This is a genomic window from Salinadaptatus halalkaliphilus, from assembly GCF_006543045.1.
Classification (GTDB): domain Archaea; phylum Halobacteriota; class Halobacteria; order Halobacteriales; family Natrialbaceae; genus Salinadaptatus; species Salinadaptatus halalkaliphilus.
Genome location: NZ_RBZW01000070.1, coordinates 2415 through 60085, shown reverse-complemented (window position 1 = coordinate 60085; position 57671 = coordinate 2415). Strand labels below are relative to the sequence as shown.

The window sequence follows — 57671 nt, the reverse complement described above, 5'->3', positions numbered from 1 at the left end:
CTGTCTGGCCAACGACGTCATCCTGGTCGAAGAGAGTGTCTACGACGAGTTTAGCGACCTCGTCGTCGCGGAAGCCGAGACCCAGACCATCGGTTACGGACTCGAGGATGGCACCGATATCGGGGCGCTCATCAGCGAGGAGCACGAATCGACGGTTCGCAACTACGTCCAAAGGGCGATCGAAGCGGGTGCGACGCTCCTGCGAGACGGCCGGGACGTGACCGTCGAGGGATACGAGGACGGGAACTTCCTCGGCCCGACGGTCTTCGGCGATGTCACTGGAGACATGGTGATTTCCCAGGAAGAGATCTTCGGACCGGTGCTCGCGCTGGATTCGGTCGCCTCGGTCGACGATGCTATCGAACGACTGAACGAAAGCCAGTTCGGGAACGCAGCCAGCCTGTTCACCGGACGCGGTGCCGACGCCCGGAAATTCCGTCACGAGGCCGACATCGGCAATATCGGCGTCAACGTCGGCACCGCCGCACCGATGGCCTTCTTCCACTTCGGCGGCTGGAAAGACTCGTTCTTCGGTGACCTCCACGCGCAGGGCGAGGACATGATCCACTTCTATACGGACAAAGCGGTCTACATCGAACGCTGGCCCGACGCCTGATCGTCCGATCCGTCGTGCCGAGCTATCGGTCGACGTTGGCCTCGAAAACTCGTTTCGAGTAGCCGTCTGTCCGAGCCGTGGTCGTTCCGTAGACACGGCAGTCGTTGCGGTTGATAACATATATTTGATTGTAATTTTCCCATATAGTATTCCACTATTATAGCAATACTACTTGGTTCGAGTCGATCTCACTCGAGGCCGTGAATCGAAGGCGATCGATACGCGGAACGGACGACAGGGCCCTCATTTACGGAAGATAGAACGGTATACGGTCGATTCGAGAGAGGGTCCACTCCGACGTGGTAGTCGTTCGATTCTTCGTGGCAACGGACATCGGATGAGCTACTCAACAGAAGGTTCTATCCCCCGTTTGACAATCAACGTAATAGGAGACAACGGGAGAAAACTGAGACGGTGCCGGGTCAAGTTATATTGCTCTTTATATCCATATCTATAATAGACCGGATTAATAGTATAATATAGAATGTGTGGATTGGCATAAGCCAGAGACTGTGGCGGCGCCATCGGTTCCAGGCGGCGGAACCCATCGGTCTCGAGGCCCGGATCGGAGCCTAGCGATACGCCTCGAACGCCTCGCACAACACCAGAAAGTAGCCAGTGCCGACCGTACCGATGACGGCGGTGATAGGAAGGGAAATTCGGGTCAGACCTACACCCAGAGAACGTCCTCGATGGCTGCAATCGGGATGACGACGGCGGTCCGAACGATCTCGCACAGATCCGTCTGATCTGTGCGACGCCATCGAACGAATCCCCGATAGGATCCTGACCGGCGTCGTAGCGGGACTGCTGGACGATCGTGCCCCCGCACCGAAAGCGACCGCGACCGCGAGGGCGTGCGAAGACCGATCGAAAAGCCGGAATGACCCGCGATGAGAACCGCTGTGAAGACGGGCCCGACGAGAGAGACCGTGCGTCGAAACGTCTCCGTACTCGCGAACCCGGCCGCCAGTTCGGACGACACCGTCGCCTGCTCGACGACCGGGTGCGCCGACGCCGAAGGACTTCCAGCCCCGACCCAGCCGACCGCCGTCCGAGGGGATCCCACCCGACGGATCTCGACGCTCGTTGTGCTCGTATTGAGATATGTCCAAGAGCGTTCGCGGCGATGCGCCGAACAGATCGTAGCCGAACACGATGCGATGGGCGAGTGCCGAGAGGACGACACCCTTTTCGCGTCGTGGTACTCGAAACCGGTCTCGAGATAGCCCCGTTGGGCCGCGAACGCTGCGGCCACGGCGCCGCAACCGAATGCGACGTGTGGACCGAGCACTGCGCCGAACGCGATCGTATCCGTGAGATCGACCGGCGGCGCCGTTCCTCCGGTCGTCCGGAAAACCAGCGCGTACAGTTCACCGACGGTCACGACGAGTCCGGCCAGCGAGAACGACTGTAACGCGCCACCCGAGAACGCGACTAACAGCAGTTCCCACGAGGTGAACGCAGCGACCATGGTCTCCCGGATCGTTCAGCGGTTCGTATCCGGCGCGATCTCGTCGAACAGGTCAGCAACGTTACCTTCAATTTCGGCGCGAATCTCACGAACGGTCTCGAGGTCCTCGCCGTGGGGGTCCTCGAGCGCCCAGTCGCGGACGTCGACATCGTCGTCGAGTTCGAGGGTCGAACAGCCCATCGTCGCGACGTACTCGCAGTCGGCGAGCGTGTCGGTCGAGATCGCCTGCGGGACGCGGTCGCCGATATCGACGTCGCGTTCGGCCATCGCCTCGACGACGACATCGTGGACCTCGTCGGCCGGATCGGTGCCGCCGGTGTGTACGACGACCTCGTCCTCGAGGTCGCGATCACGGCGCTCGCGCTCTGCGAACGCCGTCGCCATCTGGCTTCGTCCGGCGTTCTGGACGCAGACGAACGCGACTTGGATCGGCCGGTCAGCCACGCTGTCTCACCTCGCGTGGCCTCGAGTGTCTCGAGACGGGTCTGGACGGTCGCGTCACGACACTCCCGAGTTGCGCCTCGAGGAGTCGTCGGCGTCGGTGGTCGGAGCGACTCATAGATGAACAGCTGTTCAGATAAGCAATAAGCCTTCCGGAGTTGGTGAGGTGGGCTCGAGTTCGTGGGTTGGGACCAGCGAAACCGACACCAGATTCCGTCGCAGTCGGAGGCCACCGTCACTCGAAGGTGCAGTGGCAGCTTTTTCGGATGCCACGCCTGGGAGATGAACTATCGACACTCCTGGAGGTCGACGAACGCGTCGATATCCGCCGACAACCACGCCGTCAGCTGCAGTCGCTCGGGGCACTCGCGAGGCGTGATCGTACACCGATCCGGACCGTCGTCGTACCGAACGACGATCGAATCGAGATCGGCCGTTCGGGGCGTCTCTGGATTCGCATCGGCCAATCGCTGCGTGTGATCTGTCGCGTCGTATCTGCTCGAGGAGTCTGTCATGGGAATCGGTGGGCCTCGTATCAGACTCATCGGGGGTGCCGTACAAAGCTACTGCTAGTTGTCCTATTGAGACGTATGGACGAATCGCAAGCGCTTCGTACTCACGTCGGTGTCGGGAGCCGCGTCGCACGCGAAGAACCGACTCATACGGATTGCTGTAACGATGTACCGGCGCAACCGCCGCCCGGGTCGCAGTTGCGCCGGCAATGACTTACAGTAAACCGTATCAGTCGATCGAAAACGTAGACCGAGCCGGCAGTACCTCTGGCGGAATAGTCTATCCGTGACTATGGTGCCCACGCTAGCTGTCGTAACGACTACTAGTGACGTTTACGGTCGTCGGCTTCGGTGCGATACTATCATGCAGGGTGATATTCCGACGATCGATTTCGACCACCTCGATCGGCTGCTCGAGCGAGAGCGAGGGCAGTTACGCGAGGAGCGGCGTGCGTTCGAGCGGTTCGGCACGCGTATCCGGGAACTCGAGCCGACATCGACACGGTCGCCGAAAGCGAGTCCATCGACGACGACTACCCAGCTGGGTGGGACCACGTCGGTGGTATCCAGAACACGCCCGCAACCGAGTGGTCTCTCAGCCGTCACAGCGACGTACAAAAAGACGGTGCTCGATGTCTCACACTACGAGTCGGTCTACGGCGAACCGTGGGACGAGCATATGGCTGCAGAGTTCGGCCCCGAAATCGCGGCTGCGGTTGCCCAGGCGACGCAACTCCACCCGCAGCTACAGCAGTCGCTACGAACGGCGACCACGCAAGCAATCGAGAATCGGACCCAACTCCTCGAGCAACTCGAGAGCGAAGCCGACGCTATTACCGACGCTGAACGGATGCTTACGTCGATCTGTGCGGATCTTCGATCGATTCTCGAGCAGCCGATCGAGTCGGTAGAGTACAACGCGTTGCGACTCACGCGGCGACGATTGGTCGGGCTGCGACAGCACTGTGACGAGCTTGCGGCTCGCCGACAACGACAGGTGCGACAGAACAGACAGTGCTCTTTGGCCCGCGTTGGAACCTTCGAGCGCTATCTCTACGAGGATGCCGAGTGTACGTATCCGGTGCTTGCGTCGATCGCGGAGGTCGGTGATAGCATCGAGCGGGCGAGGACGACCGTCGAGACGGGGCTTTTCGGACGACGATCGTAGCAGGGAGTATTGATCAATCACACGGACTGCTGTCGGTGTACCGGTGCGGCTACAGGAAAGCGCCTGCCGGGATAACTGACAGCAGTCCATAACAGACAGCGGTGCAGTGTGGCCACCGTATCGATGTGATGGTGGTCAATTCACCACCCACAGTAGGGAACGGTCGACCGGTATAAGATAGTTGCTAACAGCAGTACGGAGTCGGGTGTTCGGGTATCGATCCCACGAGACGCCCCAACAGGAACACCGACGCTCGATAGACGCACGTTCTCCACAGATCCACACCGGAGAACACGGCGTACGACGTGTCGGCTATGAACACAACATATAAACTCCTTTTCGGGCTCGGGGCAAAACTCTCACAAATGGGTCGGCAATCCACCGCCACGACAGCTATCGTTCGACTGCCGAGCAACCATAACTCGAGGGGACATCCAAGCGGGGGAAAACCATGAGCGAAGCACCGATGCAGGGATTACACGCTGTCGACGACCGAGTGCTTCTGGGTCGCCTCGAGCAACCGACTACCGAGGCGGCGACGCGACTCGCCGTCGTCGGTGATCCACACGTGGCGACGCGCGCGACAAGAACGCCTCGCGTGTTTCACCGAACCGAACAGCGCCTTCGGACAGTGATCGAGGAACTCAATCAGCAGGCGATCGATCTCGTCGTCTGTCCCGGCGACCTGACGAAAGACGGCGAACCGTGGAACGTCGAACGTGTCGACGTGCTTTTCGAAGAACTCGAGGCGCCGCTGCTCGCGACGCCGGGAAACCACGATCTGCAGAAATGCCAGCACGATCACAGCTGCATCTCGACGGCAACGTTCGCGGACCGCTACGCTACCGGGTCGTATCCGCTGCGATACGAGATCGGGGATCTCGAGCTCTTCGTCGTCAACACCGCAGGCGGACCGAATGGACCGTACACCGACACCCACCGCGGGACGATCTCGGAACGTCAACTGGCGTGGCTCGAGGAGCAGCTTCCGACGGCGACGACGCCGATCGTCGTCGGCCATCACAACCCGTTTCCGATAGCGGGTCCGCCCCTTCGCGCCGTCGAGCCCTGGCAGACCTTCACGATGCAGAATCAGGATCGGGTTCGAGCCGTCCTCGAGGCGAACGACGTGTCGCTCGTTCTCAGTGGCCATCACCACCTGCCGTCGCTGGCGAGTCACGGTGGCGTCCGCCAGCTGATCGCGCCGGCGATCGCATCCTATCCGCAGGCCTACTGCCTGCTCGAGATCGATCCGACCGGAACGAACGTCTGGCTGGTGTCGAACGCGACCGAGAACGCTCGGCAAGAAGCCTACGAACTCGCAGCAACGGGTCCCCCATTCGTCCGAACGCTACTCGGGCTCACCGAGACCACGCTCGAAGCGTGTCCGGTGCGCTACGAACCGCCTCGAGTCGCCGGTGAACCGCTTGTCGACGGTCCGTAGGCGTTCCGAGACGACGGCCGACAAGTCCGCTTTTCAGTGGGAATACACGGCACCAACTGCGTCTGGTCTCGTATCACAGACTGAAAACGCAGCGTCGAATTACATCCGTATTTCCGTAAAATACTGTTTGTCAATGTATGCCAAATTACCGATACGGCACATCGGTTCGCCCGAGAATACAGCGAAGTTCGTTCCCCGACCACACTGCACAGACCCAGAGCCGAACAACCGGTCGTCGCTCCGTACTCCGGCAGAGCTCTACGGAGATCACAGAGCAGCGCGAGTCCGGATCGGTCGTCGAGGAGATCCAAACCGTTCGCGATGCCGAACGCCGCTGTGATGATCGCCGAAACGAGCTGATCGCAACGGCTTTTGCGGACGATTCGGTGACCGAACCGCAACCGCCGGCCAGTCACATAATCGGCAACTGCCGTCGCTGGGTGAGTCGACGAGAGCACCTCGTTACGAGTCGTCGGTCCGTGCGGCCCGCATGAACGTTTCGTGGACGTCACAGCCGTCCTCACCAGCGGCTTTCGTCGCCGGTTCGTAGTTCCCATCGGCGTCCATGATCCAGCGGTTGTCGGTATCTCGAAGCAGCGTGTGGAGAATCGTCTCGAGCGTCTCCTGAAGTCCCGGATCGTCGATAGGTGCCACCGCTTCGACGCGGTTGTCGAGGTTTCGGGACATCCAATCGGCCGACCCGATGTAGTATCGCTCGTCGTCCCCGGCGTAGAAATACCAGATTCGAGAGTGCTCGAGAAAGCGGCCGACGATACTGTGGACGCCGATCGTCTCGCTGACGCCCTCGAGACCCGGGCGGAGCCGACAGATATCGCGGACGATCAGGTCGATGTCGACGCCGGCAATCGAGGCCCGATAGAGTTCGCGAACCATCTCGGGATCCTCGAGGCGGTTCATCTTCGCGACGATGCGGGCCGGCTCGCCGTCTCGAGCGCGCTGGGCTTCGGCGCGAATCAACTCGACGAACCGATCGCGCATGTTTCCCGGTGCGATCAGGAGTTCGCGGTACTCCCGAGGCATCGAGTGGCCCGTGAAGTAGTTAAACAGTTTCACGAGGTCCTGTCCGATGTCCCGGTCGGCGGTAAACAGGCCAAGGTCCTCGTACCGTTTTGCCGTCTCGGAGTGGTAGTTTCCGGTGCCGACGTGGGAGTATAGCTTGACGCCGTCTGCTTCCCGACGCACGACGAGCGACGTCTTCGTGTGCGTTTTGTAGCCGATCGTCCCGTAGGCGACGTGGATGCCTTCTTCCTCGAGTTTCTTCGCCCACTCGAGGTTGTTCTTCTCGTCGAAGCGCGCTTTGAGTTCGACCATGACGGCGACTTGCTTGCCGTTGCGAGCCGCCTCGAGGAGGCTCTCGATGACCTGGGAGTCACTCGCCGTCCGGTAGATCGCGGCCTTGATCGCCAGGACATCCGGATCGTTCGCCGCCGTCTCGAGAAATCGCTGGACGGTCCCCTCGAAGGAGTGGTAAGGGTGATGGACGAGTACGTCGCGATCACGAATCACGTCGAAGACGTTTCGGTCGGTCTCCGGTGAAGCCAGTCGCGGATGTGGGTGGGGCGTCCACTCCGAGAGCGTGAGGTCGTCGCGGTCGAGATCCGTCAGGGTCGCGAAGTCGCGGTAATCGAGCGGTCCCTGTCGTTCGAAGACTTCGTCGTCCTCGAGATCGAGTTCACGGGTGAGGATCTCGCGGACCAGTTCCGGCGCGTCGGGCTCGATCTCGAGACGAACCGCAGTCGCGAACCGTCGTTCTTCGATCACTTCCTCGATCATCTCGATTAGGTCCTCGGCGACGGCCTCGTTGCGCCGAACTTCGGCGTTACGGGTGACGCGAAAGAGCGCCGTATCGACGATCTCGACGTCCGGAAAGAGCGCGTCGAGATTGGCTCGGACGATATCCTCGAGAAGGACGTACCGCGTCTCGGTACCGACCTGGACGAGCCGAACCTGATTACGCGGGATTTTCACCCGAGAAAACGTCAGTTCGGCGTTCGGACGCTCTCGAGTGAGAACGGCCAGCGAGAGGCTCTGATTCGAAATAAACGGGAAGGGGTGTGCGGGATCGAACGTCAGCGGGGTCAGCGTCGGGAGGACCGAACTCTCGAAGGACGATCGTATCTCGTCTCGTTCGTTAGACGATAGGTCGTCGTAGTCGACGATCGAAATGCCGGCCTCGGCCAGCGCCGGGCGGACGGCCTCGCGATAACACCGACTCTGTCGCTCGAAGAGCGCTCGAGCGTCCTCGAGGACGGCACTCCACTGCTCTCGAGGTGTGCGACCGTCGGGCGTTTCGTCGGTCACCCCCGCGGCGATCTGTTGTTTGAGACCGCCGACCCGTTTCCGGAAGAAGTCGTCGAGATTCGTCGTGAAGATAGCCAGAAACTTCACGCGCTCGAGCAGTGGGTTGTCCTCGTCGATCGCCTCCGCCAGAACCCGACGTTGGAACGCGAGTTCGCTCCGCTCGCGGTTGAGATAGTACTTCGGATCGGACAGATCGACGTCCACAGCGTGATCGGATGGGCGAGAGTCAGTCGATGCGTCGACTCCGTCGCTGGTGTTCACCGCGTCGCTCCGTCGGTCCGTCTCTCGCTCGGGGTCACACGGAGAGAATTCGCGCTGCTGGACGAACTCGAGCGTCGTGTCGGCCTCGTCGTCGGGCGTCGTGTCGGCCTCGTCGGACGGGTTCTCGTCCGAATCGGTCGTCGACGTCGACACCGACCTGCCGTCGTCGGACTCGGATGGGCGTTCCTCGCTCATTTCCGATCGGTAATGGTAACGATCTTGTCGTCCGACCTGGACACGTGACCGCTCGCGGAAACGCTGATGACCGTCTCGCGTCGAACGTCGTAGGCGCTGAGACTGCCGCCGTACACGCAGCCGGTATCCAGCCCGACGGCCCACTCGCGCTCGAGCGGTTCGTCGAGGACCGTATGGCCGAAAAAGACCCGTCGCGGTCCGTCGTAGTCGTCGAACCAGAACGGACCGTCGTACCCGTCTCCGTTCGGTGCGCGCATCGTCAGTAGATCCGCTCCCGTTTGCTCGGATAGTGCCCGCTCCGGATCGACGCCCCCGTGGACGACGAGTCCACCGTCCCACGAAATTGCGACGGGGAGCGACGCCATGTACTCGTAGTCCGCCTCGTCGAGGGCCGGAAGCGTCGCGTCCCCGTCGAGGAGCTTTTGCTCGTTGTTCCCGCGAACGCTCAGCAACTGCGGGGACGACCGAACGCGCTCGAGAACGGCTTTGCTCGCCGGCCCTTTTCGTACCAGATCTCCGACGAAAATGACGAGATCGTCGGCGCCGAGATCGAGCGTCTCGAGGAGCCGCTCCAGAGCCGCGAGACAGCCGTGGACGTCACCGGCGACGTAGATGTCGGCGTACTGGTCGAGCTCGAGGCGGTGCTGGTCGAACGGCAGCCGGTCGGTAGCTGTCGGATGCACAGATGTCACAGCTGAGTTACTGGAACCGTCGGCTAGAGATGGATAAGTCGTTTATATGTTCGATGTAGAGGACTATATACGGATACAGAGAATCACGTGATCGAGACTCCCGCGAGAGATGTAGCCGTCTGAGCATCGAATCCGCCCACGAGGAGACTCGAAGCACCTGATTTCAAAACCCACACGATACATAGTCGACCGTACAAGTACCTGTGGGTACGCGTCCCTAAATATAAAAAATTCGATGTATTAAAGACGCGATTGTGAAAACACCCACTTAGGGCCGGATCGGCGCCGGTCACCTACCGCTATGAACCGCCGTGACTTACTGACGGCTGTCGCACGTATCGGATCGATCGGCAGCGGGCTCGCATACGGCCCATCAACCGCCACACGGTCGGTCGTGTCCAAACTAGCCGATCAGGGGTTTGCCGACCCGGTCGCGATCAATCGAACGTCGATCGAGGCGACGATCGTCGCGCAGTCGTCGAAGTCGATCACGGTTCAGTTCGATTCGTCGGGTCGAATGCCCGCGTTCGAGCCGATCGCGTACAAACGCCGCTTTCCGGACGGGAAAATACTTCGCGCTCGAGACGGGCCGTTGGTCTGTGAGTCGACGAAGCCACCAACGGTGACGTTCGAGTTCGACGACGCGGTGCTCGAGTCCCTCGTCGAACGCTGGCAATACGAGATTCGATGCCGGTTCCCGGAGACGGAAACCACGGCGGGGCAGTACCTCTGTGAATCGAATCCCCGCGGGCGATCAGCGGACGACATCGACGAGGTGGACGACCCACCGACCGACGGTTCGGGCGCGTGGTTCGACCTCACCCGAGCCGATCTCGAGGGTCGGTTCGAGACGCAGTATCGCTGGATCGGAGCCGGGGCTCGAGCGACCGAACTGACGTATCCGGTAAGCAAAGCCGCGTACTATCGATCCCGGAATCGTCCCCGCGGATATTTCCGGACGTTTCTCGAGTCGACGCGAAATCCGTACGCCCGCCACCTCGTCGATCAGTTGTTGCCGGCGAATTCGGATCGAGAGCTGACCGAAACGAACGGTCTCGGAAGAGCAGAGCTCGTGACCGTCGTGCGATTCGTCCAGTCGTTCGAGTACGCCGCCGACATCGACTCGAAGGGTGTCCACGACTATCATCGGACCGTCGAGGAAACGCTCGTCGACGGCGTGAGTGACTGTAAAGACGGAACCTACCTGCTGGCCGGCGTGCTTTCCCAGCCACCGTTCGACTACGAGACCGCGCTCGTATTCATGCCGAACCATCTCCTCCTCGGCGTTCGGCGATCGGACCTGCCCCAGCCGTATCGCGACGCGGAGACGATTCGGGACGGTCCCTACGTCGCGATCGAAACCACGGCCAAGCGATCGATCGGCGTCTATCGAGACGAGCCGATCGTCGCCGTTATCGGACCCACGCATCGCTTCGTCGACTGGGAGTCGGTCAGCGACAGCCTCGAGACACAGTGTCGGCTGTTCGTCGACTACTACTCGTAACCCGCTGGGAGTCACGTCGGCGGCGATTGCGTGTGTTTAGGCACCCAATCGAATCGAGTCGACGAACGAGCCGACACGGTCGGCAAGCGACCGCGTCGCCCAGTGTCGGTCGCTCTCCCAGGCGACCTCGCCCTCTTCGTCCAGTGCCAGATACGGATCCCCAGCCGAACGAACGCCGACGTAACAATACGACTCGTCGCCGTCGGCGTGAAAGCCAAGCAGCCGAATCGTCCGTTCCCGAAACGTTCGCTCGAGGATCCACGTTTCCGTCCGCAGACAGCATCCGTACACCGTCGGCTCCGGCGGCCGAGTGGAGATGGCACAGACGTCGCCGTCCGGCCGAACGACGGGACGGCCGAGGCTCCGGTCGAACTGCCGAGAGAGGACGATCCCGTCGTCGCCGAGAACGGTCAGTTCGCCACCGAGCGTCGCAGGGTCGCCGGCCGAGACCACGATTGCAGTCCCGTCGTCGGCGATCGCACCGTCGACCGGCCGTGAGACGTGTCGCGTATCGACGAGTTCGTCCTGCCGAAAGCGAAACCAGCGTGAACGATCGCCGTCCGCTCGCCGGCCGAACAACAGCTCCCACGACCCATTGGCCGACGAAACCGCCTGACAGTGGAATCGTGATCCGTCGTAGCTGATGTAGAGGTCGGTCGGCGACGATGGACACGCCGCCCGGTCGAACCCCGGCGGGTCTGCCGGCCCCTTGGTGAGCAATCGCCTGCGAATCATACCGTCTCTTTGCGTCCCACCATTTCAAATTCTCGGTTTTCGAGCGCTCAAACAGATATATTCGACCGTATTCGAACTGTCTACTGGGTATCGATACGTACCGGTTTGACCAGTAGGTATCGATACGTATCGATCGGGCCAGTACGTTGTAACTTGTTCACACTACTTGCGTCCCTGCGGCGTACCGAGTCGTACCCGGCCGAAAGTATCAATAATATAAGTGTTATTGAGGAGGGCGTCGCGAGATACTGCTGATGGTGGACAACCACTCCAATTCGAGTATCGATCGGACGCGACGAAACTTCATCGTTGCTGGGGGAGCAGTCGGGACGGCCGCACTAGCCGGCTGTCTCGAGGGAGACGGTAACGGTGGCGAGGCAGGTGCCGGACTCGGCGGTGACGACGGTAACGGCAATGGCAACGGTAACGGCGGGATCGGTGACCCGATGCTCTCGGACGACTTCGACCCACAGAATCCCGACTGGGAGAACAACAACTACCTCGGGGGGAAGATGGCCGAGCACGACTTCATCCGTGGCTCCGAACACGACCTCGAAGCGATGGGAAATCGTGGCCGTGAGTCGGCCGTCTACGGACAGGAACCGGCAGCTCACCCTGCTGATTCCTCGGAATGGATCGATCCGGACCCGATCGTCTACGCCGACCTCCCTCGCGAAGACACCCAGCAGGCCTACGGCGACCAGATCGAGCCGATGATCGAGAAACTCGAGGCCGAAACCGGTCGCGACGTCGAGTTTCAGACGATCGACAGCTACGCGGCGGTCGTCGAGGGGATGCGGTCCGAACGGATCCACCTCGCGAACTTCGCGACGGGGAACACGCCGTTCGGCGTGAACATGGCCGGGATGGTCCCGCTGGCGACCGGCGTCGCAGGCGACGGCCAGTTCGGCTACCGGTTGCTGGCGATTACCCGGGCCGACATGGACGAGATTCAAAGCGTCGCAGACTTCAACGACCACCGGGTCGCACACACGGAAGCGTCGTCGAATTCGGGGAACCAGGCACCGTCGGCGCTGTTCGACGAACACTTTGGCTTGACCAACGGCGAGAACTACAATCCCGAGATGTCCGGCGGACACGAACAGTCCGCTCGCGGAATCGCCTACGGCGACTACGACTGCGGGCCGATCTGCAGCACCTGCTGGGAGCAGACGGTCGAAGCGGTCGACGACATCGACTTCGACGACTTCAAGGTCGTCTGGGCGGCCGATCCGTTCCCGCCTGGCCCGATCGGCTATCGGTACAACCTCCACGAAGAGATTATCGAGGGCGCACGCGAAACCTGGCTGCACACGGACTGGGAGGGAACCACCTACGCCGAAGCCGCCTACCCGCAGTTCGTCGAGGTCGACTACGTCAACCACTGGCACGATGTCATGATCAACCAGCAGTACAACGACGTCGAGTACGACGAAGCGAACCTGTAACCGACCGACAGTAGTCCACGGTAACCAATTATGCTCGAAACAATCGACCTACGCAAGGTGTATTCGACAGGCGACGAGGCAGTAAGCGGCGTTTCGACGACGGTCGAAGGGAACGAAATCGTCGCGATGATCGGCCCCAGCGGAGCCGGAAAATCGACGTTCATCCGGTGTATCAACCGACTAACCGAACCCACGGAGGGCGAGGTCCGACTCGACGGCGAGGATCTCACCGCGCTCGCGGACGACGAGATGAAAGCGGCCAGGCGAAACATCGGGATGGTCTTCCAGGAGTACAACCTGGTCGAACGCCTGACCGTCATGGAGAACGTCCTCTCCGGTCGCCTCGGCTATGTCTCGAACTGGGCCGCACTTCGGCGAAATTTCCCGCCCGAAGACGTCGAGCGGGCCTACGACATCCTCGAGACGGTCGGCCTCGCCGACATGGAGAACAAGCGCGCCGACGAACTCTCCGGCGGCCAGCGCCAGCGCGTCGGCATCGCCCGTGCCGTCGTCCAGGAGCCCACGATACTCCTGGCCGACGAGCCCACCTCGAGTCTGGATCCCGACTCGTCTCACGCCGTCATGGAACTGCTCACGGCCATCGCCGAGGAACGGAATATCCCCATCATTATCAACATTCACGAGGTCCCGCTGGCCGTCGAGTACGCCGACCGAATTCTCGGTCTCCACGACGGCGAGCTCGTCTTCGACGGCCCGACGGACGACCTCGACAAGAACGCCAAAGACGTCATCTATCGGGGCGAAGCCATCGCAGCGTCGACGGCCGATCGAGACACGACGTCCCAATCCGGTGGGACCGACGACACCGAACGCGTCGTCGATACACCGTCACTCACGGGTGATTAGTGTGGCGACACAGGACGGCGCTAGCGAGGTGACCACCGGAAACGGCGACTGGCAGCGGCCGACCGCCTTTCGGAGTCAGCGGCTCAAGTGGGGCGTCTACGGCGGCGCGACGCTGTTCGTGCTCTGGTCGATCGTCTCGCTCCTGTCGGGCGTCACGCTACCGAGAGTGCTGATCGGCGTCCAAAATGGCGTGTTGCTCGTCGAGAGCATGGTCCCGCCAGACACCTCGAGTGCGAACCTCGAACGTGTCAGCCGTTACATGGTCGAAACGATCGCGATGGCGTTCGTCGCGACGTTTACCGGCGTCTTGATTTCGGTGCCGGTCGCGGTTGGTGCGGCCGAAAACCTCGCCCCGAAACCGCTGTACTACCTCAACCGTGGTATTATCAGTATCACGCGATCGATCGACGAACTCATTATCGCGATCATCGCGGTCAAGGCGGTCGGCGTCGGCCCGCTCGCGGGAATCATCGCGATCAGCTACCTGACGATCGGCTTCTTCTCGAAGCTGTTTGCCGAGGACATCGAAGATATCGACATGGGAGCCAAATCGGCGATCGAAGCCAGCGGCGCGTCTCGCTTCCAGACGTTCGTGTACGCGGTCATCCCACAGGTTGCACCCCGGTTTATCGGGTTAACTGTCTACCGCTGGGACATCAATATCCGCTCCTCGACGATCATCGGCATCGTCGGAGCCGGCGGCATCGGAACCCTACTGATGCGGTCGTTCGATCGCTACGAGTACGATTTCGCCGGGACGATCCTCGTCGCGATCATCGTCGTGGTGCTTGCAGGCGAATTATTTAGCGCGTACGTCCGACGGAGGGTTCAGTGATGGCTGTCGAACCCGGACGCAACTGGCAACGGTACGACACTCGAGACCGAATCAAGCGGCTGGCGATCGCGGTACTTGCGGCGGCGACGGTCCTCAGCTCGTGGCTCTGGCTCGACCTCGATCTGCAGTACGTCGCGAGTTCGCCGCCCGAACTGCTCGACCTGGCGGTCCGGATGTATCCGCCGGAGTGGGCCTACGCGCCCGATATCGTGATGCCACTGATCGAAACGATCCACATCGCCGTCGTGGGAACGATTCTCGCCGTCGTACTGTCGATCCCGGTGGCCTTTCTCGCAGCGAGAAATACGACCCCCAACAGGGTGACCTACGCGGTCGGCAAACTCATCGTGACGGTGTCGCGCTCGGTCCACACGATCATCTGGGCGATGTTGTTCGTCGTCATGTTCGGTCCCGGGGCCTTCGCCGGCATGGTCGCGATCGGCGTCCGATCCATCGGGTTCGTCGGCAAACTCCTCGGCGAGGAAATCGAGGAGATCGCGTTCGACCAGGTCGAGGCAATCGACGCGACCGGCGCCTCCACGTTCCAGGTGCTGCTCTACGGGGTCATCCCGCAGATCAAGCCCGCACTGGTCGGCATCAGCGTCTACCGCTGGGATATCAACGTCCGCGGGGCGACCATTCTCGGTGTCGTCGGCGCCGGCGGTATCGGCGTCCAACTGTTCGACGCCGTCGACGCGTTCCAGTGGTCGACCGTCGCGCTGATACTCATCGCGATCCTGGGTATCGTCCTCCTGAGCGAAACCGTCTCCGCTCGCGCTCGAGCGATGGTCCGGTGATCGACGTGGCTGAGACACCGATCGATCGGCCGAGTCGTCGACGCCTCCTCGGAGGAGCTGGTCTGGGGCTGTCGACGGCGCTTGCGGGCTGTCTCGTCGATGCAACGGACCAGGACGAGTCGAACGACGATGCCGACGCGGAGACGGATTCGACTGCTGATGATGACAGCGATTCGACTACTGACGAAGATCCAGATTCGACAGCCGACGACTGTGGCTGTCCAGAGTAACACGAAACCGAAACGCTACCGTACCAATGACGACGACATTAGCAAACGACGGATTGAACGCAACGCCCGACGACCGAAGCGACGCCGCCGTGCTTTTCGACATGGACGGCGTGATCCTCGAGGGACGAGGGTCCGATCCAGTCGTCCACACTAACGCCCTCGAGGACGTGCTCGACGACCTCGGACTCGATCTCGACCGCAGCGAACGGCAACCGCTCGAGACCTACGAGTATACCTCGGCCTTCGAAGCGGCCTGTGAGACGATCGACATCGATCCGACCGAACTGTATCACCGCCGCGAAGAGTATTCGACGAGCTACATCATCGACCGGATCCGCGCCGGTAAACGAGAATTGTACCCCGACGTGACTGCCCTCGACCAGATACAGGAGCACTGTCACACTGGCCTCGTGAGCAACAACTACGATCCCGCGGTCTCGTTCGTCGTCGATCACTTCGAACTCGAGCAGTTCTCGTTCGTCCGCGGTCGGGACCTCGGCGTCGACGGCTTCTTCCGGCGCAAACCGAGTCCGTACTATCTCGAGGAGGCCCTCGACGCGCTCGAGGTCTCGGCGGGCTACTACGTCGGTGACCGGGTTACCGATCTCATCGCCGCCGAACGGGCCGGCCTGATGCCGGTGTTCGTTCGACGAGCGCACAACGACGACATCGAACCGGAACTCGAGACATACCTCGAGGTCGAGTCGCTGGAAATGCTGCCCGAATTGCTCTAGGCAATCGTTCGGTTTCGGTTTTACGAGAGCATTCCCGCCCCATCGTCGTTGCTGACTTGCGGAGTCTCTCGTCCGCACACAGTTAGAAATTCTCGTAGGATCCTGTCTGTTTGACGGACAGAGATCGGTCTACGGAGATGATATTGCTATGTAAAGACTGCCGGTTGGCGACGAGAATCCCTCGATGTGGAGAAACGACGTTACTCTCGTGAACTGATCGACGTTACTCTCGTGAACTGATCGACGTTACTCTCGAGCATCGATCGACGTTTCGGCCATCGCGGTAGCGATGTTGATGCCGTTTGCCGCTGTTCGCCGGACTCGCTGGATCGCAGTCCCATAGAGGTACGCGTCGGACTCGTTCTGGGCGTACAGCTGCTGATCGAGTTCGGCCGTCGACGCCCGAACGCTCGAGGCCGTCTCGTGGGACTGATCGATCTCACCCTCGAGAGCCTGTCGGACGACCGTTCGTGCGTCAGCGCCGACCGACTCGAGTCGCTCCGCAAGTGGGTCGTCCGGCGGTCCCGATTGGCGAGTCGTGATCGTCGCGATCCCTTCGGCGTGATCCGCGATTCGCTCGAGGTCGCGTGCGATCCGATACTGGCGAAACGCCTCGCTGCGGTCCGTGCCGAGCCGATTGATCTCGTGGACGTCCTCGAGCCCGCGGTGAAAGCCGCGGCTCACGAACGCGAACAGTCGGTCGACGTCGTCGTCGCGGTCGATAACCCGTCGTGCGAGTGTCGTATCGTCGGTACACAGCGACTCGATGGCATCGGCGTACATCTCCAGGACGAGCTGACGGGCCTGCGTGACCGTCTGTGGCAGCGACACCTCGCTGGCGTCGAGCAGGTTTCGAATGACGATCCTGTCCGCGGTATCTTCCTGAATCGTGATCCCGATGAGTCGGGCGACGGCCCGCTCTACCTGTCGGCGAAGCTCCGGCTCGGCCGCCTCGAGGCCGGCGACGGTGATTCGATCACAGCCGGCGACGTAGGCCGTCCGGGCCCGTCGAAGCACCGCGTCCGTGGACAATCCGTCGACGTCGATCCGGCGCGTTCGATCTCGAGTCGACACCGTACTGGCGGCGGCGACGAGTCGGTCGTCGTGGGGGTACAGATACATCGGCGTCCCCGACTCGAGGCCCTGAGCCGTCGCCCACTCCTTGGGAAGCGAGACGACGAACGTCGAGTTGCCGGCGATCTGTACCTTCCGTTCGACCGGCTCCTGGGATCCAGGCGACAGGTGATTCTGGCTCATCAGTAGATCAGTTCGTCGTCGTTATCGACCATGTACAGCGTTCTCGCGGCGATGTTGACCGCGTGATCGCCGACCCGCTCGAGATCGCGGATCGTCAGCAACATCCGCGAGACATCCTCCAGAAGGGCGTCGTCACCGCCTCGCGTGTCGACGAGATCGAGAACGACGATTCGACTCGCGCGTTCACAAAGCGAGTCGATTTCGTCGTCCGTCGCGGCGATATCGGCCGTCGCGTCGGCGTCGTTCGTCGCGTACGCTGCCATCGCGTCTTCGACCAGCAACACGGTCTCGGTGCCGATGTGGGCGATGTCGATGTCGGGATAGCGCTCGCGCCGCGCGCGTTTCGTGTACTCGGCGAGGTTCACCGCGAGGTCGCCGATGCGCTCGAGATCGGTGATGATCTTGAACGTCGAGGCGATGAACCTGAGATCGCCCGCGACGGGCTGTTGGAGCGCGAGGAGATCGATACAGTCGCTCTCGAGGTCGAGATACAGCTGGTTAATCTCGTGATCGCCGTCGATCACCCGCTGTGCGAGGTCCTCGTCGGTTCGCTCGTAGGCCTCGAGCGCCCGTCGCAGGCGTTGACAGACGACATCGCTCATCTCGAGGACATCCTCGCGTAGGCGCTCGAGTTGGTGTTGGTATTCGGTTCGTGACATGGTTAGCCGAACTTGCCGGTGATGTAGTCCTCGACGCGGTCGTCGGCGGGGTTCTCGAAGATCGTCGGCGTCTCGTCGAACTCGACGAGGTTGCCGCCGGTCAGGAAGACCGCGGTCTTATCCGAAATACGGGCCGCCTGTTGCATGTTGTGCGTGACGATGATGACGGTGTACTCATCGGCCAGGTCGTCGATGAGATCTTCGATCTTCGAGGCCGCGACGGGGTCGAGCGCCGACGTCGGCTCGTCCATCAGGATGACCTCCGGATCGGGTGCGATCGCCCGTGCGATACAGAGCCGCTGTTGCTGCCCGCCGGAGAGGTCGAGCCCGCTCGAGTCGAGTTGATCGTTGACTTCGTCCCAGAGGGCCGCCCCGCGAAGGGCGCGTTCGACCGCGGCGTCGAGGTCGACATCGCCCGCCATCCCCTGGACGCGGAGGCCGTAGGCGACGTTGTCGTAGATCGACTTCGGGAACGGGTTGGGTTTCTGGAAGACCATCCCGATTTTCCGTCGCAGCGCGACGGGATCGACGTCCTCGTCGTACACGTTCTTCCCGTGGAACGACAGCTCGCCGTCGATGCGACAGCTATCTATCTGGTCGTTCATTCGATTGACACAGCGGAGGAACGTGGACTTGCCACAGCCGGACGGACCGATGATCGCCGTCACGCGGTGTTCCGGAATATCGATATCGACGTCGTTGAGTGCCTGTTCCGCTCCGTAGTGGACGTCGAGATCGCGCGCCGTCACGACGGGTTCGGTCGGCTCTCCATTGCGTCCGGTTCCGGTCGCCTGAACGTCGGTCGTAATGAGCTGTGCGTCGTTCGTCGTCGGTTCCGATTCGTGATCTGTAGCCATGTTATACCTCTGTCTCGTACTTGTTCCGCACGTAGATCGCAGCCGCGTTCATCGCGAACACGAACGCGAGTAACACGACGATCCCGACAGCGGCGAGATGGATGAAGTGCTGACTCGGTTCGGCAGCCCAGTTGTAGATCTGGGTTGGCATCGCGCTGAACCGGTCGAGCGGGCCGTACGGCATTCGGTTGACGAACAGCGCCCCGACCATGATAAGCGGTGCCGTTTCGCCGATCGCACGGGCGAGTCCCAGGATCGTTCCGGTCATGATGCCGGGCATCGCAGCCGGTAGCACGACCCGGCGGATCGTCTGCCACTCCGTAGCACCAGTCGCGTAGGACCCGTTTCTGACCCCGTCGGGGACCGCCCGAAGCGCCTCCTGGGACGAGACGATGATAATAGGCATGACGAGCAACCCGAGTGCGATCGCACCGGCCAGCAGGATCGGTCCCATCCCGATCCCGTTGACGAACGCGGCCAATGCAAGCAGCCCGTAGACGATCGAGGGGACGCCAGCGAGGTTCGCCAGATTCGCCTCGATCAGCCGCGTAATGTGGTTGTCCGGAGCGTACTCCTCCAGGTAGATCGCCGAACCGACGCCGACGAAAAACGAGAGGATCGCCGTCACGATCATCAGCATGATCGACGCGACGATAGCGCCTCGGAAGCCGGAGAGTTCCTCCCGCCGGGAGCCATCACGCGTGAAGAAATCGACGAGGCTGATGTTGTATTCGGTCAGTCCGACGTAGAAGTCGCTCGCGACGTCGAGCAATAGCAGTGCGAGCGCAACGACGCCGAACAGCGACGCGGCGAAGATGATGGCGAGGAAGATCCGGTTCTTGCGGTGTTCCCACACGAGGTCGACATCGGTAAACAGAGTGTCGTCCGTTTCCGTACTCATCGGTATTCCTCCTGGAAGCGGCGTTTGAACCAATCGTTGCACAGATTCATCGCCAGCGTCATCACGAACAACAGCAGGCCGACGGCGAACAGGCTCTGGTACTCGACGGTGCCGACCGCGGTCGTCCCGCGGGCCATCGAGACCATGTACGCCGTCATCGTCATGATCTCGTCGAACGGGTTCGGCGTGATGTTCGCGTTGAACCCCGCCGCCAGCGTGACCGCCATGGTCTCGCCGATCGCCCGCGAAACCGCGAGGATGTACGAGGCGAACACGCCCGAGATCGATGCCGGCAGTACGATCTTCGTCGAGACATCGAACTTCGTCGCTCCGAGGGCATAGGCCCCGTTACGTAGGTCGTCGGGAACGGCCGACATCGCGTCCTCGCTGATCGAGGAGACCATCGGGATAGTCATGATGCCGACGACGAGCATCCCCGAGAGCATACTGTATCGACCGATATTGATCCCGAACAGCGTCTCCGCGATCGGACTGAGGACGACCGGATTGATGAACGCGATCGCGAAATATCCGTAGACGATCGTCGGAATGCCGGCAAGGATCTCGAGCGTCGGTTTGAGTTTCGCGCGAACGCCGTCGGAAGCGTACTCCGAGAGATAGATCGCCGTCGCCGTCCCGATCGGGATCGAGACGAACGCAGCACCGACCGTGATCGCGAGCGTTCCGAAAACGATGGGGAGTACACCGTGGGCCGGCGTCGCGTGGTCGGGGGCCCACCGGGCCCCGGTGAAGAACTCGGTGAACGTGACCGACCGTTCGGCGCTTGCGCCGAGCAACATTTCGGTAAATCGGGCACCGAAGAAGTAACTCGCGGCGTTATCGAGCAATACGAAAAAGATCGCCAGCGTCGTGACGACGGTAATTGCCGCACAGCCGAAAAGGAGACGGCGAGCACGTCTGTTGGCCGCCATGTCTTCCTCGGCACCGCCGCCACCGGTAATCCCCGGTCCGGGGTTCGTTTCAGTGCTCATCGTATGGTTCCGTGGTTACGCTCGCTGAACGGTGAGATCGTCGGGCGATGCGCCGACCTGGTCGAGCCAGTCGTCGATCTTGTCGTGGTTCTCTTGCTGTGCGGCGTCAGTCGTGGCGTAGAAGCCCTCATCGCGGGCGAACTCGTGTTGGCCGTTGGTGTAGAAGCGAGCGAAGGAACCGATGAGGTCGGTTCGGTCCTCGAGGCTGGCGATGTTGACGAACGCGAACAGGGGGCGGGCGAGCGGCGAGTAGTTCCCCTCCTCGATGTTCTCCTGCGTGGGGAGATAGAAGTCGCCGTCCTGGTCGCTCTCGACGGGGACGGCCTCGATCGGTTGATCGTCTTCGATATCCCGAAGGTAGCCCAGACCACCCCAGCCGAAGCCGTGCTCGTTGTCGGCCACGGCACCCATGATCTCGTTGGTCTGGCTGGTCGCGGAGTAGTCGTCGCGGACGTTGCCCATCTCGCCGTTGATCTCGCGAGTGAAGTAGTCGAACGTGCCCGACGCGCTGTCACGTGCGTGGAGTTCGATCTCTTCGTCGGGCCACTCGCTTCGAATGTCGCTCCAGGTTTCGACGTCGGATTCGAATTCCCAGACCTGCTGCAGTTCCTCGAGCGTGATCTCCTCGACCCAGTCGTTCTCGGCGTTCTTGACGACCGCGAGTCCGTCGAGACCGACCTCGATAAAGCCGTACTCGACATCGTTCTCGCCACAGAGGTCGACTTCGTCGTCCGTAATCTGTCGACTCGCGCTCTGGACGTCGGAGTTCGCCCGGCAGAACTCCTGAAAGCCGGCACCGGTTCCCTCCGGTGCGACATCGACGAGGACATCGGGGTACTCGTTGGAGAACTGTTCCCCGGCCCAGGACGTGATCGGTGCGACGGTGTTCGACCCGGACGCATCGATCGTCCCGGAAAGCTCACCGTCACCGCTCGCGCTGCAACCGGCAATCGCTGCAACTCCTGCCACGGCACCGACAGCCAGGAAGTTCCGCCTCGATACCCCGCCGAAACCGGTTTGTCCGGACGTGTTGTCCGTCATCACGTCAACTGTGCCGCGGACGGTATAAAGGCAATGCTAATATCTATATATCTATCTGCTGATCCAAATAGAGTTCTCTATATCGATACATAGTCCACAAGAGGGGGCAGTACCATCGTCTATTAGCCATGTCTCTCACTGTACACCCTCACGCGACACGAACAGAATGCGGACGGAGACGAACACGATCCGAGATCCGCGACGGACCAAACCCGAATACGGGGAGCAGACCCCTGGCGCGTAGATTGCAGTACATTCAAATATATAGTGATATATATGGTATAGTATCGAACGTATCTCTCTGTTTGGATAGGACAAACACAGTAGTAATCGTCGCCAAGTGGCGTGCAATCACCACTGACTCTATAGATGAAGATAGATTTATGTTCCTCCCATAGAGAGTGCGCTATATGGAGACGCGGAAAGTCCAGGTAACTGGAGGCTCGACATACACCGTCTCGCTACCCAAGACGTGGGCAACGGCAAACGACATCAGTAACGGCTCGACCGTCGAACTGTACTCCGAAGACGACACCTTGCTCGTGACGCCCCAGACCACGACCGAACATCAGGAGGGCACACTCGAGATAGCGACCCTCGAGGACGAACAGCTGATTCGAGCCGTCCTCACGATGTACGTCAGCGGCTTCGATATCATCACGCTCGAGGCAGATCGCATCACGACCGACCAACGGCGAGCGATCCGAAACGCGATCCAGGGGCTCATCGGCGTCGAAATCGTCGAAGAGCAGACCGGTACCGTCGTCGTCCAGGATCTGCTCGACTCCGCCGAGCTATCGATCATCAACGCCGTCACCCGAATGCGCCTGATCGCGACCTCGATGCTCGAGGACGCGATCACCGCCCTCGTCGAAAACGACGACGACATCGCCCACGACGTCACCGAGCGCGACGACGACGTCGACCGCCTCTGGCTCGTCGTCTCCCGCATCTTTCGTGCGACGTTGCGATCACCGAAAGCCGCCGAAGAACTCGGTGTGCCACGCGAAGACTGTTTCGACTACCACTCGAGTGCCCGTCAACTCGAGCGCATCGCGGATCACGCCGTCAAGATTAGTCAGCTGACGCTCAAATTGGACGACATTCCGGACAACGTCGCCGACGCCTTGCTCGACCTCCACAGCGATACCGACGATATCATCGAGAAAGCGATGGACGCGCTGTTTGCCGAGGAAAGCGACCAGGCAACCGATTTCGGCCACGACGCGCTCGAGTCAGTCCTCGAGATCGACGAACACACGCGCCACATCGACGACATGCTCCGGGAGCTCGAGCCGGCCCACGCCCAATCGCTGGGGTTGATTCTCGACTCGCTTTCCCGAAGTGGAGACTACGGAGGGAACATTGCCGAAACAGCCCTGCAAAAAGCGGCCCCGAGCCCGTAACGGCACCGCCAGCGGTGAACGCTACAGTTACCGGCGCAACCGTGGTCCGGGTCGCGGTTACACCGGCAACAGCGTACACTAAACCGTATCGGGGCCAGACCTCGAGTGGGCTATCTCCGTTCCCAGGTTACTACAGAAGTCTGTAACAGGTATCTGTAATAGAAGTCCGGTATCGGTTAATAGAATCATCGACCGAGCGGAGCCACCCGAGCGAGAGCGACGACCTCCTGAACTCGGTGTGTCACAAGGAGTTCATATCGTCGGACAGCGGGCAATAAAGCGACTTCGGTGGACCGGTCCGGCGAATTCGTCCGATAGTTCTGTCCGATAGGATCAGTAGCGGGGTGCGCGAGCCAATTGGTGTTGGAAGCTTCGATATCCCGTCGCCCCCGCTAGGTGAATATTGGGAGAAAGGCAGCCTAAAGCTACTGGCCAAAAACGTCTCGGCTGGTTTTGGGCTGTGGGTTTGCTGAGCGAGGGCGCTACGCCACCGTTCGTAAGGAGCCCGCCAGCAGTCTGGATAGTGAATAGTTAAATATTATGAGTTGTATTCGATGTTGGTTGTTTTGAACATAGAGTTTGATATTGCGTCATAGTAGTTCGCTCGGGGATACGTTGTACTCTACAAAATCTAACTAAATCTCGGTGGGAAGGTCGTCATGGTGGTCGAACGTAGGCACAAAAACCCCGACTTACACCGCATTACTCCGGCATCTCATATCTACACAGCGCCGCCGAGAACGGTCAGAAGAGGTACGGCCGATCGACATCCCGACGCCCTAATCATCGACGCTTGAGTTAGTCCCCTTCCTATTATATTGGTTCTAAGTTAGTATTCCCCAATTATACCAGAATAGAGTAATTATGTCGAGTCGGTCACATCTGTTTTGATTGTGCGATTTCTGTACGGAACGTCGGCTTTGTGGAGACAGTTACACATCTCATTCAGTTCGGACGTATCCGTGACCGTCATACCGTTCGGGATCAAAGAGCCCACGGACATCGTCGCCGTGGTCCCGTGCCGACAGTGCGACAAGGAGTTTGAGCCGGGCCTTGTGAGCCGAGAGGTTCGACGCGAATACGGTACCCGCCTCCTCGAGCGTCCGTCCGCCACCGCCAGAGCCATAGACGCCGGCAACGACGCCGTTTCGGCACCGCGTCGTGACGACGACAGTGACGCCCGCCTCTATCGCGTCTGCGACAGCTGCAGCCACATTTTCGGGGACGTTTCCCAGTCCGAGCCCGTCGACGACGATGCCGTCGACGCCGCGGTCGACGGTGTCTCGAATCAGGTCGCCGTCCGTGTCCGTCGACGTCGGGACGACAGTGACGGTCGCCGTCAGTTCCCGAACCGAGACCGTCCGCGACAGACTCTCGGGACGCCGGTAGAACCAGAACCCATCCGGCGTCCGTTCGGCAACCGGCCCGTAGTTCCCCGAGTCGTAGGCGTCGGGATTACTGCTGTGGTGCTTCGTCACCGGCCGTGCTGCATGGAGTCGTTCGTTGAAGAAGACGTAGACGCCGTCACGGACGTACTCGTGGCTCGCCGCGTCAAACGCGCCACAGACGTTCGCCGGCCCGTCGGGACCGATCTGGTCGTGTGCCCGCTGGGCACCCGTAAGGACGACGGGCACGTCTCCCTCGAGGACAAGATCGAGGAAATAGGCCGTCTCCTCGATCGTGTCAGTTCCGTGGAAGACCACGACGCCGTCGACATCGTCAGCGACGGCCCGAATTCGGCCGGCAAGCGCCTCGAGGTCTTCAAGAGCCAGTTCCGAACTCGGCGTCTGCATCAACTGATCCAGTTCGACATCGACGCGGTCGAAGACATCCGGATAGTCTCGCGCCAGTTCCTGGACCGATTCGGTCGGGACGGTCCCGTCCTCGCTCGAGGTACCCGCGATCGTCCCACCGGTGGCGATAGCATGGACGGATGGCATGTGTGACACTAACAGAAGGAGACGTATAGCGGTTATGATCGGTCTTAGTTCGGTCAAGCAGTCCCGAACAAACGCGAGGAAAAGGCAGAATCGATTGCGAGTGAGTCAAAATCCGAAGGTCACGAACGCGAACACCAGACCGAGGTACGCGAGGACGACGCCGACCGCGATAAGCGGGATCGACGTGAAGAAGTCGTAGGTTCCGTTAGCGCCCGTCACTGCGGAGCGATTCCCGTTCTCGATTCCCGCAACATCGACCTCGCCGTTGTCGATCGCCTCGGCCGTTGGCATAACCTCTGGGAGGTTCTTGCGGCGCGCGTCGAACTTGTTCAGCGCGACGACGACGCCAGCGGTGAGGACGATCGACAGTGGGAGCAACACCATCGCGGAGGTGATTCCAACGGCGTACAGCAGCAACGCGACCACGGTCACGCCGGCTGCGGTCATCGCGAACGGGATCTGCGTGTTCACGTGGTCGATGTGATCGGACCCGGCGAAGATCGAAGACATCACGGTGGTATCGCTGATCGGCGAGACGTGGTCACCCCAGATTGCGCCGCCGAACAGAACACCCATCAAAACTGGGAGGATCGACAAGCCAACCAGTTCGTACCCCAGCGGGATCGCAAGCGGTGTCAGGATCGCCATGGTCCCCCAGGAGGTCCCCGTCGTGAACGCGATAAACATCGCAGCGACGAAGATGATAAGCGGCAAGAACGACCCAGGAATACCGCTGCCGACCATCACGTCGACGATGTACTGTGCCGTTCCGACCTGTTCGGCCGCGTGGCCGATGCTCCAGGCAAGGACGATGATCGCAGCCGCGATCATCATCGTTTTGAACCCATTGATCACGGTGTCGCTGGCCTCCTCGAGGTCCATGGCGCCAAAGCCAACCGCACCGAACATCCCGACGACCATGAACGCGAACGAACCGTACAGAAGTCCGAGCGCAACATCGGTCTCCTGGAATGCAGTCGCAACATCGACGCCAGGCTGGTGGCCGCCGCCCAGCCACCACAGGGAGACGACGCCGACGATCAGCAGCGTCAGAATCGGTGCGAAGAAGTTGAACAGGGTCGGGTTCTTCTCGCTTGGCTCACCGACATCGGTCGTGATATCGGAAAGCGGCGTCGCGTCGTCACGGCGAGTCTTCTTCTCGGCCCGCGAGCGCCACTCGGCGTCCAGCATCGGGCCGTAGAACCGCTGGGTGATCGAGATGAACCCGACCATAAAAAAGGCCAGGAAACAGTAGATGTTCCACGGAATGCTCTGGAGGAACAGACCAAAGGCAGTGATTCCGACTTCCGAAGCAGTGAAGCGCGCGGCCTCGAACCCGACAATGATCATCGAGACCTGGTACCCGATCCAATTTGAAACCGGACCGAAGGTCGTCACCGGCGACGTCGTCGAGTCGAGCACGTAGGCGTGCATCTCCCTGGAAGTATTGGTTTCCTCAGAGAGTTCTCGAGTCGCGTTACCTGTAACGATCGTGCTCGTATACGAGTCGAAGAAGATGAAAATCCCGATGATCCACGTCAAAATCTGGGAGTCACGGGCCGTGTTCACCCGGTGGCCGATCCAGTTCTGAAGCGCAAGGATCCCGCCGGATTTGTAGATAAACGCGGCGCCGGCACCCATAAACATGATTAAGATCAAAAACGTGGTGTTGAAAGGCGATCTAACGACTTCCACGATCCAACCCATCGACAGCGCCGTCGCCGCAATCGGATCCCAGCTGGCAATCATCAATGCACCGACCCATACCCCAGCGAACAACGACACGAGAACCTGCCGCGTATACATCGCGAGTACGATCGCGAGAATCGGTGGTGCCAGTGCCAGTGCTGCAACCGGAAGAGATTCGTATGTCATACACACTCAATGTGAGACCTACACTATTTTAATCTTTTGAATGGAAGGAGGGAAGCGATCAGATTGGGGGATGCAGTGGCGTTTACTACAGGATATTCAACAAATATAGCCGGAAAATAGATGAGTACTGTACCGATGTCCCGGCGCAACCACGACCTGGACGGCGGTTGCGTCGGAACTGACGGACGGGAAATTGTATCAGTGGCGACTATAGATTATCCGTTCGTTCGCCGATCTCGAGTCAGGTTACAGGAGTCCCTGCGAAACCAGTTCCGCCTCGAACTCCGGCACGACTCGCTGCAGAATGTCGGGAAATTCCTGGTGGAGGTCAGTGTCTTCGATCCGGTATGCCGGGCCGGAAACGGTGAACCCCCCGATGACGTGTCCGTCCGGATCCTCAGCGACGACGCCGGCGACGCGTTTGCCTGGAATCGACTCCTGATCGTTGATCGCGTAGCCCCGTTCCAGAATGCGGTCGAGTTCGGCGTCGAGCTCCGCTCGCGACGTAATTGTCTCCGCTGTGAGTGACGGGAGTCCCCATCGGTCGACGATCTCGTCGACGCGTGACTCGGGCAATCGAGCGAGGATTGCCTTCCCGATGGCCGTCGTATGCATGTACTCGTAGTTGTTAAGCCGAGAGCTCGGCGTGGCGGAACTGCCGACCGAATCGAATAGCGTCACGATGCGCCCGTTCTCCTCGATTCCAAAATCGGATTCCTCGTCGGACTGCTCGGCGAGTGTGATGACGTACTTGCCCGCCAGTTCGTATACCTTGCTGCGGTTCCGGACGTACATCCCGATGTGATAGAATCTCGCCCCGAGTCGGTATTCGTCGCCGTCAGAGGCGACGTAACCGTGCTTTGAGAGCGTATAGAGATGTTTGTATACGGTGCTCTCGGATAACTCGAGTGTCGCCGCGAGTTCGGCCGGCGTCGCCCCGTCAAGCTCCTGAATCGTCTCGATAACCGCTAGCGATGTTTCGGTCGTCGTTAAACGTTGACTCTGGGTCATACGTTCTCTTGCTCTCTAACCCTCATAAATCTATGTATCATGGAATTCTCGTCGTTCAGCGTAGCGAACATCCACTGATCGTATCGGTAGCGGAGGTGCTCTCTCCCGTGCTGGGTGGGGGTATCCTGAAAACCCTGCCTCATGATTTTTAGCTCACCGTCTCTTTGGGGGATTGGCCGTCTTCTGCACCGTATCCGAGTCGTTGAATTGGAACACGAATACGTCATCCACCGTGTACCACCGCTTCGATCCAGCACCAGGGTTACACCCATACACTTGTAAATAATCGATCTCCTCGCCGACCCGAGAAAAGAGCCATGGGAAAGACAATTCCATGTATAATAGAAAGAGTTTGCCACAACGGGATACAGTCCGAGAGCAATGCTGCCCCTGTAATAGGAATTTATATATAACCCCCCAATAAATACTGGCATGGACGACAAATGACAAAGGTAGCTAACATAACCGCAGTGGAGACGACGGGTGGATTCTACTTTGACGATAAGGAAGCTATCGTGGCGAACGCGGAACGAGACGGATTTCTGTACAAAGGAGAGGTGATTACCGCGGGATTTACCGATGTCCGCCAGCCAGCCGAAGCCGCAAGTGTAATAATCGAACTCGAAGACGGCCGAACCGGTCTGGGTGATTGTACAGCAGTCCAATACTCGGGATTCGGTGGCCGCGACACGGTTTTTACTGCGGAGGATCACCTCGAGCAGATTGAGACGACGGTTTCAGAAGCCCTCGCCGGTCAGGATGCCCGTGAGTTTACGACCAACGTCGAGATTCTGAGCGATATTGCTGCGACGGAAGAGTTACACACGGCAGTCCGATACGGCGTCTCCCAAGCGCTACTCGATGCTGCAGCGACGGCGTCCGGACAGACGATGACGGAGGTAATCGGTGCCGAATACAGCATCGACCGTACGCCCAAACCGGTTCCAATCTACTGTCAAAGCGGCAGTGACCGCCGTCGAAACGCCGAAAAGATGATTCTCAAAGAGGTTCCCGTTCTTCCTCACGGGCTGTTTAACTCGGTAGCTGAGATCGGCCCCGATGGAGAACGGCTCCTCGAGTACCTGGAGTGGCTCAGCGATCGAGTGACCGAGCTCAGTTCTCCGGAGTACGACCCGACATTTCACGTAGATATCTACGGGACGGTCGGGGAAATCTTCTCGCCCCCGTACGATCGCAACGAGGTGATAGACTACTTCGCAGCTCTCGGCGACGCTGCATCGCCGTATTCACTCCAAGTAGAAAGTCCGATAGAGGCTGGATCACGCGATGATCAGATTCGTGTACTCGGAACACTCCGGGACGCCCTAACCGAGTGTTCGATACCCGTAGACATCATCGCCGACGAGTTTTGTAACACCTACGACGATGTCACCGCCTTTGTTGATGCCGGCGCGGTCGATGTCGTCCAGATCAAGACGCCCGATCTCGGTGAAATTACTGCAAGTATCGACGCTGTCCAGTACTGCGAAAACACCGATACGCGTGCATACTTAGGCGGAAGCTGTGCGGAAACGGATGTTTCGGCTCGAGTCTGTGCGCAGATAGCGCTCGCGACACAACCGGCACAGATACTGGCAAAGCCCGGAATGGGAGTCGACGAAGGGTATCAGATCGTTGCCAATGAGATGGCTCGGACGAGCTATCGAATAAACAGTTAATACTGCTGCAGAACTTGTGGGAATTCGCCGCCGCGTCCGCGGTAACCCAAAACGAGTATGTCTGCTTCGATTACGTCGGCGTAGTCATACTGTCGGACAGAATTGTGCAAACCCTACATATAAACATACTTGACTAACTGGCTCCCACCCCGAATTGTGGAGACGGTCAACACACATTTATAAAGCATGAAATCAATTTTTATTCAGATCGATCAATATAGTGGGTATAGTCGCTCGTCGTTTAAAATCGATAGCTGGATGATTAAATTCGTTACTATTGATATATACACAATATTATTCACTAATCTTTAATAGATACCAATCAAAAGAGAGTACATACAGGTTCGCTGTCGGCGGTCCTATCATGTTTTTACCAATTAAAGTACTCAGTTTCAGACTGTTTGATGAGAGAACACATCGTAAATACTACTGCATAGCACTCGAAAACTAGTTTATATACGACAATGTTTTACATAAGTACAGTAGTAAATCAGTCGTACTGCTCGAGTTCGGACTCGAGTTCGGTAACGACGGGGCGTAACTGTGCGGCGATCTCGTTATCCTCCGGTAGGCGATACGGTGGGCCGGAGATATCCAACGAACCGAAGACCGATCCGTCTGGATTGTCGATCACCATCGCGACCGAGTGTAATCCTTCGAGTTCTTCCTGTCGATTCACTGCATACCCCTGTTCTCGAACTCGCTCGAGTTCGTCGAGTAATTCGTCCACATCGGTGATCGTATTCTCCGTATATTTCGGGAGGCCCCAGGTATCGATGATCTCGTGGACGCGATCCCCCGAGAACGCTGCAAGCATCGCCTTGCCGCTTGCGGAGCTATGCATGTGGAAGTAGCGACCGACCTGAAAGCCGGGATCCGACGGCGACGGCGTCTCGTCGTAGAGGATGATCGATCGGCCGTACTCTTCGACTGCGAAACTTACCTCCTCGTTCACCTGATTTGCGAGTTCGAATGCCTTGTCTCGGGCCAGGGTGTATCTGGGGTCGCGTCGACGAGCGTTTTCCCCAATGTAGAAAAGTCGCAATCCGAGTTCGTACGTACCGTCGATTCGGGTCACGTACTCCGCTTGCTCGAGCGTTTTGAGATGGGTATGGAGCGTACTGGTTGCGAGGCCGGTATGATCGGCCAGTTCGGTCAACGTCGCCCCGTCGAGTGTATTGATCGCTTCGACGACTGCAAGCGACGTCTGGGTGGTTTTTCGCGTGTCGGCGTCCCTCGAGTCGGGCATATCCAGTACAAGGTGAATCGCAGGTATAAATGTACGTGACAATCCCCACGAGCGTCGCCAGCGTTCAGTATCTGGGAACGCAATTCCGTGACAAATGGACACGACTGGACGAATCCAACGAGGCTCGAGGATAGAAATTCCAGCAGTGTATGTTACCAGTTGCCATAGACCTATATTTCATGATTCAGAATAAGGTATTTATATTTTCCAGCCTGAATTTATCTAGGCGTGCCGTTCTGTTTCCCAGTGTGAGGAATTTCGTCTGCAACGCAGTTCATCGATGGGCGAGAAGATGCCTCGGTAGAGGCACCCGTAGCTATAATACGGTTCGTACGTACGGTTTACAGGAACGACCATCACGCGACGGGCTGACGAACGGCGGCTACCGGTGATGGCTCAGGAAACGAGACACACTGGACGTCGTTCCAACAGCCGCAATCGGGGTGGCACGAGACAGAGCGATGAACGTAACTATAACAGATATTCGACAGGCACAACGACGGTGTGACGACGAGGCGGTCGTTCGGCAGACACCGATCGAGACGAGTCGAACGCTGGACGACGCCGTCGGTGCAACGGTCCGACTCAAGATGGAACACCTCCAGCGAACGGGCTCGTTCAAAACGCGAGGCGCGTACAACAAACTCGCGAAACTGACGGGATCGTCGGCGACAGCGACAGGCGTCGTCGCCGCGAGCGCGGGCAACCACGCACAAGGGGTTGCGCTCGCGGCGACAAAAGCCGGCTTCGACTCGACCATCGTGATGCCGCGGAACGCGCCACAGGCAAAGATCGATGCAACGGCGGACTACGGAGCCGACGTTACCCTCCACGGGAAGACGTTCCGCGAGGCGATGGATCACGCGAAGACGCTCGTCGACGACGAGTCGGTGTTCGTCCACGCGTACGACGATCCGGAGATCGTCGCCGGCCAAGGCACGATCGGCCTCGAGATCCTGTCGCAGGTGCCCGACGTCGATACGGTGATCGTGCCGATCGGCGGCGGGGGCCTGATCGCGGGGATTGCGACGGTAATCGACGAGTTAGCCCCGGAAACGCGACTCGTGGGCGTCCAGGCGGACGGCGCGGCGACGGTTCCACAGAGTCTGCAGAAGGGTGAGCCACAGTCCGTGGAATCGGTCCAAACGATCGCCGACGGGATCGCGACGGGCGGGATCGCACCGCTTACGTACGACATCATCCGGGACCGGGTCGACGATGTCCTCACAGTCTCGGATACCGCGATCGCCGAGAACGTCTTGTTCCTGCTCGAGCGGACCAAACAGATGATCGAGGGAGCCGGCGCGACCACGATCGCAGCGCTTCGGAGCGACCAACTGGACATCGAGGGCGATACCGTCGTGCCGGTACTCTCCGGCGGGAATCTGAGTATGACGGATCTCCAGACGGTCCTTACCCATGGCCTCTCCCATCGGGATCAGCTGGTCCGTCTTCGGGTCCACATTCGTGACCAGCCGGGCGAGATGAGCCGTATTTCCGCGATCATCGCCGAACACGGCGCCAACATCTTCGACGTGAGTCACGAGCGAGCGGCCACAGAACTCGGCGTTGGAAACGCCTACTTGCAGTTTCGGATCGAGACCAGCGGGGTCGACCAGACGGAACGAATTATCGACTCGATCCGAGACCGTGGATACGACGTTAGCTATCGAAGCCAGTGTCCGTCGGTAGAGGCCTGAGACGGTTTGTGGAACGATGTACCGTACGACCGCGACGCGTTACGGTGCCACCGGCAACGGCTGCAGACCGTCAGCGCGGGCGCTAGCCGTGCAAGCACGCGATAGATCGCGACAGTCGCGATCCACTCGGCAGGGAAATCTATTTAATCGACTATTCGAATGATCAAGACGTGTCGTTACATACGCCGCCACTTGCGACTGTACACCGTGGCGCTGGCGCCGATTTCACCGACTTCGGTGGGTGGGAGATGCCGGTGTCGTTCGATTCCATTCGGACGGAACACACTGCCGTCCGGGAATCGGTTGGTATCTTCGACGTCAGCCATATGAGTGAAATCGTCGTCAGTGGCCCCGATGCGACGGAGTTGATGAATCTCCTGACGACCAACGACGTTCGATCGTTAGCGCCGGGTGACGCACAGTACTCGTGTATCCTCGCGGAGACCGGCACGATACTCGACGACACCGTCGTCTATCGGTATCCCGAACGGGACGGATACCTCTTCGTTCCAAACGCTGGACACGGGAAACAGATGGCCGACCGTTGGTCGACCTACGCCAGGAAACGTGGACTCACCGTGAGCATCCACGATCGAACGGACGACACCGGGTTGGTCGCCGTGCAGGGACCGGCAGCCATCGAGACGGTCGAATCCGTCGCGGCGGGCTCGATCGCAGCCCTCTCACGGTTCGGCGCGACGCGAACCGACATCGACGGCGTGGACTGTCTCGTCGCCCGAACCGGCTACACCGGCGAAGACGGCGTCGAGATATTCTTCCCGGCCGAGGAGTCGACGACCGTCTGGAACGCGTTCGACGGCGTCCAACCCTGTGGACTCGGTGCCCGCAACACGCTTCGACTCGAGGCCGGCCTCCTGCTGTCGGGCCAGGATTTCGATCCCGACGACGAGCCACGAACGCCGCTCGAGGCGGGACTTGGCTTCGTCGTCGACTTCTCGAAGCCCGAGTTCGTCGGCCGAGAAGCGCTTCGCGACCTCGAGCACGAGGGGGTCGACGAGCAACTCGTCGGCATTCGCGTCGACGAGCGAGCGATCGTTCGAAGTGGATACGAGATTTTCCAGGATGGGGACTCGATCGGACACGCGACCAGCGGGACGATGAGTCCGACGCTTGGCTGTCCGATCGCACTCGGATACCTCGACACGGCGTACGCCGAGGCGGGAACGTCGCTTGAGGTCGACGTTCGCGGTCGGGCCGTCGACGCGACGGTCGTCGACCAGCGATTCCTCGAATCACTCGAGACAACGGAGGAGACGAAGTAACGATGAATTTTCAGATACCTGACGAACTACAGTACGCTGCATCGCACGAATGGGTAGACCGTCGAGACGAGGTCGTTCGGATCGGCATTACGGATTTCGCTCAGGACGAACTCGGCGATATCGTCTTCGTCGAACTCCCTGCGGAAGGAGACACGGTCGATCGGGACGAGGCGTTCGGACTCGTCGAGAGTATCAAGGCGATCTCCGACGTGTACGCGCCGGTTGCTGGCACCGTCGTCGAAATCAACACGGCGGTCCGCGAGCAGCCGGAACTCATCAACGAGCACCCGTTCGAAGACGGCTGGCTGATCGAACTCGAGCCAACGGGCGAGTTCGATCACCTTCTTGAGCCGGCGGAATACCGAGCACAGCTGTGATCAACGGATGAACGGAAATACCACACTGACGACGAGAGAAACGACGGACGAGAAACAGACGGGAACGCCATTTGCGCCCCAGACCGACGAGGATGTCGCGGCGATGCTCGAGGCGATCGGCGTCAGTGATGTCGACGAACTGTTCGACATCCCCGATGCAGTGCGGTTCGACGAGTCGTTCGACATTGACGCTGGCTCGGAACAGACCGTCGTCCGGGAGCTAACCGAGACGCTCGAGCGAAACGACGCGCCGATCGAATTCCTCGGGCGCGGCCACTACGCACACCACGTCCCGTCGCTCGTCGATCACATCTCGCTTCGATCGGAATTTATCACGTCGTATACGCAGTACCAGCCGGAGATCACCCAGGGATTCCTGCAGGTGCTGTTCGAGTACCAGTCGCTGCTGGTCGAACTGACCGGCCTCGAGATCGCCAACTGCTCGATGTACGACGCGGCGACCGCGCTCGGCGAGGCCGCGACCCTCGCCGACCGCGTGCGGGAAACGACCGGGGATCGCATTCTCGTCCCCGACTACATCAGGGCGGAGCGACGCGACGTTCTCGAGAACTACGTCGCCGGTGCCGACCTCGTCGTCGAGGAACTCCCGGCCGACGACGGCGTGACGACGCCCGAGATACTCGAGGAAGCGATCGACGACGATGTCGTGATGACGTATCTCGAGAGTCCGACGACCGACGGCGTACTCGAAGAACACCTCGAAGAAATCGGCGAGATCGTGTCGGCTCACGACGGCATGTTCTGTCTCGGGACCGACCCCGTCGCGCTGGCGCTGTTGCGTTCGCCGGCAGATGTCGGCGTCGACGTGGTCGTCGGCGACGCGAGCGTGCTCGGGATGGGGCCGAGCTACGGGATGGGACTGGGGCTGTTCGCGTGTCGCGAGGCGTATCTCCGACAGGTTCCGGGACGGTTGGTCGGCGCTTCGAGAGACGACGACGGCAATCGGGCCTTTACGCTGACGCTGCAGACCCGCGAACAACACATCAGACGCGAGCGGGCGACGAGCAATATCTGTACGAACCAGGCCTGGGTGGCGTTGCGAGCGGCGATTCACGCCGCGTCGCTGGGCCCGTCGGGACTCGTCTCGCTGGCCAAGCGCTGTCATCGACTCGCGGAACAGACCGCGTCACGGCTCGAGGAAATCGAAGGCGTCTCGGCACCGGTTCGGGACCGCCACCACTTCAGGGAGTTTCGGGCTCGCGTCGACGACGCCAACGCGGTCGCCACAGCGATCGAAGCGAATGGGTTCGCGATTCACGTCGTCGACGAGGAGACGGTACAGATCTGCGTGAGCGATCGGAACGAACACCGGATCGACGAGCTGGTCGACGCGTTCACGGAGGTGGTAAACTGATGCAACGACATACCCAAGCCATCTGGAACGACGACGACTCCGAGGGGTACGAGCCGCTGCTGTCCGAGCGGAATCTCGAGACCGTCGAGGTCGACGACACCGACCTCCCCGATCACCTCACTCGGGATTCGCTCAAGTTACCGGAGCTCTCGGAACCGGAACTGGCCCGTCACTACACCAGACTCTCACAGATGAACTACGGGATCGACAGCGGTCCCTATCCGCTTGGCTCCTGTACGATGAAGTACAACCCGAAGTTCACCGAGGATATCGCGTCGCTACCCAGCGCGGCGGTCCACCCGGATCGGGACGAAGCCAGCGTGCAAGGGACCTTGCAAATCTACCACGAACTCCAGGACTATCTCGCCCGCATCGGCGGCATGGACGCCGTCACGCTGCAGCCACCCGCCGGCGCTGCAGGCGAGTTCGCGGGCATCCTGATCGCGCAGGCCTACCACGAGGACAACGGCGAGGGCGAGCAACGATCCGAGGTGATCGTACCGACCAGCGCTCACGGGACGAACTTCGCGAGCGCAGCGCTTGCCGGCTACGACGTCGTCGAACTCCCCGAAGACGACGACGGACGAGTCGACCTCGAGGCGCTGTCGGCCGCGGCTGGCGACTCGACCGCCGCCCTCATGCTGACGAACCCGAACACCCTCGGCTTGTTCGAGCGCAATATTGAGGAGATCGCGACGATCGTCCACGACGCGGGCGGGCTCATGTACTACGACGGGGCGAACCTGAACGCGCTACTGGGTCGCGCTCGACCCGGCGACATGGGGTTCGACATCATGCACTACAACGTCCACAAGACGTTCGCGACGCCCCATGGCGGCGGCGGTCCGGGTGCGGGCCCGGTCGGGGTCAGCGAACAGCTCGAGTCCTTCCTGCCGAACCCGCAGGTCCGCGAGCGCGACGGCGAGTACGAACTGTTCGAACCCGAGCGCTCGATCGGGAAGGTCCACGGCGCGATGGGCAACTGGCTCGTCCTGCTCAAGGCCCACGCCTACATTAGCCGACTCGGCGGCGACGGACTCCGCGATGCGAGTGCCAAAGCCGTGCTCAACGCGAACTACCTCGCGAGCCAGATCGACCTCAAGATTCCCTTCGAGCCGTTCCACCACGAATTCGTCGCGAGCGCGGGCGATCGAGACGCCGCCGATTTCGCCAAGCGAATGCTCGATTACGGCGTCCACCCGCCGACGACGAAGTGGCCCGAGAACGTGCCAGAGGCGCTGATGACCGAGCCGACCGAAGCCGAGAGCAAGACGTCGCTCGATCAGTTGGCCGAAGCCTTCGGCGCCGTCGCGGCCGACGAGCCGTCCGCACTCGAGGACGCCCCGAAGGCGACGTCCGCGAAACGAATCGATCAGACCAGTGCTGCTCGAGAGCCACAGCTCTCGTGGCACCAACTGGAGTCGAGATAACACCGACGACGACAGAATTCATGACGATTGACTCACCATCGACGACGACAGAACTGCTCATCATCGGCGCCGGGCCAGCCGGCTACGTCGGAGCGATCCGTGCGAGCCAACTGGGCCTCGACGTGACCATCGTCGACCGAGACGGGTTCGGCGGAACCTGCCTCAATCGCGGCTGTATTCCGTCGAAGGCGCTCATTCACGCGGCCGACACCGCACACACGGCTCGAGAGGCGAGCGAGTTCGGTATCGAGGCGGACGTGAGCGTCGATTTCGAGGGGGTCAAGCGATGGAAAGACCGTATCGTCCGTCGTCTCACGAGAGGCGTCGAGATACTTTGCGATCGAAACGACATCACGCGTCTCGAGGGCACGGCGACGTTCGAGGGCGATCGATCGGTCGCCGTTGATCGGGGCGACGGTGACCGCACGCGAGTGCGGTTCGAGCGGGCGATCGTCGCGACGGGAAGCCGACCGATCCAGCTTCCGGGATTCGAGTTCGACGACGACCGAATACTCGACGCGAGTAGGCTCCTCGAGCGCGAGGAACTGCCCGAACGGCTCGTCGTCGTCGGAGCGGGCTACGTCGGCATGGAGTTATCGATGGCGGTCGCAAAGCTCGGCGTCGACGTGACCGTCGTCGAAGTAGCGGAGAAGATACTGCCGGCGTACGACGCCGAGTTGACCGATCCCGTCGAACGGACCGCCGCCGAACTCGGGATCGACTTCGCGTTCGGACGAACCGCCACCGACTGGATGGACACCGACACCGGAAGCGTCACAGTCGAGCTAGCTGGCGAGGACGGCGACTCCGCTGGACTGGCTGGCGACGATAGTTCGTCGGCGAACCGACGCGAAACCGTGACCGGCGATGCCGTCCTCGTCGCCGTCGGCCGCGAACCGGTCACCGACTCGGTCGGCCTCGAGAACGCGGGTATCGACCTCGACTCGAGTGGCTACATCGAGACGGACGAAGTGTTTCGGACGGCAAACGAGCGCGTGTTCGCGGTCGGCGATGTGGCGGGCGAACCGCTGCTTGCCCACGCGGCCAGCGACGAGGCGACGAGCGTCGTCGAACGGATCGCGACTGCGGGAGCGACAGTGGAACCGACCGTCGTTCCGTCAGTCGTCTTCACCGATCCCGAAATTGCGACCGTCGGACTCACACCCGGGGCCGCCGTAGAACGAGACGATGTCGTCGTCGGATCGTTCCCCTTCCGTGCGAACGGGCGAGCGTTGACCGCCGGCACGAGCGACGGGGCGGTCAGAATCGTCGCCGAGGAATCGACCGGTCGCGTCCTCGGCGGCGACGTGGTCGGGCCACAAGCGTCGGAACTCGTCAGCGAGATCGGCCTCGCGATAACGAACGAGCTCACGGTTTCGGATATCGCCGGCACCGTCCACCCCCATCCAACCCGCTCGGAGGGTATCGAAGAAGCCGCGCTGGATGCCGTCGACGAAGCGATCCACACGATCTGATCGATCGACCGAGGCCGGTAGCTCGAGATGTCCCGATCCAGCGGATCAGTCGTGTGACGCGATCGCTTCGATCTCGAGGCCGACGCCCTTTGGCAAGTTCGCAACCTCGAGTGCGCTTCTGGCCGGGGGCTCCTCGTCGAAGTACGTCGCGTACACGTCGTTCATCGCGTCGAAGTCCTGGATGTCCTCGAGAAACACCGTCACTTTGAGCACGTCCTCGAGATCGAGTCCCGCTTCCTGGAGGACTCCACGGACGTTCTCGAGGCACTGTTCGGTCTGGGTTTCGATCGGTTCGTCGTCTAGGAGTTCGCCCTCCGGCGTGGCCGGAATTTGACCTGCCGTAAACACGAGCTGTCCATCGGTCGTTCCCTGACTGTACGCACCGACCGCTGCCGGTGCGTCGTCCGTCTCGATGATTCGAACCATCGCGTGACAATACGACTGAACTGCTCATATGGTTACCGGTTCCGGCTATCGTCCTGTGAAAATGTGCTTACTCGAGTGTTCCATCCGACATTGAACAGCCGTATCGACGCGTTATTCGCGATCGTCCGATCGGCTCGAGAGACGCTCCGAAACGGAGCCGTGGTCGATGCGGGCCGAACGAACCCCGAGTCCGCCGGATGCAACCGCCAGAAGTCGCCGTTGTCGGTGACGCGACAGACCGTCCAGCCGCGGCGATTCATACGGATCGTTGTCGCGTTGTGCCGGTGATCGCTCGAACTGAGCAGCGATCACCGGTAACGAATACGGCGGACCGTGTCACTGGACCGGTCGATCGTCTTCGGCCGCCGCGTCCCGTTCCCTCATCATCGCCGTTGCCGTCTCCACCCAGCTCCCCCACAGGAACCCCACACCCACGACGACGGCCCAACAGACGTACGAGAGAAAGATGCCGACGTAGATCCCGGGCAGGCCGTAGCCCAGTGGGACCCCGAGGAGATACGAGACACCGAGCATGCAGACGAACGCACCGGTAAACCGAGCGTAGAACGGGGTCCGGGTGTCCCCTGCCCCTCGCAACGCGCCGGCAAGCGGGAAGAAGACGCCGAAAAAGACCATCGAGATACCGAAGACCCGAGTGAACTCGATCGCGTACGCGACGGTTTGTGGGTCTTGCGTAAAGACCGAGACCAACTGCGACGCACCGACGAACAGCCCGACACCAGTTCCACCGAGGACGAGAACCCCGAGGACGACGAGTGCACTTGCGGAGAATCGCGCGTCGTCTGGTCGGCCATCACCCAACTGCTGGCCGACGATAATGCTCGCGGTCGTCGCAAACGATCTGTACAGCGGTCCCGTAAACTGCTGGTATATTCGTCGCGCGACGTGATACGCCGCGTTTGCCTCGGTCCCAAAGAGCAACAGCAGGGCGTTGAACGGAAAATTCGCGAGGGACGTGCTCATCCCTTCCGCAAAGGTCGGTATACTCACCTCAACGAGCTGTCGAGTGACTGCGAGATCACGCGGCCGGGCGAGTGAGAGTGTCGTTCGTGAACTCGCTATGGCACCCGTAATCGCGAGCGCTTCGACCGTCCGGCTGATCGCCGTCGCGATACCGACGCCGGCGACCCCCAGGGACGGGACGATCCAGACCCCCAGTCCCAGAGCGACCGTCAACAGGATGTTGAGGGCGTTCGTACTTCCGTTGATGAGCATCGGTGTCCGCGTATCGCCCGTTCCCTGTAACGAACGGGCGCCGACGAGTCCGGTGATCCGCATCGGTGCGGCCGCGAAGACAAACAGCAGATACACCCCGCCGAGGCGGACGACATCTGATTCGGCACCGAGAACGTCGATCAACACGTGACTGAACGATACCCCCACGACGACGAGTGGAAGCCCACAGAGTATCCCAATCAGTAATGCCTGCGTGATCGCCCGGTCGCGAACGTTGCGTGCACCCCTCCCGGTATCTTGACTCGAGATAGCGATCGCACCGGTCCCGAGCCCCAGTCCGATACGCAGTGGAATCTGGGCATAGAGATCCGCAAGTCCGACGGCGGCGACGGCTGCTGGGGAGAACAGGCCCGTAACGATGATGTCGACCGTTCGCATCATCGTGTTGAGGGTTTGTTGCACGGCGATCGGCCACCCCAGCGCGACCGCTCGCTTCCAAACCGAACGAGTTCGGTCGGCGAGGCTATCCATACAATGAAACCGCGCTTGGGGCCGAATCAGGGTTACTGCAGGGACTCACTGTTCCAGTATTCGTGGTCGTCGTCGATCCGGAAACAAGCGCTCTGTTGATCGGCGTGTTCGGTAGCATCGTGGAGAAGGGGTTTCTCTTTCGTACACTCCTCACGAGCGTATTGACACCGCGTGTGGAACCGACAGCCGCTCGGTGGATCCTTGGCGGATGGAACGTCCCCATCGAGCAACTCGACATCTCGGCGTCGCTCCTCGAGTGATACCTGCGGAACGCTCTTGAGGAGTGCTTCCGTGTAGGGATGTTTCGGATTCGAGAAGATCGTATCGGTCGCTCCCTTCTCGACGAACTCCCCGAGGTACATCACGCCGACCCGATCCGCGATGTGGTTTACGGCGGCAAGGTTGTGACTGATTAGCAGGTAGGTCAGGTCGTGTTTGTCCTGCAGATCCATAAGCAAGTTCAGGATCTGTGCCTGGACGGAGACGTCTAAGGCACTTACCGGTTCGTCCAGGATGATCAAGTTCGGCTCGATCGAGAGCGCGCGAGCGATGGCGATTCGCTGTTGTTGTCCCCCGCTGAACTCGTGGGGATACCGATCGATATGCGTCGAATCCAGGCCGACCTCCTCGAGTAACTCCTGTGCGCGTTCCCGTCGCGTCTTGGCGGTTCCGATATCGTGAATCAACAGGGGTTCGGTGATGATCTTTCCGACCGTCATCCTGGGATTCAGACTCGAGTTCGGATCTTGGAAGACGATCTGGGTTTGTCGTCGGAATTCGGTTCGGACCTCACGGTTCGTCGTTGCCTCCGGAAAGATTATCTCTCCGTTGAAGGCGATTTCGCCGTCCGTCGGGGTACGGAGGTTGAGTATCGACTCCGCGGCCGTCGATTTGCCACACCCCGACTCACCGACGATAGCAAACGACTCCCCTTCCGTAAGGCTGAACGAGATCCCGTCGACCGCTTTGACGCTCTCTTGTTCCGCCATCAGAAGCTTATCCGTAATCGAATTATTCGTGTAATAGTACTTTTCGAGACTCTTGACGTTCAACTGTGGCGTAGACATCTATTCTCCCCCTTGTTCGATAGTATCCGGAGTGATACTCTGTGCGTCCGGTTCGGCGAGGACGCATTTCGACATGTGTTCGTCGTTCAGCATAACATCGGGCGGTTTCTCCGCGAAACACTCGTCTTTCGCTTCGGGACACCGGTCCGCGAAGTAGCAGTGGTCACCCATTTCGGCGTCCATCAGGGACGGGACGTTTCCACTGATCGGTCGGAGCTGCTGGTCGTCGACCTGGATGTCCGGAACGCTCTGCATGAGTCCTCGCGTGTACGGATGTTCCGGTTCGTCGAGGATCCGTTCGATATGTGCGTACTCGACGATTTCGCCTGCGTACATCACGCCCACGTGTTCGCACGCTCTGGCGACGACGCCGAGATTGTGCGTGATCAGCATGATGCTCATGTCGGTTTGCTCCTGGATATCTGCCAGCAACTCCAGGATCTGCGCCTGAATCGTCACGTCGAGAGCCGACGTCGGCTCGTCCGCGATGAGGATGTCGGGGTCCGCCGCCAACGCTTGTGCGAGGATGGCCCGTTGAAGCATCCCGCCGGAGAACTGATGGGGGTACTCCTGGGCCCGCTGTTCCGGGTCCGACAGTCCAACCATCTCGAGGAGCTCGACGGCTCGCTCGCGACTCTGTTCCGAGACGAACGTGTAGGAGTTGGAGACCGTACTGAGGATCAATTCCCGCAAGCCGTACTCCCTGCCGGACGTATCGTCCGCGAGCCGGCGTTGTACTTCGACGGCTTCAGCTATCTGTTCACCGACCGTGTACGAGGGATCGAAGCTCTCCATGGGATCCTGAAAGACCATGCTGAACGAGCGCGCTCGAAGCCGTCGGCGGGCCTCGTCGGACAGCGTCAGGATATCGACGTAGTCCCCGTCCGTCTCGACCGACGGATCGGATTCGTACTCGGCGACCAGCGACTGGTTCCGGTACCAGATCTCCCCGCCGTCGACCCGACCGGGGGATTCGATCAGTCCCATGATCGTGAGACCGGTCACGCTTTTCCCGCTGCCGGACTCGCCGACGATCCCCAACACGTCCGTTTCGTAGAGATCGATGTCGACGCCCTCGACCGCGTTTACCTGTCCTTCGTCCGTGTAGAACCGGACCTTGAGATCCCGTGCCTTGAGTATTTTCTCTCGAGTCATTGTTACTCGACTGCACCTCCTGCGTCGACGTCCGGATCGAGTGCGTCCCGGAGCCAATCACCCATCAGGTTCACGCCGATGACCGCGACAACTATGGCGAGCCCGGGGAAGAGCGCGACCCACCACGCGGTCCCCATGTACTCGCGTCCGAACGCGATGTCGAATCCCCAGGACAGCGTCACCCCGGAGAATCCGAGGAAAGAGAGGACACTCTCCAGGATAATCGCTGACGCGACCCGGATCGTGGCCAGTACCATCACCGGCGTCAACGCGTTCGGATACAGATGGCGCCTGATGATCGCCCAGCTGCTCGCTCCCGAGGCCTTCGCGGCCTGGACGTAGTTCTGGCTCCGGAGCGACAGCGCTTCCCCGCGGGCAACGCGTGCGAAGTGGTCCCAGGAGAAGACCGCGATTACGAGGGTGATCGCGCCCGGAATGACGGTCGTCTCCGGCATGTCCGGCGTGATACCCAACGAGACGAACGGATCGGGCACTGGTATGGGTAAGGACCCGAATATTCCGATAATGGCGATCGCTAGCACCAGTCCCGGAATGGAGAGGCGCACCTCGATCAATCGCATGAAGAGATCGTCGACCCAGCCGCCGTAATAGCCCGACGTCAGGCCGAACGCGGTCCCGAGCATGAACGCCAGGAGGGTACTGACGATCCCAACGACCAGCGACACGCGAGCCCCGTATATGATCCGCGAGAGGATGTCCCGTCCCAACGGATCGGTACCCAGTGGGTAGGCCAACGTTCCGGTCTTCGTCACCGTCTCCTGGGTCACTTCCTGTTCGAGCCCGTCCAGTTCGACGGTCTCTTCGGTGACATCTTGAGAGACCATCACCGGCGGCTGGTTGGAGATATCCGAGTTCTGTGCCGTCGGATCGTGGGGTGCAAGAACCGGGGCGAATATCCCGGAGACGACCACGAGCAACAGGCAGATCAGCCCGATCTTGGGAAGCAGTGATCTGTGGAATACGTCGCGTAAACTCTGTAATGTGCGTTTCGAGAACATCGTATCACTCCAAACTGACCGTCGGATCGAGCACGGTGTACGTGACGTCGACGAAGAAGTTGACCGTCACCCACGAAACCGAGACGAGTATCAGGTATCCCTGAATGATCATCCAGTCGCTGTTGGTCAACGCATCGATTATGAGGTTCCCGACGCCCGGCCAGGAGAACACGACCTCGACGACGATCGATCCACCGATGAGGTAGCCGACCTGCAGTCCGACGACGGTCACGACGGGAAGCATGCTGTTTCGCAAGGCGTGTTTGTACAGGACCAGCGGCTCGGGAAGTCCCTTCGCTCGGCAGACCTGAACGTACTCCTGTTCGAGCTCTTCGAGCATTTCGCTTCTGGTCAACCTCGTTATCAACGCCATGAAATACGTGCCAAGCGTGATCGCCGGCAGGATGATGTGTTGGAACCACGTTACGAATCCGCCGGCATCCATCTCGAAAACCAGCAGCTGTACCGCAGCCACGAACCCGGTTCCCCGGCCGCTCGTCGGGAAGAACCCGATCTGGACCGAGACAACCATGATCAGCATGAGTCCCAACCAGAAGTTAGGGGTACTGATACCCAGCAACGAGGCCAACGAGGCACCGTAGTCGAGGGGTTCGTCGCGATTGGTCGCGCTGATAACGCCCAACGGAATCGCGATGATGAGCGCGATGACCGTCGCGGCGATCGCGAGCTCGATCGTCGCTGGGGCGCGATCGATCAGTAACTGGCTGACCGGGGCGCCCCGGACGTACGAGTTACCCAGATCACCGGTCAGTACGCCACCGAGATAATCGAGGTACTGGACGTAAATCGGTTGATTCAGCCCGAGCTCCTCGGCGACGCGCTCGCGGAGTTCCGGGCTCGCCGTCGGCGGCGTCATGACGTTTATCGGACTCCCCGGCGAGATGTGCCGAAGGACGAAAATCAGTGTAATCGCACCCCACACTACGAGAATACCGTGAACGAAGCGTTTGACGAGATATCTGCCTGAAACCATATTAGTCACCCATCGCAATGATCTACCAGTCGACCCGATTCATCCGTGATTTCCGTCTCATGTTACTCGTTCCGGGTTGCGGACTGAGGGTAAACGGCCTCGTCGATCCGTGGATCGAAATCGATGCGATTGCTCATCCCGTACAAATTGAACGAGTTGTACAGCCACACGTTGACGTACTCCTCGTGAAGCCACCGGCTGATCTCCCGACTCGCCTCCAGGTAGGGTTCCCACTCGCTCATCTGGTTCGCCTCGTCGATCAACTCCTCGAGTTCGTCGTAACAGTTACCGCCCCACGAGCCTTCGACCAGCGAACACTGCACGACTGCCGTCTTGACCAGGAAGTCCGCACCGCCCCACCCGACGATCGACGCGACGGGCTGATCCGCCGCGTTGTCGGAGGTCAGATCGTCGATCCAGGAGTTCGAATCGCGGATGTTGACATCACAGGAGACGTTCGAGAGCGAATCGATATCCTCGGTAATCGCCTGGGCCACTTCGGAGTCCCTGAGGTATCGTCCCTGGGGCGTGTGCAACTCGAAGCTGGTCCCGGCAAAGCCGCTCTCGTCGACGAGTTCCTCCGCTCGCCCCGGATCGTACGGGTACTGCTCGAGGTCGGGATGGCTCTCGGGCAAGAACTCCGGGGCCAACGTCGTCGTCGCTTCCCCGTACTCACCGACGACGTTGTCGGTTACGTCCTCGTTGTCGATCGCCAGGCACATCGCCTGTCTGAACTCCGTGCTCTGGAACGGCGTATCGTCGCCCACGTTTCGCATCTGCATGAACACGGACCGCGGGGTCGGCGTCGTTGCAGTGTGTGCGTTGTCGTCGTCACGGAGCTGAGTGAGCCCCTGGGGATTGATTTCGACGGCCAGATCCGTCTCCCCGGCCTGTACCTGTGAGACCTGCGTCTGAGTTTCGCTGGCGATATTCCACCGAACGGTCGTGAAGTCCGGTTCCTCGCCCCAGTAGTCCTCATAGTACGTGTAGACCAGCTCTTCACCCTCGACAGCCTCCTCGAGCTGGTAGGGGCCCGTCCCGTTCGGTTCCTGAGCCGGATCGTTGTTCTCCACGAACTCCTTGCTCATGATGGACGGATATCCACATACTCGATCGATCGCTTTCGGGGTCGCGTTCGACATGATGAGGTCGACTGCGAACTCGTCTTCGACTGCGACGGCGTCTTCGTACGTGGGAACTCTTGTTTCCCGAGGTGCTCCGATCTCGCTTTCCTCAACATCAAGTCCGCGCTTGAGTGAAAAGACCACGTCCTCCGGGGTCAGTTCGTTCCCGTTGTGAAACGTCACGCCCTCCCGAAGGTAAAAGCGGAGTTCGGTTTCGTCGTCGTCGATAAACTCCCAGTCAGTCGCGAGACCAGGGTAGGGATCGACGATGTAGTTCCCGTCGTCGTCCGTCTCCTCGTTATTGTAGAGCAACGGCTCGTACAACGAGTAGTTGATCATGTCGTAGGTGTTCGACGACGCGTGGTTCTGCGGATCCATCGACTCGGGCCAGATCGGCTGCGTGGCCACGAGCGTGTCGTCGTCCACATCCGTCTCGGTTCCACCGTTTCCGCCGCCGTTAGGGTCCGACTCACCCGAGCAGCCGGCCATTGCAACGCTTATACTAGCACCAGCACCCATGCCGATATACTTCATCAAATCCCGCCTATTCGTGTCTGTCTGTTTCATGATTTACCGGAACTCCTTTAGACAAATACAGAATACCCATATATGCGTTACGATCCGCGAGATTCCATTGTTGCCAATTACCCCCCAGTCATAATACGTATAGTATCCCCTTATACAGTCGATACTCCTCCCCACGGCTATCATAATTGAATCGTAATTATGTATCATCGCCAATGGAAATTTTCGACGTAGCCATCGGCGGACCGTGATACGGTTTTCTGTCCGTCAGTTCCGACCCAGCCGCGACCCGGGCGGCAGCTGGGCCGGGACATCGGTACAGGAATCTGTATGACACACCTCGAGGGGGTGCCCGTTAATCGTCTGCCTTGCTCGCGGGGGGACGATAACCGCGGCTGATAACCTTCCATTCGCCGCCGTCGAAGCGCCGATAGTTTATTGCGGCTGGAATAACTGACTCCGCGAAGAATATCAAGTACAACCCGATAACCCCGAGCGATGTCGTCGCTCCGATGTACGCGACCGGAATCGCGACGCCGAACATTCCGATCGCCTGGCTGTAGAACGGCCACTGCGTATCGCCAGCCCCGTTCAACGCACCGTCCGTGACGCGCGCGACGCCCTTGAAGACGACAGCACCGCACGCGGAATAGACGAACGCCACGGCAGTCGAAACGGATAGTTCCGACGGGTCATCGACGAATAGCAGCGTGATGGGTTCGGCAAAAACGAAGACGGCCGCTCCTAGGACACCGTAGACCACGACCGCGAACAACACGATTTCGCGGGCGTAGATCTCCGCGCGTTGCTCGTTTCCGGTCCCGAGCTCCTGACCCACGAGGCTCGAACAGGCGAGTGAGAACCCCCATCCCGGCGTGTTCATCAGATCGAATATTCGCCGTGCGATAACGTATGCGGCGACGATCTCCGGGCCGAACCGGGCGACGATTGCAAGAATCGGGAACTCCGACAGCCGCCAGACGACCATTTTGGCCAATACTGGCGTCCCGATCGAGAACAGTTCCCGATGGGTCTGGGCGGTCAGATACGATCCGAACGGGTCGACCTGTATCGGGAACGTCCCGATTCCGGGCAGCCGACCGGCGATCAGTCCGACCGCGAACGCGACCGTCACCGCAATACTCGCGACGGTAGTTCCGAGCGCGGCCCCGAAAACACCGAGATCGAGCCCGAAGATGAAAACCGCGTTAAGGACGATGTTCACGGTCGCACCGCCCGCCCGGATCACCATCGGCGTCCACGAGTCGTCCATTCCGACATAAAGCCGACTCCCGACCAAGTTGAGGCAAGCGAACGGAATTCCGAGGCTGACGGTCTGCAGGTAGACCGCCCCAAGTCGGATCGATTCGGCGTCGGACGTCAGCAGCGAGATCAGTTCTTCCGGAACCAAGAAAAACGCCACCGTAAACGGAATCGAGAGGCCGAGCGCCAGAACGAAACTCGAACGGATCGCATCGCCGAGTTCCGCGTAGGCATCCGCGCCATATCGCTGTGAGACGAGCGCAATCGTTCCGCCGGCGACCCCGCCGCCGACGGCCCGGCCGAGCCCCCAGAACGGCATCGCGAGTCCGACCCCTGCAATCGCTGCGGAGCCGGCGGCGATACCGACCATCGCGACGTCGACCGCGTTTTTCGACATCCGCGCCAGTCCGGTCACGATCCGCGGCCACGCGAGGTCGGTCGCCCGTCTCACCCGCCTTGCGTCGACGAGCCCGAGCTTCGACAGCGCGAGACCGATCCACAAGATGGACAGACGGAGGGGATTCGGCAGTCTACGGAACACGATCGTGTGTACTTCCACCGACTATGCGAGGATAAATGTTCAGTAGGCGGTGAGATTGACCGGGGACGGTTCGTGCCGACAGCCGCGTCGCTCGTCGAAGCGGGAAACCATCTGGAACGCCTCGAGGGTGATGCGCCGTAAAGCGTACGACACAGGTGGTCCGACGCGAGTTCTTCGACTCGGTTCCGCAAACGAGACCGCTGGTCGTGAGTGTGGACCGATCTCGTCGCACCTGTTCCCAAGCCCGATTTTTACGGTTATTTTCACACATACACCACCTATAGATGCACAGTATTTCGAAATATCGGGATTTGGGAGATGAATGTCCAATATATGATCGACCTTAGAGGATTACGCTAATACATGTGTAAATGTCCATCGGAAAACGCGATGAACGTCGCCAACCCTGGAAACCGTACTCGTAATCGAAACAATAGCTGAATATGGGTTATACAATAAAAGGGGAGTCTGTCTAAAAGGAGAGTCTCTCGGGGAGTATCGTCCGATCGGCACTGTTATTTACAATGCTGGGTATTACAGACTATGTCACCGCTACCGGCTGATGTTATCGGCGACGCATACGAGAACGGTATCGAATGGGACGTGCTCACAGATCTCGTCGAGGTCGGCGGTCGAATGGCAGGAGAAAACGGTGAGGAGGCAGGAGCAACGATCGTCGAAACCGCGTTCGAAGAATCGGGCCTCCGGAACGTGGACACGAACGAGTTCGCTATCGACGGCTGGTCGCGTGGATCGTCGTCGGTACGGATCGACGACCGGACGTTCGACCTCGAGCACGAAGTCATCGCGCTGCCGGGAACGACAGCCGGCGAGGTTACAGCAACCCTAGTCGACCTCGGGTACGGTCGCCCCGAAGCGATCGGATCGGAAGTTGAAGGGAACATCGTGATGGTCCGTTCGGACGTTCCCGACGAGTACGGCCGGTGGGTACACCGCATCGAAAAGTACGCCGAAGCCGTGAGACAGGGCGCCGTCGGCTTCGTCTTTCGGAACCACGTCGACGGCCAACTCCCGCCGACCGGCGAAATCGGGTGGGGGAGACGGCCGTCGCCGATACCCGCCGTCGGCGTCTCCGCCGAACTCGGCGGTCGGCTCGCCCAGTACGCCGATTCGGCGCCCACAGCCACGCTCAGTGTCGAGTGTTGGAACGGGAGTGCCACGTCGGTCAACGTCGAAGGGACCGTCGGCCCCGACACCGACGAAATGGTCGTCGTCTCCGCACACGTCGATGGCCACGATATCTCCGACGGCGCACGGGACAACGCCGCGGGCAGCGCGCTCGTGGCCGAAATCGGTCGCCTGCTTACGGCCGTCGAGGACGACCTCGAGACGACGGTCCGGCTGGTCACGTTCGGTGCCGAAGAGATCGGTCTCCTGGGCTCGCATCAGTTCGCGTCGGTGACCGATCACGACTCGATCAAATGCGTGTTAAACATCGACGGGGCCGGCGACTCGAGGACGCCAAGCGTTCGGTCCTACGGGTACGACGTGATGACCGATATTATCCGGGACGTCACCGACGATCTCGGCGTCCCGCTCGAGGTTCGAGACCAGATAAGTCCTCATAGCGATGCGTGGCCGTTCGCCGAAGTCGGCATTCCTGCGGTTACTGCTGGATCGGTAACCGACGATTCCGGACGTGGATGGGGCCACACCCACGCGGACACGCTCGACAAAATCGATCCGCGGGACATGCGCGAACTGGCGATCATCTACGCGAATGTTGCCCTCGAACTCGCGACGAACGCCCGACATGTACCACACGTCTCCCGGCAGGAATATCGCGAACAGGTCGGTGACCATATCGAACGCGAACTGACGTTCTTCGACCGATGGTCACACGAATAGTGTCGCTGACAACACACGAGTAGTCGATCCCCGCACGAATAGTCGATTCTCCCACGTATGGTTCGATGCCCGTTCTACTGGGTGCTGTGAGAGCGAGGATCGTCTGCGTGGGCTACTCGAAAATCGTCCGTATCCGCTACCCGAATAATTATACCTGTGGCAAAGAATGGGGTATCCGAGGACATTCGTTCTATGAGTGTGACGACAGTCTACGAAACGGTCGAATCGAACCGCGAACAGTTGTACGATCTCGCCCAGGAGCTGTGGGAGAATCCCGAACTCGGGCTCCACGAGTACGAGTCGGCTGAAACCCTCGCTGAAACGCTCCAAGACGAAGGTTTCGACGTCGAGATGGATATCGGCGGCATGCCAACGGCATTCGTCGCGACGTATGGCAATGGCGAGCCAACGGTCGGTATATTAGGTGAGTACGACGCCCTTCCAGGGCTCTCTCAGGAAGTAACGGCAGAACGGTCGCCGATCGAAGAAGGTGGGGCCGGCCACGGCTGTGGCCACAACCTCTTCGGCGTCGCCGCACTCGGCGGTGCGGTTGCGGTGAAACGTGCCATCGAATCGGGCGAGCTCGAGGGGACGATTCGCTACTACGGCTGCCCGGCCGAGGAAACGCTCGTCGGCAAGACCTACATGGCCCGCGCAGGCGTCTTTGACGATCTCGACGCCGCGCTAACCTGGCATCCGGGCGACCTGAGTACGCCCTGGGCAGGGAGTTCGAACGCGCTGAACTCCCTCGAGTTTACCTTCGAAGGCGAGTCCGCACACGCCGGTGGGTCGCCGGAGTCCGGTCGCAGCGCACTCGATGCCGTCCAACTTATGAACAACGGGGTCGAGTTCATGCGCGAACACATTACCGATAACTCCCGTATGCACTACGCGATCACCAACGGCGGTGACGCGCCAAACGTCGTACCGGCGGAGTCGTCCGTCTGGTACTTCGTTCGCGCCCCCACTCGCACTGAAGTCGAGCGCAACACCGACTGGCTGCGCGATATCGCCGAGGGCGCGGCGTTGATGACCCAGACCGAGGTCAGCGAACGATTCCTCTCGGGATGTTACCCGTATCTCGCTAACGACACCGTCACGGACGTTATCTGGGAGACTATGCAGGATGTCGGTCCCATCGAGTACGACGACGAAGACTACGAACTCGCTCGAGATCTCGTCGAAACGGTCTCGGAAAGCAATCGTGACGCCGAACTCGAGACGCTCCCGGACGACCTGCGCGAGGAAGTCGAGCCCCACGCTCTGTATCCCGAGCCGATCGAGTCGTTCAACAAGGAGGAAATCGGCGGTGGCTCGACCGAAGTCGGTGACGTGAGTTACATCACGCCGACGGGACAATTCCGCGCGGCGACGTGGCCAGTTGGGACACCAGGTCATTCCTGGCAAGTCGTCGCAGCCAACGGCGACTTCGGCCAGAAGGGCGCGATCTTCGCAGCGAAGGTACTCGCCGGGTCCACGTACGAACTCATGACGAACTCACAGCTGCTCGAGAAGGCCAAAGACGAGTTCACCGAGGCGACGAACGGAGAGCCATACGAAACGCCGCTGCCACCGGAGGCCAAACCGCCGTTCGACATGACGGCCGACGACTGACGATAGTCACTCCTCGGAACAGGATCACCGATGCTGATGGGAGCTGAAATGGTTCATACACTGATCGTACAGCCGTCAGCCAATCAGGTGTGTGGTGACTTGCAGTGGCAACTGGAGCGTATTTGATGTGGAGTGGCTAGAACGTATCGTCAACGTTCACAACGTCATCCTCGAGTTACGTCCGCGAATTACGATCTCTGACGCACTCGAGTTACGCCTTCGAGTTAGAATCGTCGAGTGTTTTTCGATTTGTTTGACCACACGTTGACCAATCAACCTCAGGTATTGGTAATCGGTATATTTATGCGATGTGAGACATAACCGATTAGCCACGGATTAGCATACCAAATGAGTACAACATCTGTCTTTCGGACAGTTGAATCGAACCGTGAACGACTGTACGACCTCGCTCAAGAGCTGTGGGAGAATCCCGAGCTCGGGCTCCACGAGTACGATTCGGCGGAAACACTCGCCGAGACGCTCCAAAACGAAGGTTTTGACGTCGAAATGGATATCGGCGGCATGCCGACAGCCTTTGTCGCGACGTACGGCGATGGGGAGCCAACGATCGGCCTCTTGGGAGAGTACGACGCCCTTCCCGACCTCTCACAGCAGGTGAAAGCCGAACGCGATCCCGTCGAGGCCGGCGGTCCAGGCCACGGCTGTGGTCACAACCTCTTCGGCGTCGCCGCACTCGGCGGTGCCATCGCAGTCAAACAAGCCATCGAATCCGGCGAGCTCGAGGGGACGATTCGCTACTACGGCTGCCCGGCTGAAGAAATTCTTGTGGGGAAGAGTTACATGGCCCGCGCAGGCGTCTTCGACGACCTCGATGCCGCACTGAGCTGGCATCCCGGCGATTTGAACACGCCGCGAGCCGGCAGTTCGAACGCCCTAAACTCGCTTATGTTTACGTTCGAAGGCGAGTCCGCACACGCCGGCGGATCGCCGGAATCGGGACGCAGTGCACTCGACGCGGTCCAGCTCATGAACAACGGTGTCGAGTTTATGCGCGAACACATTACAGATACCTCGCGCGTACACTACGCGATTACCAACGGGGGCGATGCACCCAATGTCGTGCCCTCGGAAGCGTCCGTCTGGTACTACGTCCGAGCACCGTCACGGACCGAAGTCGAGCGCAACACCGATTGGCTGCGCGATATCGCCGAGGGCGCGGCATTGATGACCCAGACCGAGGTCAGCGAACGATTCCTCTCGGGGTGTTACGACACGCTCCCAAACAGTACGGTCACCGATGTCATCTGGGAGACGATGCAAGACGTCGGTCCCATCGAATACGATGACGAGGACTACGAGTTCGCCGCTGAACTGCTCGAAACGGTTTCAGAGGGCAATCGTGACGCCGAACTCGAGGGGTTGCCCGACGAACTTCGTGCGGAAGTCGAAGAGCAGGCACTCTATCCTGATCCCGTCGAACCGTTCAACGAAGGCGAGGTCGGGTCGTACTCGACGGACGTCGGCGACGTGAGTTACATTACGCCGACCGGTCGGTTCAATGCGGCAACGTGGCCGGTTGGCACACCTGGACACACCTGGCAAGTCGTCGCAGCCAACGGCGACTTCGGCCAGAAGGGTGCAATCTTTGCGGCGAAGGTACTCGCTGGATCGACGTACGAGTTGATGAACGATCCGGAGACCCTAGCAGCAGCACGAGAAGAGTTCGTTGACGCGACTGCTGGCCAACCGTACGAAACGCCACTGCCACCGGCGGCCGAACCCCCGTTCGACATGACAGCCGACGATTGATACGGATTGCTGTAACGATTTACCGGCGAAACCGCAGACGGGTCGCGGTTTCGGCGGTAACGACTTACAGTAAACCGTATGAGAGTGGCTCGAGAGCAGTGCAGTAGTGGAAGATCTAACTATGATTTTTGAGGTTTATCGTGAAACGATGTTTGATCTATACTATAAAAGATGGTAGTACCTGTGTCAAATCTACCATCATTTCGATGTATTCTTCCCCACACATACGATTATAAACACTTATCCACACATATTCGTTCATATTCATGTCTTTTTCGTGGTTCTCCCTAATATATACTGTCATACAACAGTATGTTGAATCGATATTCACGCAGTTTCAGATATTCTGACAAATTCGAATGTATATTATATGTCTACTATTTAGCTGGCAGTATAGTGGCTTCGAGAACTGGCTCGGAATACAGACACCGAATTTCCGGTGAAATCCACGACAGTCAGACTGTCCAATAAGTAGTTCGCAGTGATCCAATGGATGGTGGGTTCCAGTAGTTTCTCACCGATTGAATTCACCGGAAATTCGGTGTGTCGAGCGTTGGTTGGACTTAATCTCGTTTCTCGCCAGACACCGAGTTTCCGGTGAATATCAGATGGTGATCGGAAAATAATCAAATGGGACAGAGCGATCGCGATGGCGATTTCACCGGAAACGTGGTGTACACTGTGGGAAGTAAGCGTATTCGGCTCTGTTGAAACCCTTAGTAGTTACAGGTTCAGTCGGTAGTTTGAGTAGATGCAGACCCACCCAAAGTCACGGTTGCTCCGGTTTGTCGAGGAAGCATTTCAGTTAGCCCAACGTGCCGTCGCTCGATACTCCTCGAAGTTCTCGAAGCAACGCTACACGCTCCATCAGCACATCGTTCTCCTCTGTCTCAACGTTCGAAAGGATACGACGTATCGAACACTTCTCAACGAACTCATCAAGATGCCCCGTATTCGGACCACGGTCAACCTCACTGAACTTCCTTCCCCATCAACACTGTGCAAAGCGTTCGATAGACTTGATATGGCCGTCTGGCGAGCCCTTCTCATACGGATTGCTGTAACGATTTACCGGCGAAACCGCAGACGGGTCGCGGTTTCGGCGGTAACAACTTACAGTAAACCGTATCAATCAGAGACCGTCAACGCAACGCTCAAGCGGAAGTACGGTGCTCGTTCGCTCACGACGCTGGTGGAAACAGTTCTGTGAGCTCACCATCGCCTGTCTCGTTCACAATCTCGACCGATCACTCTGAGCGGTCAATATAGGGTGCAAATCTAGCGGTAGCATGCTGAGGAACAAATACTTAGCATGATAAAACCAATTCAATTTCAAAGCATGATTTCATCTCAAGGGGAAATGAAGCAGGACAGGAGCGTTACTGACAAAATGAAAATCACAGCTATTGGACTTGCATACCTGTTGGTGGGTGGTGGCTTCTTTATCAGTCTTGCAACGGATTCAATACAGTTGTTCACCGCAGTTGCTGTTGGAATTCTTGGTTTGCTTATAATCTCGCTGGTTATCATTATCAGACGCGAAGGGTTGGTAACTGCCGAGAACAAGGTTATCGGTGTGTTCGTTCTGTTAGCGATGGGGCTGCTATTTGGACTCTCTGCGTTGACTACTCTTTCATCTGAGATCGTCTTTGGCATCGTCTTCATAGTCGGAATTATTGTCCCCCACTTACTCTTCCAGTACACCCATTACGGAACAATCGGGTAATCGATTCTAATACTCAATTCACATCTCCTACCTACCGTCTGTTTCATTCTACATGGTGACTGAAAAATCGGATTTCAACAGGGCCGCGTATTCAGTATAGCGGACACCACGTTTCCGATGAAAAGTGCCACACGTTTTCGGGAATGGTACCACGTAGTTCCGAGAGGAAAGAATATCAATCAGTAGCCTCAGCGAGAACGTTTTTGACGACTTCTGGATCCTCGAGGAGCATGTGCTCCGTATAGCTGCCTTCGGCACTGCCACCGCTGTGGCGGGATTGTTCGATGACATCGAGGAACGCGTGTTCTTTGAGGAGGTCGCGAACACGACGGAGTGAAAGCGACTCGACGCCCTCTTGGCGACAAATTTGCTCGTAGACATCGTAAATGCGAGTGGTCCTAAATCCCTGTTCGGGGGCGTCAGCGTTGGGCGAGCCATGATCGAGCGATAGAACGGTCAGCGCCTGAAGCACGTGTTTCGAGTGGGGCGTCGATCCGCGAATGAGTTCGCGAAACCGGTCGACCTCGGCTCGTTCTCGAGCCTGAACGACGAACTCCTCGCGGACGGTCTCAGCACTCGTCGATTGGGCGATTTCGCCGGCGTACCGTAGAATGTCGATCGCTTTCCGGGCATCTCCGTGCTCTCGAGCGGCGAGTGCCGCTGCACGCGGAATCACAGCCTCCTCGAGGACACCCTCTCGGAACGCATCGTTACGAGCTTCCATGATGTCATTGAGTTGGGTCGCGTTGTACGGTGGGAAGACGAACTCGCGTTCACAGAGACTGGATTTGACGCGCTCGTCCATCCGGTCTTTGTACTTGATCTTGTTACTGATCCCGATGACGCCAATTTTGCAATTTGTGAGTTTCCCGGCCTCGCCCGCACGCGAGAGTTGCATAAGAATCGCATCATCCTCGAGTTTGTCGATCTCATCGAGGATAATCAAGACGACATCGTAGGCCTGATCGAGCAATCGCCAGAGGCGTTTGTAGTACGTGGCTGTACTGATGCCCTTATCTGGAATGTAGATATCAGTCTCCTCGGTGTTGACCGAACTAGCGATCGTCTGGACGGTTTGGGTTTCGGTGCTATCTTGTGCACAATCGACGTAGACGTACGCAGCTTCCGTCCCCTCTTCTTCGGCGGTATCCACGAGTCGGTTCGAGACGTATTTTGCACAAAGGGATTTGCCAGTGCCGGTCTTGCCGTAGATAAGAACGTTACTCGGACTCTGGCCGAAGATTGCAGGGTTGACTGCACTCGCCAGTTGCCCGATTTCGTCGTCACGACCCACGATACGACCCTCGTCCGGAACGTGGCTAATCTCGAGAAGTTCTTTGTTGACGAATATCGGATCGTTCCGAACGAATAGATCATCGGAGTCGGACATTTGCTCAGACACCGTGTTTCCGGTGAAATACCTTCAACGTTTCGCCGAGACACACACACCACGTTTCCGGTGAAATGGGCTGAAATGGTGTGGGAGGGAAGTTGAAAGAGGGGATGGAAGTTGAAAGAGGGGATGGAAGTTGAAAGAGGGAGAGGGAAGAGTTTATTCACCGAAAAAGGTATTCAATAGAGAATACTCAAGAGACATTCTGGATTTGGAGAACGGTAAGTAGGCGTTCAACGGAAAGTCCTAGTAGAGTGTATGAGAACACTATTAGACGGAATGTGAGAGTCAATAGGTTTTAGATTATCTGATCAGGACAGTAGATTATCTAACTAAGATGGTGATAGGATCCGGATGAGTTGCTGATGGGAAATAGTGAGCGGTCTCGATTAGATAATCTAACGAGATAAAATAGAGAGAGGTGATAGAGGAGGAGTTCAAGTGGAAGAGAAATGCGACTATGACTGTCTTTTACTTTGCGATCCATTCAATGGACTATAAACACACCAAAATAATAAAACTTCTCATCTAGTTCGCCTTCTATCTAACTTTCGACCGGCAGTTCCCACAGGCCTTCGTTGAGGATTTCACCGGAAATCCGGTGTGTGTGTCTCAGTTCCGGTGTATCTCATAGTGATTAAGCCGAATCCTTACCGGTAAGGTACGGCCAGATGT

48 protein-coding genes and 1 pseudogene (1 of these 49 only partly in view) are annotated in these 57671 nt (G+C 59.4%); 23 read left to right on the top strand and 26 right to left on the bottom strand.

The genetic code is table 11. The features are described 5' to 3' along the window. Positions 1-616, top strand: the end of a protein-coding gene (locus D8Y22_RS19545) for a CoA-acylating methylmalonate-semialdehyde dehydrogenase (protein ID WP_141466347.1). The gene continues 866 nt to the left of window position 1, outside the view; 616 of the gene's 1482 nt are visible here — the last part of the coding sequence; the start codon falls outside the window, past its left edge; it ends in the stop codon at positions 614-616. A 670-nt stretch (positions 617-1286) separates the two neighbouring features. Here the strand turns inward: D8Y22_RS19545 and D8Y22_RS19540 are convergent. The 4 genes from D8Y22_RS19540 to D8Y22_RS19530 form a co-directional block, all read right to left on the bottom strand. Further along, a complete protein-coding gene (locus D8Y22_RS19540; protein ID WP_141466346.1) occupies positions 1287-2090 on the bottom strand; it encodes a hypothetical protein in 804 nt (267 codons plus the stop codon). Positions 2091-2105: 15 nt separating this feature from the next. Beyond that, positions 2106-2534, bottom strand: coding sequence for an arsenate-mycothiol transferase ArsC (locus tag D8Y22_RS19535; RefSeq protein ID WP_141466345.1), 429 nt, complete (start codon positions 2532-2534; stop codon positions 2106-2108). Continuing rightward, positions 2527-2649, bottom strand: coding sequence for a hypothetical protein (locus tag D8Y22_RS23195; protein ID WP_281282417.1), 123 nt, complete (start codon positions 2647-2649; stop codon positions 2527-2529). The genes D8Y22_RS19535 and D8Y22_RS23195 overlap by 8 nt, the downstream gene beginning before the upstream one ends. A 169-nt stretch (positions 2650-2818) precedes the next feature. Further along, the gene (locus tag D8Y22_RS19530; protein WP_141466344.1) at positions 2819-3046 is read right to left on the bottom strand and encodes a DUF7511 domain-containing protein; all 228 of its coding nucleotides are present in this window, start codon (positions 3044-3046) and stop codon (positions 2819-2821) included. Between the two features lie 361 nt (positions 3047-3407). Between D8Y22_RS19530 and D8Y22_RS19525 the strand changes: the two genes are divergently transcribed. Continuing rightward, positions 3408-4211, top strand: coding sequence for a DUF7260 family protein (locus D8Y22_RS19525; protein WP_141466343.1), 804 nt, complete (start codon positions 3408-3410; stop codon positions 4209-4211). Positions 4212-4662: 451 nt separating this feature from the next. Next, positions 4663-5655 carry a metallophosphoesterase family protein gene (locus D8Y22_RS19520; protein ID WP_141466342.1) on the top strand — a complete coding sequence of 331 codons (993 nt, stop codon included), beginning with the start codon at positions 4663-4665 and terminating at the stop codon, positions 5653-5655. Positions 5656-6117: 462 nt separating this feature from the next. Here D8Y22_RS19520 and ppk1 read toward each other — a convergent pair whose 3' ends face one another. Further along, positions 6118-8433 (bottom strand): polyphosphate kinase 1, encoded by a 2316-nt coding sequence (gene ppk1, locus D8Y22_RS19515; RefSeq protein WP_141466341.1) that lies wholly within the window; start codon positions 8431-8433, stop codon positions 6118-6120. Further along, a complete protein-coding gene (locus D8Y22_RS19510) occupies positions 8430-9092 on the bottom strand; it encodes a metallophosphoesterase family protein (protein ID WP_394348219.1) in 663 nt (220 codons plus the stop codon). The genes ppk1 and D8Y22_RS19510 overlap by 4 nt, the downstream gene beginning before the upstream one ends. A gap of 334 nt (positions 9093-9426) precedes the next feature. On the opposite strand from D8Y22_RS19510, the gene D8Y22_RS19505 reads away from it, so the two are divergent. After that, positions 9427-10629 carry a hypothetical protein gene (locus tag D8Y22_RS19505; RefSeq protein WP_174811927.1) on the top strand — a complete coding sequence of 401 codons (1203 nt, stop codon included), beginning with the start codon at positions 9427-9429 and terminating at the stop codon, positions 10627-10629. 36 nt (positions 10630-10665) lie between these two features. Here D8Y22_RS19505 and D8Y22_RS19500 read toward each other — a convergent pair whose 3' ends face one another. Beyond that, positions 10666-11364, bottom strand: a complete 699-nt coding sequence (locus tag D8Y22_RS19500) for a hypothetical protein (RefSeq protein WP_141466338.1) — start codon at positions 11362-11364, stop codon at positions 10666-10668. A 254-nt stretch (positions 11365-11618) separates the two neighbouring features. Here D8Y22_RS19500 and phnD point away from each other — a divergent pair, with 254 nt between their 5' ends. From phnD to D8Y22_RS19470, 6 genes are read left to right on the top strand one after another with little or no spacing between them, the layout of a single operon-like run. Next, complete coding sequence (gene phnD / locus D8Y22_RS19495; RefSeq protein WP_141466337.1) at positions 11619-12812, top strand: phosphate/phosphite/phosphonate ABC transporter substrate-binding protein; 1194 nt, start codon at positions 11619-11621, stop codon at positions 12810-12812. Between the two features lie 30 nt (positions 12813-12842). Continuing rightward, positions 12843-13679, top strand: a complete 837-nt coding sequence (gene phnC, locus D8Y22_RS19490; RefSeq protein ID WP_141466336.1) for a phosphonate ABC transporter ATP-binding protein — start codon at positions 12843-12845, stop codon at positions 13677-13679. A 1-nt stretch (position 13680) separates the two neighbouring features. Beyond that, positions 13681-14514 (top strand): phosphonate ABC transporter, permease protein PhnE, encoded by an 834-nt coding sequence (gene phnE / locus D8Y22_RS19485; RefSeq protein WP_141466335.1) that lies wholly within the window; start codon positions 13681-13683, stop codon positions 14512-14514. Further along, on the top strand, positions 14514-15311 hold the full coding sequence (phnE, locus tag D8Y22_RS19480) for a phosphonate ABC transporter, permease protein PhnE (protein WP_141466334.1): 798 nt from the start codon (positions 14514-14516) through the stop codon (positions 15309-15311). The genes phnE (D8Y22_RS19485) and phnE (D8Y22_RS19480) overlap by 1 nt, the downstream gene beginning before the upstream one ends. Before the next feature lie 5 nt (positions 15312-15316). After that, positions 15317-15541: a hypothetical protein gene (locus D8Y22_RS19475; protein WP_141466333.1), complete on the top strand. Its 225-nt coding sequence runs from the start codon at positions 15317-15319 to the stop codon at positions 15539-15541. A 26-nt stretch (positions 15542-15567) separates the two neighbouring features. Next, on the top strand, positions 15568-16275 hold the full coding sequence (locus D8Y22_RS19470; protein ID WP_141466332.1) for an HAD family hydrolase: 708 nt from the start codon (positions 15568-15570) through the stop codon (positions 16273-16275). 246 nt (positions 16276-16521) lie between these two features. Here D8Y22_RS19470 and D8Y22_RS19465 read toward each other — a convergent pair whose 3' ends face one another. The 6 genes from D8Y22_RS19465 to D8Y22_RS19440 are packed head-to-tail and all read right to left on the bottom strand — an operon-like array spanning position 16522 to position 21982. Beyond that, positions 16522-17532 (bottom strand): phosphate signaling complex PhoU family protein, encoded by a 1011-nt coding sequence (locus tag D8Y22_RS19465; protein ID WP_141466331.1) that lies wholly within the window; start codon positions 17530-17532, stop codon positions 16522-16524. Continuing rightward, positions 17532-18191 carry a phosphate signaling complex protein PhoU gene (gene phoU, locus D8Y22_RS19460; RefSeq protein WP_141466330.1) on the bottom strand — a complete coding sequence of 220 codons (660 nt, stop codon included), beginning with the start codon at positions 18189-18191 and terminating at the stop codon, positions 17532-17534. The genes D8Y22_RS19465 and phoU overlap by 1 nt, the downstream gene beginning before the upstream one ends. Before the next feature lie 2 nt (positions 18192-18193). Continuing rightward, the gene (pstB, locus tag D8Y22_RS19455) at positions 18194-19048 is read right to left on the bottom strand and encodes a phosphate ABC transporter ATP-binding protein PstB (protein ID WP_141466329.1); all 855 of its coding nucleotides are present in this window, start codon (positions 19046-19048) and stop codon (positions 18194-18196) included. A gap of 1 nt (position 19049) precedes the next feature. Further along, on the bottom strand, positions 19050-19949 hold the full coding sequence (pstA, locus tag D8Y22_RS19450; RefSeq protein ID WP_141466328.1) for a phosphate ABC transporter permease PstA: 900 nt from the start codon (positions 19947-19949) through the stop codon (positions 19050-19052). After that, positions 19946-20941 carry a phosphate ABC transporter permease subunit PstC gene (gene pstC, locus D8Y22_RS19445; RefSeq protein WP_141466327.1) on the bottom strand — a complete coding sequence of 332 codons (996 nt, stop codon included), beginning with the start codon at positions 20939-20941 and terminating at the stop codon, positions 19946-19948. Before pstC ends, pstA begins: the two co-directional genes overlap by 4 nt. Before the next feature lie 15 nt (positions 20942-20956). Then, positions 20957-21982, bottom strand: coding sequence for a PstS family phosphate ABC transporter substrate-binding protein (locus tag D8Y22_RS19440; protein ID WP_141466326.1), 1026 nt, complete (start codon positions 21980-21982; stop codon positions 20957-20959). Between the two features lie 410 nt (positions 21983-22392). Between D8Y22_RS19440 and D8Y22_RS19435 the strand changes: the two genes are divergently transcribed. Further along, positions 22393-23388: a phosphate uptake regulator PhoU gene (locus D8Y22_RS19435; RefSeq protein WP_141466325.1), complete on the top strand. Its 996-nt coding sequence runs from the start codon at positions 22393-22395 to the stop codon at positions 23386-23388. 941 nt (positions 23389-24329) lie between these two features. On the opposite strand, the gene D8Y22_RS19430 is transcribed toward D8Y22_RS19435, so the two are convergent. The 3 genes from D8Y22_RS19430 to D8Y22_RS19420 all read right to left on the bottom strand — a co-directional run bounded on the left by D8Y22_RS19430 (position 24330) and on the right by D8Y22_RS19420 (position 28214). Next, positions 24330-25328: an asparaginase gene (locus D8Y22_RS19430; RefSeq protein ID WP_141466324.1), complete on the bottom strand. Its 999-nt coding sequence runs from the start codon at positions 25326-25328 to the stop codon at positions 24330-24332. Between the two features lie 105 nt (positions 25329-25433). Further along, on the bottom strand, positions 25434-27203 hold the full coding sequence (locus tag D8Y22_RS19425; protein WP_174811926.1) for a Na+/H+ antiporter NhaC family protein: 1770 nt from the start codon (positions 27201-27203) through the stop codon (positions 25434-25436). 246 nt (positions 27204-27449) lie between these two features. Continuing rightward, the gene (locus D8Y22_RS19420; RefSeq protein WP_141466323.1) at positions 27450-28214 is read right to left on the bottom strand and encodes an IclR family transcriptional regulator; all 765 of its coding nucleotides are present in this window, start codon (positions 28212-28214) and stop codon (positions 27450-27452) included. Positions 28215-28657: 443 nt separating this feature from the next. Between D8Y22_RS19420 and D8Y22_RS19415 the strand changes: the two genes are divergently transcribed. Then, entirely contained in the window at positions 28658-29893 is a 1236-nt protein-coding gene (locus D8Y22_RS19415; RefSeq protein WP_141466322.1) for a methylaspartate ammonia-lyase, read from the top strand. Between the two features lie 490 nt (positions 29894-30383). Here the strand turns inward: D8Y22_RS19415 and D8Y22_RS19410 are convergent, their stop codons facing one another. After that, the gene (locus D8Y22_RS19410; RefSeq protein ID WP_141466321.1) at positions 30384-31142 is read right to left on the bottom strand and encodes an IclR family transcriptional regulator; all 759 of its coding nucleotides are present in this window, start codon (positions 31140-31142) and stop codon (positions 30384-30386) included. A gap of 461 nt (positions 31143-31603) precedes the next feature. Here D8Y22_RS19410 and ilvA point away from each other — a divergent pair, with 461 nt between their 5' ends. The 6 genes from ilvA (at position 31604) to lpdA (ending at position 38782) form a co-directional block, all read left to right on the top strand. Further along, complete coding sequence (gene ilvA / locus D8Y22_RS19405; protein ID WP_141466320.1) at positions 31604-32842, top strand: threonine ammonia-lyase; 1239 nt, start codon at positions 31604-31606, stop codon at positions 32840-32842. Positions 32843-33012: 170 nt separating this feature from the next. Next, the gene (gcvT, locus tag D8Y22_RS19400) at positions 33013-34125 is read left to right on the top strand and encodes a glycine cleavage system aminomethyltransferase GcvT (protein ID WP_141466319.1); all 1113 of its coding nucleotides are present in this window, start codon (positions 33013-33015) and stop codon (positions 34123-34125) included. 2 nt (positions 34126-34127) lie between these two features. Next, positions 34128-34502 (top strand): glycine cleavage system protein GcvH, encoded by a 375-nt coding sequence (gcvH, locus tag D8Y22_RS19395; protein ID WP_141466318.1) that lies wholly within the window; start codon positions 34128-34130, stop codon positions 34500-34502. Between the two features lie 7 nt (positions 34503-34509). Then, positions 34510-35877 (top strand): aminomethyl-transferring glycine dehydrogenase subunit GcvPA, encoded by a 1368-nt coding sequence (gene gcvPA, locus D8Y22_RS19390; RefSeq protein WP_141466317.1) that lies wholly within the window; start codon positions 34510-34512, stop codon positions 35875-35877. Further along, positions 35877-37307 carry an aminomethyl-transferring glycine dehydrogenase subunit GcvPB gene (gcvPB, locus tag D8Y22_RS19385; RefSeq protein WP_141466316.1) on the top strand — a complete coding sequence of 477 codons (1431 nt, stop codon included), beginning with the start codon at positions 35877-35879 and terminating at the stop codon, positions 37305-37307. Before gcvPA ends, gcvPB begins: the two co-directional genes overlap by 1 nt. Before the next feature lie 20 nt (positions 37308-37327). Next, positions 37328-38782 (top strand): dihydrolipoyl dehydrogenase, encoded by a 1455-nt coding sequence (gene lpdA, locus D8Y22_RS19380; RefSeq protein WP_141466315.1) that lies wholly within the window; start codon positions 37328-37330, stop codon positions 38780-38782. Between the two features lie 45 nt (positions 38783-38827). Here lpdA and D8Y22_RS19375 read toward each other — a convergent pair whose 3' ends face one another. The 8 genes from D8Y22_RS19375 to D8Y22_RS19340 all read right to left on the bottom strand — a co-directional run bounded on the left by D8Y22_RS19375 (position 38828) and on the right by D8Y22_RS19340 (position 48624). Then, on the bottom strand, positions 38828-39208 hold the full coding sequence (locus D8Y22_RS19375) for a Rid family detoxifying hydrolase (protein ID WP_141466314.1): 381 nt from the start codon (positions 39206-39208) through the stop codon (positions 38828-38830). 336 nt (positions 39209-39544) lie between these two features. Beyond that, positions 39545-40936, bottom strand: coding sequence for an MATE family efflux transporter (locus D8Y22_RS19370; protein ID WP_141466313.1), 1392 nt, complete (start codon positions 40934-40936; stop codon positions 39545-39547). Between the two features lie 32 nt (positions 40937-40968). Beyond that, a complete protein-coding gene (locus tag D8Y22_RS19365; protein WP_141466312.1) occupies positions 40969-42003 on the bottom strand; it encodes an ABC transporter ATP-binding protein in 1035 nt (344 codons plus the stop codon). Beyond that, positions 42004-43158, bottom strand: coding sequence for an ABC transporter ATP-binding protein (locus D8Y22_RS19360; RefSeq protein ID WP_141466311.1), 1155 nt, complete (start codon positions 43156-43158; stop codon positions 42004-42006). 2 nt (positions 43159-43160) lie between these two features. Next, positions 43161-44177, bottom strand: a complete 1017-nt coding sequence (locus D8Y22_RS19355) for an ABC transporter permease (RefSeq protein WP_141466310.1) — start codon at positions 44175-44177, stop codon at positions 43161-43163. A gap of 4 nt (positions 44178-44181) precedes the next feature. Next, positions 44182-45171 carry an ABC transporter permease gene (locus D8Y22_RS19350; protein ID WP_141466309.1) on the bottom strand — a complete coding sequence of 330 codons (990 nt, stop codon included), beginning with the start codon at positions 45169-45171 and terminating at the stop codon, positions 44182-44184. 62 nt (positions 45172-45233) lie between these two features. Next, a complete protein-coding gene (locus tag D8Y22_RS19345) occupies positions 45234-46721 on the bottom strand; it encodes an ABC transporter substrate-binding protein (RefSeq protein WP_174811925.1) in 1488 nt (495 codons plus the stop codon). 454 nt (positions 46722-47175) lie between these two features. Next, positions 47176-48624 (bottom strand): MATE family efflux transporter, encoded by a 1449-nt coding sequence (locus tag D8Y22_RS19340; RefSeq protein WP_141466355.1) that lies wholly within the window; start codon positions 48622-48624, stop codon positions 47176-47178. A 543-nt stretch (positions 48625-49167) separates the two neighbouring features. On the opposite strand from D8Y22_RS19340, the gene D8Y22_RS19335 reads away from it, so the two are divergent. The 5 genes and pseudogenes from D8Y22_RS19335 (at position 49168) to D8Y22_RS19315 (ending at position 55603) form a co-directional block, all read left to right on the top strand. Then, on the top strand, positions 49168-50493 hold the full coding sequence (locus D8Y22_RS19335) for a M28 family metallopeptidase (protein ID WP_141466307.1): 1326 nt from the start codon (positions 49168-49170) through the stop codon (positions 50491-50493). 192 nt (positions 50494-50685) lie between these two features. Further along, complete coding sequence (locus tag D8Y22_RS19330) at positions 50686-52107, top strand: amidohydrolase (protein WP_141466306.1); 1422 nt, start codon at positions 50686-50688, stop codon at positions 52105-52107. 348 nt (positions 52108-52455) lie between these two features. Further along, positions 52456-53877: an amidohydrolase gene (locus D8Y22_RS19325; protein WP_141466305.1), complete on the top strand. Its 1422-nt coding sequence runs from the start codon at positions 52456-52458 to the stop codon at positions 53875-53877. A 751-nt stretch (positions 53878-54628) separates the two neighbouring features. Further along, positions 54629-55133: pseudogene (locus D8Y22_RS19320) on the top strand (hypothetical protein). A gap of 104 nt (positions 55134-55237) precedes the next feature. Then, positions 55238-55603 (top strand): hypothetical protein, encoded by a 366-nt coding sequence (locus D8Y22_RS19315; RefSeq protein WP_141466304.1) that lies wholly within the window; start codon positions 55238-55240, stop codon positions 55601-55603. Positions 55604-55778: 175 nt separating this feature from the next. Here D8Y22_RS19315 and D8Y22_RS19310 read toward each other — a convergent pair whose 3' ends face one another. Beyond that, a complete protein-coding gene (locus tag D8Y22_RS19310) occupies positions 55779-56993 on the bottom strand; it encodes a Cdc6/Cdc18 family protein (RefSeq protein WP_141466303.1) in 1215 nt (404 codons plus the stop codon). Positions 56994-57671: the final 678 nt, after the last annotated feature.

Bases quoted from the DNA above. Each gene is read 5' to 3' on its own strand.
- D8Y22_RS19540 (WP_141466346.1), bottom strand. From the start codon at position 2,090: ATGGTCGCTGCGTTCACCTCGTGGGAACTGCTGTTAGTCGCGTTCTCG.
- D8Y22_RS23195 (WP_281282417.1), bottom strand. From the start codon at position 2,649: ATGAGTCGCTCCGACCACCGACGCCGACGACTCCTCGAGGCGCAACTC.
- D8Y22_RS19530 (WP_141466344.1), bottom strand. From the start codon at position 3,046: ATGACAGACTCCTCGAGCAGATACGACGCGACAGATCACACGCAGCGA.
- D8Y22_RS19525 (WP_141466343.1), top strand. From the start codon at position 3,408: ATGCAGGGTGATATTCCGACGATCGATTTCGACCACCTCGATCGGCTG.
- D8Y22_RS19520 (WP_141466342.1), top strand. From the start codon at position 4,663: ATGAGCGAAGCACCGATGCAGGGATTACACGCTGTCGACGACCGAGTG.
- ppk1 (WP_141466341.1), bottom strand. From the start codon at position 8,433: ATGAGCGAGGAACGCCCATCCGAGTCCGACGACGGCAGGTCGGTGTCG.
- D8Y22_RS19505 (WP_174811927.1), top strand. From the start codon at position 9,427: ATGAACCGCCGTGACTTACTGACGGCTGTCGCACGTATCGGATCGATC.
- D8Y22_RS19500 (WP_141466338.1), bottom strand. From the start codon at position 11,364: ATGATTCGCAGGCGATTGCTCACCAAGGGGCCGGCAGACCCGCCGGGG.
- phnD (WP_141466337.1), top strand. From the start codon at position 11,619: ATGGTGGACAACCACTCCAATTCGAGTATCGATCGGACGCGACGAAAC.
- phnC (WP_141466336.1), top strand. From the start codon at position 12,843: ATGCTCGAAACAATCGACCTACGCAAGGTGTATTCGACAGGCGACGAG.
- phnE (WP_141466334.1), top strand. From the start codon at position 14,514: ATGGCTGTCGAACCCGGACGCAACTGGCAACGGTACGACACTCGAGAC.
- D8Y22_RS19470 (WP_141466332.1), top strand. From the start codon at position 15,568: ATGACGACGACATTAGCAAACGACGGATTGAACGCAACGCCCGACGAC.
- D8Y22_RS19465 (WP_141466331.1), bottom strand. From the start codon at position 17,532: ATGAGCCAGAATCACCTGTCGCCTGGATCCCAGGAGCCGGTCGAACGG.
- phoU (WP_141466330.1), bottom strand. From the start codon at position 18,191: ATGTCACGAACCGAATACCAACACCAACTCGAGCGCCTACGCGAGGAT.
- pstB (WP_141466329.1), bottom strand. From the start codon at position 19,048: ATGGCTACAGATCACGAATCGGAACCGACGACGAACGACGCACAGCTC.
- pstA (WP_141466328.1), bottom strand. From the start codon at position 19,949: ATGAGTACGGAAACGGACGACACTCTGTTTACCGATGTCGACCTCGTG.
- pstC (WP_141466327.1), bottom strand. From the start codon at position 20,941: ATGAGCACTGAAACGAACCCCGGACCGGGGATTACCGGTGGCGGCGGT.
- D8Y22_RS19440 (WP_141466326.1), bottom strand. From the start codon at position 21,982: ATGACGGACAACACGTCCGGACAAACCGGTTTCGGCGGGGTATCGAGG.
- D8Y22_RS19435 (WP_141466325.1), top strand. From the start codon at position 22,393: ATGGAGACGCGGAAAGTCCAGGTAACTGGAGGCTCGACATACACCGTC.
- D8Y22_RS19430 (WP_141466324.1), bottom strand. From the start codon at position 25,328: ATGCCATCCGTCCATGCTATCGCCACCGGTGGGACGATCGCGGGTACC.
- D8Y22_RS19425 (WP_174811926.1), bottom strand. From the start codon at position 27,203: ATGACATACGAATCTCTTCCGGTTGCAGCACTGGCACTGGCACCACCG.
- D8Y22_RS19420 (WP_141466323.1), bottom strand. From the start codon at position 28,214: ATGACCCAGAGTCAACGTTTAACGACGACCGAAACATCGCTAGCGGTT.
- D8Y22_RS19415 (WP_141466322.1), top strand. From the start codon at position 28,658: ATGACAAAGGTAGCTAACATAACCGCAGTGGAGACGACGGGTGGATTC.
- D8Y22_RS19410 (WP_141466321.1), bottom strand. From the start codon at position 31,142: ATGCCCGACTCGAGGGACGCCGACACGCGAAAAACCACCCAGACGTCG.
- ilvA (WP_141466320.1), top strand. From the start codon at position 31,604: ATGAACGTAACTATAACAGATATTCGACAGGCACAACGACGGTGTGAC.
- gcvH (WP_141466318.1), top strand. From the start codon at position 34,128: ATGAATTTTCAGATACCTGACGAACTACAGTACGCTGCATCGCACGAA.
- gcvPA (WP_141466317.1), top strand. From the start codon at position 34,510: ATGAACGGAAATACCACACTGACGACGAGAGAAACGACGGACGAGAAA.
- gcvPB (WP_141466316.1), top strand. From the start codon at position 35,877: ATGCAACGACATACCCAAGCCATCTGGAACGACGACGACTCCGAGGGG.
- lpdA (WP_141466315.1), top strand. From the start codon at position 37,328: ATGACGATTGACTCACCATCGACGACGACAGAACTGCTCATCATCGGC.
- D8Y22_RS19375 (WP_141466314.1), bottom strand. From the start codon at position 39,208: ATGGTTCGAATCATCGAGACGGACGACGCACCGGCAGCGGTCGGTGCG.
- D8Y22_RS19370 (WP_141466313.1), bottom strand. From the start codon at position 40,936: ATGGATAGCCTCGCCGACCGAACTCGTTCGGTTTGGAAGCGAGCGGTC.
- D8Y22_RS19365 (WP_141466312.1), bottom strand. From the start codon at position 42,003: ATGTCTACGCCACAGTTGAACGTCAAGAGTCTCGAAAAGTACTATTAC.
- D8Y22_RS19360 (WP_141466311.1), bottom strand. From the start codon at position 43,158: ATGACTCGAGAGAAAATACTCAAGGCACGGGATCTCAAGGTCCGGTTC.
- D8Y22_RS19355 (WP_141466310.1), bottom strand. From the start codon at position 44,177: ATGTTCTCGAAACGCACATTACAGAGTTTACGCGACGTATTCCACAGA.
- D8Y22_RS19350 (WP_141466309.1), bottom strand. From the start codon at position 45,171: ATGGTTTCAGGCAGATATCTCGTCAAACGCTTCGTTCACGGTATTCTC.
- D8Y22_RS19335 (WP_141466307.1), top strand. From the start codon at position 49,168: ATGTCACCGCTACCGGCTGATGTTATCGGCGACGCATACGAGAACGGT.
- D8Y22_RS19330 (WP_141466306.1), top strand. From the start codon at position 50,686: ATGAGTGTGACGACAGTCTACGAAACGGTCGAATCGAACCGCGAACAG.
- D8Y22_RS19325 (WP_141466305.1), top strand. From the start codon at position 52,456: ATGAGTACAACATCTGTCTTTCGGACAGTTGAATCGAACCGTGAACGA.
- D8Y22_RS19315 (WP_141466304.1), top strand. From the start codon at position 55,238: ATGAAGCAGGACAGGAGCGTTACTGACAAAATGAAAATCACAGCTATT.
- D8Y22_RS19310 (WP_141466303.1), bottom strand. From the start codon at position 56,993: ATGTCCGACTCCGATGATCTATTCGTTCGGAACGATCCGATATTCGTC.